40 protein-coding genes (1 of these 40 only partly in view) are annotated in these 43,006 nt (G+C 56.0%); 15 read left to right on the top strand and 25 right to left on the bottom strand.

The window, feature by feature from the left end; genetic code table 11:
- Positions 1 to 355: 355 nt before the first annotated feature.
- The 7 genes from pssA to radC form a co-directional block, all read right to left on the bottom strand.
- The gene (gene pssA / locus L881_RS0109905) at positions 356 to 1,249 is read right to left on the bottom strand and encodes a CDP-diacylglycerol--serine O-phosphatidyltransferase (protein WP_025733541.1); all 894 of its coding nucleotides are present in this window, start codon (positions 1,247 to 1,249) and stop codon (positions 356 to 358) included.
- Between the two features lie 42 nt (positions 1,250 to 1,291).
- Positions 1,292 to 2,305: a tryptophan--tRNA ligase gene (trpS, locus tag L881_RS0109900; protein ID WP_025733540.1), complete on the bottom strand. Its 1,014-nt coding sequence runs from the start codon at positions 2,303 to 2,305 to the stop codon at positions 1,292 to 1,294.
- 122 nt (positions 2,306 to 2,427) lie between these two features.
- Positions 2,428 to 3,618 carry a class I SAM-dependent rRNA methyltransferase gene (locus tag L881_RS0109895; RefSeq protein ID WP_025733539.1) on the bottom strand — a complete coding sequence of 397 codons (1,191 nt, stop codon included), beginning with the start codon at positions 3,616 to 3,618 and terminating at the stop codon, positions 2,428 to 2,430.
- A gap of 34 nt (positions 3,619 to 3,652) precedes the next feature.
- On the bottom strand, positions 3,653 to 4,468 hold the full coding sequence (gene mutM, locus L881_RS0109890) for a bifunctional DNA-formamidopyrimidine glycosylase/DNA-(apurinic or apyrimidinic site) lyase (RefSeq protein ID WP_025733538.1): 816 nt from the start codon (positions 4,466 to 4,468) through the stop codon (positions 3,653 to 3,655).
- A 159-nt stretch (positions 4,469 to 4,627) separates the two neighbouring features.
- Positions 4,628 to 4,783, bottom strand: a complete 156-nt coding sequence (gene rpmG / locus L881_RS0109885) for a 50S ribosomal protein L33 (RefSeq protein ID WP_025733537.1) — start codon at positions 4,781 to 4,783, stop codon at positions 4,628 to 4,630.
- A 204-nt stretch (positions 4,784 to 4,987) separates the two neighbouring features.
- Positions 4,988 to 5,224 (bottom strand): 50S ribosomal protein L28, encoded by a 237-nt coding sequence (gene rpmB, locus L881_RS0109880; RefSeq protein ID WP_025733536.1) that lies wholly within the window; start codon positions 5,222 to 5,224, stop codon positions 4,988 to 4,990.
- Between the two features lie 314 nt (positions 5,225 to 5,538).
- Positions 5,539 to 6,213 carry a RadC family protein gene (radC, locus tag L881_RS0109875; RefSeq protein WP_025733535.1) on the bottom strand — a complete coding sequence of 225 codons (675 nt, stop codon included), beginning with the start codon at positions 6,211 to 6,213 and terminating at the stop codon, positions 5,539 to 5,541.
- Positions 6,214 to 6,425: 212 nt separating this feature from the next.
- On the opposite strand from radC, the gene gpmA reads away from it, so the two are divergent.
- The 5 genes from gpmA (at position 6,426) to slmA (ending at position 10,559) form a co-directional block, all read left to right on the top strand.
- Positions 6,426 to 7,121, top strand: a complete 696-nt coding sequence (gene gpmA, locus L881_RS0109870) for a 2,3-diphosphoglycerate-dependent phosphoglycerate mutase (RefSeq protein ID WP_025733534.1) — start codon at positions 6,426 to 6,428, stop codon at positions 7,119 to 7,121.
- A 48-nt stretch (positions 7,122 to 7,169) separates the two neighbouring features.
- Entirely contained in the window at positions 7,170 to 8,447 is a 1,278-nt protein-coding gene (gene coaBC, locus L881_RS0109865; RefSeq protein ID WP_051464861.1) for a bifunctional phosphopantothenoylcysteine decarboxylase/phosphopantothenate--cysteine ligase CoaBC, read from the top strand.
- Between the two features lie 25 nt (positions 8,448 to 8,472).
- A complete protein-coding gene (dut, locus tag L881_RS0109860; protein ID WP_025733532.1) occupies positions 8,473 to 8,925 on the top strand; it encodes a dUTP diphosphatase in 453 nt (150 codons plus the stop codon).
- Positions 8,926 to 8,969: 44 nt separating this feature from the next.
- On the top strand, positions 8,970 to 9,878 hold the full coding sequence (gene argB, locus L881_RS0109855) for an acetylglutamate kinase (protein WP_025733531.1): 909 nt from the start codon (positions 8,970 to 8,972) through the stop codon (positions 9,876 to 9,878).
- Positions 9,879 to 9,956: 78 nt separating this feature from the next.
- Complete coding sequence (gene slmA / locus L881_RS0109850) at positions 9,957 to 10,559, top strand: nucleoid occlusion factor SlmA (RefSeq protein WP_025733530.1); 603 nt, start codon at positions 9,957 to 9,959, stop codon at positions 10,557 to 10,559.
- Between the two features lie 87 nt (positions 10,560 to 10,646).
- Here the strand turns inward: slmA and rpoH are convergent, their stop codons facing one another.
- From rpoH to ftsY, 4 genes are all read right to left on the bottom strand, one after another.
- On the bottom strand, positions 10,647 to 11,522 hold the full coding sequence (gene rpoH / locus L881_RS0109845; protein WP_025733529.1) for an RNA polymerase sigma factor RpoH: 876 nt from the start codon (positions 11,520 to 11,522) through the stop codon (positions 10,647 to 10,649).
- Positions 11,523 to 11,824: 302 nt separating this feature from the next.
- Positions 11,825 to 12,862 (bottom strand): permease-like cell division protein FtsX, encoded by a 1,038-nt coding sequence (ftsX, locus tag L881_RS0109840; RefSeq protein ID WP_025733528.1) that lies wholly within the window; start codon positions 12,860 to 12,862, stop codon positions 11,825 to 11,827.
- Positions 12,859 to 13,527 (bottom strand): cell division ATP-binding protein FtsE, encoded by a 669-nt coding sequence (ftsE, locus tag L881_RS0109835; protein WP_025733527.1) that lies wholly within the window; start codon positions 13,525 to 13,527, stop codon positions 12,859 to 12,861. Before ftsE ends, ftsX begins: the two co-directional genes overlap by 4 nt.
- Positions 13,528 to 13,536: 9 nt before the next feature.
- Positions 13,537 to 15,063 carry a signal recognition particle-docking protein FtsY gene (ftsY, locus tag L881_RS0109830; RefSeq protein WP_025733526.1) on the bottom strand — a complete coding sequence of 509 codons (1,527 nt, stop codon included), beginning with the start codon at positions 15,061 to 15,063 and terminating at the stop codon, positions 13,537 to 13,539.
- A gap of 143 nt (positions 15,064 to 15,206) precedes the next feature.
- Between ftsY and rsmD the strand changes: the two genes are divergently transcribed.
- Together rsmD and L881_RS13170 are read left to right on the top strand one after the other, a co-directional pair.
- Positions 15,207 to 15,821, top strand: a complete 615-nt coding sequence (gene rsmD, locus L881_RS0109825) for a 16S rRNA (guanine(966)-N(2))-methyltransferase RsmD (protein WP_025733525.1) — start codon at positions 15,207 to 15,209, stop codon at positions 15,819 to 15,821.
- A gap of 133 nt (positions 15,822 to 15,954) precedes the next feature.
- Positions 15,955 to 16,209: a cell division protein ZapB gene (locus tag L881_RS13170; protein ID WP_025733524.1), complete on the top strand. Its 255-nt coding sequence runs from the start codon at positions 15,955 to 15,957 to the stop codon at positions 16,207 to 16,209.
- Between the two features lie 233 nt (positions 16,210 to 16,442).
- On the opposite strand, the gene L881_RS0109815 is transcribed toward L881_RS13170, so the two are convergent.
- The 7 genes from L881_RS0109815 to prfB all read right to left on the bottom strand — a co-directional run bounded on the left by L881_RS0109815 (position 16,443) and on the right by prfB (position 22,854).
- Positions 16,443 to 16,910 (bottom strand): GNAT family N-acetyltransferase, encoded by a 468-nt coding sequence (locus L881_RS0109815; protein ID WP_025733523.1) that lies wholly within the window; start codon positions 16,908 to 16,910, stop codon positions 16,443 to 16,445.
- A complete protein-coding gene (locus L881_RS0109810) occupies positions 16,907 to 17,821 on the bottom strand; it encodes a hypothetical protein (protein WP_025733522.1) in 915 nt (304 codons plus the stop codon). The genes L881_RS0109815 and L881_RS0109810 overlap by 4 nt, the downstream gene beginning before the upstream one ends.
- Before the next feature lie 25 nt (positions 17,822 to 17,846).
- The gene (locus tag L881_RS0109805; protein ID WP_025733521.1) at positions 17,847 to 18,158 is read right to left on the bottom strand and encodes a BolA family protein; all 312 of its coding nucleotides are present in this window, start codon (positions 18,156 to 18,158) and stop codon (positions 17,847 to 17,849) included.
- A gap of 63 nt (positions 18,159 to 18,221) precedes the next feature.
- Positions 18,222 to 19,658: an MFS transporter gene (locus L881_RS0109800; protein ID WP_025733520.1), complete on the bottom strand. Its 1,437-nt coding sequence runs from the start codon at positions 19,656 to 19,658 to the stop codon at positions 18,222 to 18,224.
- Between the two features lie 5 nt (positions 19,659 to 19,663).
- Positions 19,664 to 20,035, bottom strand: a complete 372-nt coding sequence (locus L881_RS0109795; RefSeq protein ID WP_025733519.1) for a hypothetical protein — start codon at positions 20,033 to 20,035, stop codon at positions 19,664 to 19,666.
- 64 nt (positions 20,036 to 20,099) lie between these two features.
- Positions 20,100 to 21,641 (bottom strand): lysine--tRNA ligase, encoded by a 1,542-nt coding sequence (gene lysS, locus L881_RS0109790; RefSeq protein ID WP_025733518.1) that lies wholly within the window; start codon positions 21,639 to 21,641, stop codon positions 20,100 to 20,102.
- 114 nt (positions 21,642 to 21,755) lie between these two features.
- Positions 21,756 to 22,854 (bottom strand): peptide chain release factor 2 gene (prfB, locus tag L881_RS0109780; protein WP_156926543.1). Its coding sequence is split into 2 segments (ribosomal slippage): positions 21,756 to 22,778 and positions 22,780 to 22,854, totalling 1,098 coding nucleotides; the frame shifts between segments, so codons are not numbered across the junction.
- A 477-nt stretch (positions 22,855 to 23,331) separates the two neighbouring features.
- Here prfB and L881_RS0109770 point away from each other — a divergent pair.
- The 8 genes from L881_RS0109770 to L881_RS0109725 all read left to right on the top strand — a co-directional run bounded on the left by L881_RS0109770 (position 23,332) and on the right by L881_RS0109725 (position 35,569).
- Positions 23,332 to 24,903 (top strand): peptide ABC transporter substrate-binding protein, encoded by a 1,572-nt coding sequence (locus L881_RS0109770; protein ID WP_025733515.1) that lies wholly within the window; start codon positions 23,332 to 23,334, stop codon positions 24,901 to 24,903.
- Between the two features lie 224 nt (positions 24,904 to 25,127).
- Positions 25,128 to 26,732 carry a peptide ABC transporter substrate-binding protein gene (locus L881_RS0109760; protein ID WP_025733514.1) on the top strand — a complete coding sequence of 535 codons (1,605 nt, stop codon included), beginning with the start codon at positions 25,128 to 25,130 and terminating at the stop codon, positions 26,730 to 26,732.
- A gap of 99 nt (positions 26,733 to 26,831) precedes the next feature.
- Positions 26,832 to 28,424 (top strand): peptide ABC transporter substrate-binding protein, encoded by a 1,593-nt coding sequence (locus L881_RS0109755; protein ID WP_084055471.1) that lies wholly within the window; start codon positions 26,832 to 26,834, stop codon positions 28,422 to 28,424.
- 296 nt (positions 28,425 to 28,720) lie between these two features.
- Complete coding sequence (locus tag L881_RS0109750; protein ID WP_025733512.1) at positions 28,721 to 30,328, top strand: peptide ABC transporter substrate-binding protein; 1,608 nt, start codon at positions 28,721 to 28,723, stop codon at positions 30,326 to 30,328.
- A 50-nt stretch (positions 30,329 to 30,378) separates the two neighbouring features.
- Positions 30,379 to 31,302 carry an oligopeptide ABC transporter permease OppB gene (gene oppB, locus L881_RS0109745; protein WP_025733511.1) on the top strand — a complete coding sequence of 308 codons (924 nt, stop codon included), beginning with the start codon at positions 30,379 to 30,381 and terminating at the stop codon, positions 31,300 to 31,302.
- Between the two features lie 96 nt (positions 31,303 to 31,398).
- Positions 31,399 to 32,310 carry an ABC transporter permease gene (locus L881_RS0109740; protein WP_025733510.1) on the top strand — a complete coding sequence of 304 codons (912 nt, stop codon included), beginning with the start codon at positions 31,399 to 31,401 and terminating at the stop codon, positions 32,308 to 32,310.
- Positions 32,311 to 32,322: 12 nt separating this feature from the next.
- Complete coding sequence (locus tag L881_RS0109735; RefSeq protein WP_025733509.1) at positions 32,323 to 33,969, top strand: ABC transporter ATP-binding protein; 1,647 nt, start codon at positions 32,323 to 32,325, stop codon at positions 33,967 to 33,969.
- Between the two features lie 409 nt (positions 33,970 to 34,378).
- Entirely contained in the window at positions 34,379 to 35,569 is a 1,191-nt protein-coding gene (locus L881_RS0109725) for a porin (RefSeq protein ID WP_025733508.1), read from the top strand.
- A gap of 126 nt (positions 35,570 to 35,695) precedes the next feature.
- Here L881_RS0109725 and recJ read toward each other — a convergent pair whose 3' ends face one another.
- The 7 genes from recJ to trmD form a co-directional block, all read right to left on the bottom strand.
- Positions 35,696 to 37,474, bottom strand: a complete 1,779-nt coding sequence (gene recJ, locus L881_RS0109720; protein WP_034579149.1) for a single-stranded-DNA-specific exonuclease RecJ — start codon at positions 37,472 to 37,474, stop codon at positions 35,696 to 35,698.
- 26 nt (positions 37,475 to 37,500) lie between these two features.
- Entirely contained in the window at positions 37,501 to 38,892 is a 1,392-nt protein-coding gene (gene thrC, locus L881_RS0109715; RefSeq protein ID WP_025733506.1) for a threonine synthase, read from the bottom strand.
- 29 nt (positions 38,893 to 38,921) lie between these two features.
- Complete coding sequence (locus L881_RS0109710; RefSeq protein WP_025733505.1) at positions 38,922 to 40,262, bottom strand: homoserine dehydrogenase; 1,341 nt, start codon at positions 40,260 to 40,262, stop codon at positions 38,922 to 38,924.
- Between the two features lie 136 nt (positions 40,263 to 40,398).
- Positions 40,399 to 41,151 (bottom strand): DsbC family protein, encoded by a 753-nt coding sequence (locus L881_RS0109705; RefSeq protein ID WP_025733504.1) that lies wholly within the window; start codon positions 41,149 to 41,151, stop codon positions 40,399 to 40,401.
- Between the two features lie 29 nt (positions 41,152 to 41,180).
- Positions 41,181 to 42,068: a site-specific tyrosine recombinase XerD gene (gene xerD, locus L881_RS0109700; RefSeq protein ID WP_025733503.1), complete on the bottom strand. Its 888-nt coding sequence runs from the start codon at positions 42,066 to 42,068 to the stop codon at positions 41,181 to 41,183.
- Positions 42,069 to 42,295: 227 nt separating this feature from the next.
- Positions 42,296 to 42,652 carry a 50S ribosomal protein L19 gene (rplS, locus tag L881_RS0109695; protein ID WP_025733502.1) on the bottom strand — a complete coding sequence of 119 codons (357 nt, stop codon included), beginning with the start codon at positions 42,650 to 42,652 and terminating at the stop codon, positions 42,296 to 42,298.
- Positions 42,653 to 42,753: 101 nt separating this feature from the next.
- Positions 42,754 to 43,006: the 3' portion of a tRNA (guanosine(37)-N1)-methyltransferase TrmD gene (gene trmD / locus L881_RS0109690; RefSeq protein ID WP_025733501.1), read on the bottom strand. It continues 563 nt past the right edge of the window; the window shows 253 of its 816 coding nt (coding positions 564-816); its start codon lies off the right edge, out of view; the stop codon is at positions 42,754 to 42,756.

The raw sequence follows: 43,006 nt of genomic DNA, 5'->3' as shown, positions 1-43,006 counted from the left end.
AATCTCACCCGCCTGATACAGAATAAAAGGCGTTGCTCGTAAGAGCAGTGGTGAGTGACGTTGCCGTCCGAATCGAAACGAGCGCCCACACAAATTGTCTGATCGATTTTTTAAAGAGCGTTGAAAGAAGCGGTGAACTGCTCCGTTCAAGTGGATGCGTATTCTACGCAATCCTGAGTGGAAGTCAACTGCTTTTTTGTTTTCGTTAACGTTTCCGTTAATTCAACAACTCAGCGATTTTCTTCCGGAAATCAACAACTTGAAAACCTTGCTGACTTCCTCGTTGAGGCCCTGCCCCAGCGATGGAGGCGTACTTTACGCACCATACCGCTTCTTGGCAAGGGCTTTTTACAAATTAATTTCTTTCCCTGCGTTTACGCTGCTTTGCACGCAGGCGTGTGCCGCGAATCAGAGCCACTATCATGCCTGATAGCGCATAGCCGCCAAAGAGAATCAGCAGCACCACAGAGGGCTGAATAGAGATCACGACGAAGGCCAGCACGACGACCAAAAGCGCGACGAATGGCACTCGCCCTCTGAAACCGACCTCTTTAAAGCTGTAGTAGCGAATATTACTGACCATCAGAATACCGCCTAGCGCCACCAGAATGCCGATCAGAAAATCGAGCATTTGCGAGTGCACTTCAAAATTGTGGAACGACCAGACACAGCTCGCCACGATAGCCGCTGCCGATGGACTGGGAAGCCCGACGAACCATTTTTTATCAGTTTGCGCCAGTTGCACATTGAAGCGAGCAAGTCTAAGCGCGCCCCCCGCCACGAAAACGAACGCGCAAATCCAGCCAAACTTGCCCAGCGAGTGCAGTGACCAGCTAAAAGCCAGTACCGCAGGCGCTACCGCAAACGACAGCATATCGGCCAGGCTGTCATATTCTGCGCCAAATGCACTTTGCGTATTGGTCATTCGCGCTACACGCCCATCACAGCCATCAAGCACCATGGAGACAAATATCGCGATGGCAGCCGTCGAAAAATCACCCTTGACCGCGGAAACCACCGCAAAAAAGCCCGCAAAGAGCGCCCCGGTGGTAAACAGATTCGGCAGCAAATAGATTCCCCTGCGCCTCTCGGTTTCACCGTTATGGGTCACCTCCTCGACGACTTCACTATCCTCGAAGAAATCCTTGAAGGGGTCGGTGGGCCAATTGCGCTTATTCCCTTTCTGGGAGGAAGGCTGCTCACCGGGTGGCGACTCATTGTGCATTGAGGATTGGGTGTCCTTAGTCATGGGCACTCCCTTTGAGATAAGTGATGTGCGCTAGAACGGCCATCATACAAATCGTCCCAGCCCCACTACCGAGCGCAACCGCTCAACGAAAGGCGCGGCCTCGGCGCGAGCACGCTCAGCACCTTTATCAAGTATGGACTCAATATGTGCCGGATCTTCCAGCAGTGCCTGATAGCGCTCCCGCGGTTCTTTTAAATGCGCATTAAGACGCTCGAAAACAATATCCTTGACCTCACCCCAGCCGATGCCTTCCTCATAGCGCTTGCGCATATCGTCAGCGCCGGCCTGATCGACAAAGGCGCTGTATATCTGAAACAGCGTGCAACTGTCGGCATCTTTTGGCTCGCCAGGTTCAAGAGAGTTGGTCTTGATCTTGCGCACCAGCTTGAGCAGCTTCTTCTCGGTACAAAACATCGGGATGGTGTTGTCATAGCTCTTGGACATTTTTCGACCATCCAGCCCATTGAGCACCTGAACCCGTTCATCCACCTGAGCTTCAGGAAGAGTGAAGTAATTGCCCTTGTAGATATGGTTGAAGCGCCCAGCGATATCACGCGCCATCTCGATGTGCTGGATCTGATCGCGGCCAACGGGCACGCGGTTCGCATTGAAGAGCAGAATATCGGCCGCCATCAGCACCGGGTAACTGAACAGTCCCATCGAAATGCCGCGATCAGGGTCAGGAACGCCCCCTTCCTCGTTAGCAGCAACCGCTGCCTTATAGGCGTGCGCGCGATTCATCAATCCTTTGGCACAGACACAATTCAGCATCCAGCACAGCTCGTTCACCTCAGGAACATCTGACTGACGATAGAAAAGCGCATTGTCAGTATCCAGTCCCAATGCCAGCCAGGTAGCTGCAATTTCAAGGCGCGACTGCTGTACGCGCTTGGGGTCCTGCGCCTTGATCAGCGCATGCAGATCCGCAAGGAAAAAATAGGGCTGTACGGTATCGTCTCGGCTCGCTTCAATTGCCGGACGGATGGCTCCCACATAGTTGCCCAGATGAGGAGTGCCAGAAGTAGTAATACCGGTAAGAACGCGCGTTTTAGTCATGGAACTCTGTTAGCTCTTGCAGAAGGTTTTCAATGCGGACACCGCTTGGCGCCAATAGTGATAAAGCTATCACTCGCGGCCGAAGGCATGACCTGCGGTGTACCAGCACTCATCAAGACACGTTAGTCGCGGAAGATACGCACGCCAAGCGCCTTCAAGTAAGCAGTCTCAGGTATGGCGGGGTGCACCGGATGATCGGCCCCCTGACGCCCTTCATAAATGATCTGGGCGTTACGATCCTGGTGACGTGCAGCGCCTCTGACAATATCGGTGAGGTGCGTGGGGTCCAAATGCATTGAGCATGACCCGGACATCAGCAAACCATCTTTCTTGATGAGCCTGATGGCCTCACGATTAAGACGCGCGTAGGCCCGTTCGCCGCTGGCGATATCCTTGCGCTTGCGGATAAAGGCCGGAGGATCAACGATCACGATATCAAACTGTTCGCCCTCGGAGCGCAGGGCAGACAAGGCTTCAAACGCATCGCCCTCCATCATGGTGACGCGATCTTCAACACCATTGAGTGACGCATTCTCGGCGACGCGATCCAGCGCCACAGCAGAGCTATCGACGCAGGTCACGCTCTCGGCGCCCTTGGCAGCCGCTTGAATTCCCCAGCCACCAATATAGCTGAAGACATCCAGTACGCGCTTGCCTTCCACCAACTGGTTGAGCCAAGCACGGTTGGGACGATGATCGTAAAACCAGCCGGTTTTCTGGCCCTCAAGTGCAGAAGCACGGAACTTCACACCGTTCTCTTCCACATCAATAACACCATCGAACTCGCCTTTAACCACATCAATATGCTGTTCGAGGTTCTCGATACGACGACCGCTGGTATCGTTGCGCAGCACGATAACGCGAGGATTAAGCACCTTTTCCAGCGCATCAATGACTTCATCGCGCAGAAGATCCATTCCCAGGGTATTGAGCTGCACCACCACGACATCATCAAAACGGTCGATAATCAGACCGGGAAGCAGATCGCCTTCGCTATGTACCAGCCGGTAAAAAGGCGTTGAAAAAAGCTGCTGACGCAGACTTAAAGCCTGGTTAAGGCGATGTACCAGCAGCGATCTATCGAGCCGCATCGACGTGTTGCGTGACACGATGCGTGCGCAGATAAGGGAGTGCGGATTGGCATACGCGACCGCTATGGCCCGGCCATTGGACTCCTCGATAATCACCTGTTGCCCCGGCTCGACCTGCTTCAACGGCGTGGCAGCGTTATCAATTTCGTTGGAGAATATCCATAGATGGCCAGCCTTGAGACGACGTTCCGCGTTTTTCTTCAAGCGCAAATGTTGAGTCACTACATACATCCTGAAATAGACAGAGAAGCCAGCATTAGTGCTGGCACTTGGGACAGTATACCGTGGCGCGCTGACCTATCACGACGTGACAAAGCTCCGTGTGGCAACAGAGACATTCAGCGCCCGCTCGCCCATAGACATTCAAGCGTTGGGCAAAATAGCCTGGCTCGCCCTGCCCGCTCACAAAACCCCGCAGCGTGGTACCGCCCTGCTCAATGGCCGCCGCCAGCACGCTTTTGATGGCTTCCGCCAGGCGCTCATAGCGCTCGCGTGACACCTGCCCGGCAGCACGTCGTGGGTCAATACCGGCAGCAAAAAGAGCCTCGGTCGCATAAATATTGCCGATCCCGACCACATGTGCATTGTCCATGATAAAGGCTTTTACAGCGATCTTCCTGTTTCTCGCTGCAAGGTACAGGTGCTCACCGTTAAACGCCTCAGACAAGGGTTCAGGCCCCAGTCGCGCTAACCGTTTATCCTGTTCTGGAATACCAGAAATGAAATCGACGAAACCGAATCGCCGTGGATCATGGTAACGAAGACACCACCCCGAACTCATACTGAGTTCGATGTGATCATGTTTTTTCAAGGGAGTACCAGGCTTTACCAGCCGCAGCGACCCTGACATGCCAAGATGCCAGAGCAGATGCCCCTCCCCTACCGGCATCAGCAGGTATTTGGCGCGGCGCGACATTGTGCCCACCACCTTTCCAACCACGCTATCTTCAAGCGACAGGGGCACAGTAGAGCGAAACCGGCGCTCACGAATATTCATGCCGTCAATGCGGGCATGCTCGACGAAGGGAGCTATACCACGCAGCGTGGTTTCAACCTCGGGTAGCTCAGGCATTCACATCCCCTTCCATTGACCAACCATTGACCAACTCATACACCATGCACAATTAACTGCACTAAAACGCACTGAACCCGGCACTAGGCCGGGTTCAGTCGCTCGGGAAACCCCGGCAGCAACCACTCGCACACCGTGAAAGGCGTGCGATAAATACGATTACTTGATTTTCGCTTCGCGATAAACCACGTGCTTGCGCACAACGGGATCGTATTTTTTGAATTCCAACTTGTCAGGCGTATTACGCTTGTTTTTGTTGGTGGTGTAGAAGTGACCGGTACCTGCAGAAGAAACCAGTTTGATCTTGTCACGCATGATAAAACTCTCCGGCTCGTTAGAGCGAATTAGTCGGGCAATCAGCCCGGCCCAGGATATCTGATACCCACGCACATGGTGCAATGGGGAGCGCTAAGGCATGTATCACGTATTGAGCACCGAACTGGCGTTCGCTCTGGAAGTTCACTTTAATGATGCTCCAGAAATACCGATGAATCGCTGCCCAATTGAGATAAAAAATGCTTAGACGCGCTCACCACGAGCACGCAGCTCGCCCAGAACCTGTTCAATACCTTTTTTGTCAATGATACGCATACCTTTGGTGGATACGCGCAGCTTGACGAAACGTTTTTCGCTCTCAACCCAGAAGCGATGCGTGTGCAGGTTCGGAACGAACCGACGACGCGTTTTACGCTGGGAGTGAGATACATTGTTACCCGTCACCGGACGCTTGCCGGTGACCTGACATACCTGGGACATGCGTGCCTCCAATCGTTAGTCTGGCCGATCGAACTCGTGGGTGACGGGTCCAACCAGAAAATCGTCTACCAAATTTCTTCGCCAGGCAGCCCAGTGTTCAATGTCTTGACGACAAATCACATGCAAGCAAGCGATATCAACGACTGCTGCACATAGCGAAAAAATTCAAAAACCTGTGTTCCCGATATCCATACAAGCCCGGACAATTCAAGCACGCATTGACTGACGTGCAGTAAACACGGCGAATCGAAGCTCAGATATCAAAGGCGGCATTTTATACCAGAAAGTAAAAAGGTTCACAACCCTGAGCCTTCTTACAAAAGCCCTCTCTCGGCGAACGAGACCACTTCGCCATCCCCTACGACAAAATGATCGAGCACCTTGATATCGACCAGACCAAGGCCATCGACCAGCCGACGAGTCAGGCGGATATCTGCCTCGCTCGGCGTGGCTGACCCTGACGGATGGTTGTGGGCAAAGATAACGGCAGCGGCACCGCGAGCCAACGCCTTCTTGATTATTTCGCGCGGATAGACTGCTGCCGCATTCAAGGTGCCGTGGAACAGGTGCTCGAACTCCAGCATGCGGTGCTGGGAATCCAGAAAGAGCGCAGAAAAGACTTCATGATCGAAATCACGCAATTGCGCTACCAGAAAACGCCGCACGGTTTTTGGCGACTCAAATGCCTCGCCAGCGGCAAGCTCTGAATGGTAGTGGCGCCTTCCCAGCTCAAGAGCCGCTTGCAGGGTAACGTAGGCCGCTACGCCCAGCCCCTTGGCGCGACAGAACTCGACCTGATTGGCACACAAAAGCCTTCTCAGGCCATCGAATTCAAGGAGCTGCTGACGCGCCAGATCGACCGCTGACATGCCACTAATGCCTACCCGCAGGAAAATGGCCAGCAACTCAGCGTCGGAGAGCGCATGCACGCCATGTTTAACCGCTTTTTCTCGTGGCCGTTCATTAGTGGGCCAGTGCTTGATACTCATCGTGCAGCCTCTTGCAAATGACCGACTCTTTATCGACTGCATCTTCACTTTTTTTAGCAACAAGTAGAAAGTGTGGCGACAGCTGAAGGTATAGAGCCCCAGCCATTGGCAGGGCTGATATACTCAGGGCGTTGCAAGTTCAACAGCCCGTGCTGTTATCACACACGTATTGCGTTACCCAATACACTGTTCATCCAAGAAAGGAGCACATAATGGCCAAGCTGGTACTGGTTCGTCACGGCGAGAGTGAATGGAACAAGGAAAATCTGTTTACTGGCTGGGTCGACGTTGACCTCTCTGAGCAGGGCGTAAAGGAAGCAAAACTGGCAGGCCAACGCCTCAAAAAAGCCGGTGTCGAATTCGATATCGCCTATACCTCTGTGCTGAAACGCGCTATCAAGACGCTTCACTATGCGCTGGAAGAGATGGATCAACTGTGGCTTGAAGAGCACAAGTCATGGCGTCTGAACGAACGCCACTACGGTGCACTGTCCGGTCTGAACAAGAAGGAAACCGCCGAGAAATACGGCGACGAGCAGGTTCACATCTGGCGCCGCAGCTACGATGTACTTCCTCCGCTGCTCGATACAAGCGACAAATACCACCCCGCCAACGATCCTCGCTACAAGTATCTCGACCCGCGTGTGTTGCCTGCTGGCGAAAACCTGAAGGTCACCCTTGAGCGCGTCATTCCCTTCTGGAACGACCGTATAGCGCCACAGCTGCGTGATGATAAAACCGTTCTGGTCGCCGCTCATGGCAACAGCCTGCGCGCGCTGGTCAAATACCTTGAGTCGATCAGCGACGATGACATCATGGAGCTGAATATTCCGACAGGCGTGCCGCTGGTATATGAACTCAACGACGAGCTGGGCGTTGAGAACAAGTACTACCTCGACAAAGACTGATCATAAGTAGCCGCCAGCCTCTGGCGGCACTTGTATCTGGAGATATCCATGAGTGCTCAGGCAGCCCTGGCTACGTTGCAGGGCAAACACATTGTGCTCGGAGTAAGCGGCGGAATTGCCGCTTACAAGAGCGCGCTATTGGCACGACTACTGAAGAAAGCAGGCGCTGATATAAAGGTAGTGATGACGCAAGGCGCCCACGCTTTTATCACTCCGCTCACCTTTCAGGCACTTACCGGTAATACCGTTCACGATACGTTGCTGGATGCCGATGCTGAAGCTGGCATGGGACATATCGAGCTGGCGCGCTGGGCTGATCTGATATTGATCGCTCCTGCCACGGCAAATGTCATCGCGCGGCTGGCTCATGGTCACGCCGATGATCTGCTCACCACCATTTGCCTCGCTAGTCCTGCACCCAAACGGCTGGCTCCCGCCATGAACCAGCAAATGTGGGCCAACCCTATCGTCAGCGCCAATATAGAGCGCCTGACGACGTTTGGCTGGGAGCTGCTTGGCCCCGATGACGGAGAACAGGCATGCGGTGATATAGGCAGTGGCAGGATGCTCGAACCGGAGGCTATCGTTGCGCGCTTGCTGGACGACACCTCCCCTTCCCGGCAGATATCACACCATAATCACAGCGGTACAAAGGTGGTCATCACGGCAGGGCCAACCCGCGAAGCCCTTGATCCTGTGCGTTATATCAGCAACTACAGCTCAGGAAAAATGGGCTACGCGCTCGCCGCCGCCGCTCATGCAGCGGGTGCTCATGTCACGCTTGTCAGCGGGCCTGTACAGCTAATGCCACCTGCCGGTGTCAAGGTAATCAACGTGACCAGCGCCGAACAGATGCTCAGCGCCGCTCGCAGCGAAAGCCGCAACGCTGATATATTCATCTCCTCCGCTGCCGTCGCTGACTTCCGACCGCAGCACGTTGCCGAACACAAGATCAAGAAAGGTAGCGACAATACAACCATTCTTGAACTGATCAAAAACCCCGATATTGTGGCAACTATCGCGGGAGAATATTCATCGCTCTTCTGTGTCGGCTTTGCCGCTGAAACGCAATCTCTGCTGGAGAACGCCGGCAGCAAGCTAGTGCGCAAGAAGCTCGATATGATTGTTGCCAATCAGGTAGGCGAAGGATTGGCATTCGATCAGGATAGCAATGCCGTCACGCTTATTTGGCACGACGCACAACAAAAGCTTCAACAGCGTGCATTCCCGATGCAGCCCAAGCCCCAACTGGCGCATCAGCTCATCGACGCTATTTTTGCCCATTATCAGGCGCACCAAGATACGCCGAGCGTAAGCGTCAACTGAAACACCTTGCAAGGAGAACACCTCAATGCCTCGCATTGAAGTCAAGATTCTGGACCCTCGGGTCAAGCAGCACCCCCTTCCCCACTATGCTACCGAAGGCAGCGCGGGCATGGATTTGCGTGCACTGCTGGATGAGCCGCTCACGCTCACACCAGGCGCTACCGAACTGGTACGTACCGGGCTGGCACTGCATATCAAGGACCCCGCCTACGCAGGCGTTGTACTGCCCCGCTCCGGCCTGGGCCATAAGCACGGCATCGTATTGGGCAATCTGGTCGGGCTGATCGACTCGGATTACCAGGGCGAGCTGATGGTCTCCATGTGGAATCGCGGCCAGAACACCGTCACTATCGAACCCTTCGAGCGCATCGCTCAGTATGTTCTGGTTCCTGTTATCCAGGCAGAACTCGAAGTGGTTGAAGAGTTTGAGGAGAGCAGCCGCGGTGCCGGTGGTTTCGGCAGCTCAGGCCGCCAATAGCTCACGCCCGCACCCACCGCCTTCCCCCTTCAGTCGAGGACAGCATGAAGCACCCTATTCCGGCAGCACACTCTCATGATCCGGCTACCATCGTTGAAATTCTGGTGGAGGCGCTCCCCTATATCCAGCGCTACGCAGGTAAAACCATTGTGGTGAAGTATGGCGGCAACGCCATGACCGACGACATTCTGGTCGATTCCTTCGCCCGCGATATCGTGCTGATGAAAACCGTTGGTCTGAATCCTGTGGTGGTTCACGGCGGCGGCCCGCAAATTGGCATCGTGCTGGAACAGCTAGGCATGAAATCGACATTTATCGAAGGCATGCGCGTGACTGACAGTGACACCATGGAAGTTGTCGAAATGGTGCTGGGCGGGCAGGTCAACAAAAGCATCGTCAACCAGATCAACCTGGCGGGCGGCAAGGCGATCGGTCTGACCGGCAAGGACAACGCCCAGATTCACGCCAAGCCAATGAAGATAACGGATCAGCAGGGCGCTCCTGTTGATTTAGGACACGTAGGCGACATCACCCATATTTCGACCGACCTTATCGAGATGCTGACCGGTGCAGACTACATTCCCGTGATTGCGCCTATCGGAATTGATGAACAGGGCCACTCCTTCAATATCAACGCGGATGTTGTCGCCGGCAAGGTTGCGGAAGCGCTCAAGGCAGAACGGTTGATGCTCTTGACCAACGTCGCTGGCCTGCTCGATGCCGAAGGCAAGGTGATGACGGGCTTGAGCGTGGCTGATGTCAACCGCCTGATCGACGATGGCACCATTTACGGCGGCATGCTGCCCAAGATTCGCTGTGCGCTGGAAGCCGTTGAAGGCGGTGTCGATAGCGCCGTTATTGTGGATGGTCGGGTGCCACATGCGACGCTGCTCGAAATATTCACCAATGCGGGGGCAGGTACGCTGATCGGCGCAGCGCCTGCCAACACCTGATACGCTGCCCGGCAGTTCTCTAAGCAGCCAGTACTTAAAGCGAACACACTTTTTGTCTTTACTAAAAATGATCGGATCATGACGCAGGAAACCACTACGCAGAGCCGTCGCGAGCATATTCTGCAAACACTGGCGGAGATGCTTGAAAAAGATAGCAGCGGGCGCATTACAACAGCCGCACTCTCCAGGCAGGTCGGAGTATCGGAGGCGGCACTCTATCGCCACTTTCCCAGCAAGGCGAAGATGTTTGAGGCACTGATTGGCTTCATTGAAGAATCGGTATTCTCACAGATTCACCGGCTGATTGAAGTGACCCGGGAAGACGAGGTGTCGATAGATGAGCGTCTGCGCCTGATTCTGACCTTCATTCTGGCGTTTGCGGAGCGTAATCCCGGCTTGTGCCGCTTGCTCAATGGCGAAATGCTCAGCGGTGATGTGGCACGTCTTCGCCCCAGAATCGCGCAATTTTATGAGCGCATCGAAACACAGCTAAAACAGTTGTTGCGCGAAGCCGAGCTTGCCAGAAGCCTGCATCTCCCCTGCACCATTACCGCCTACGCCAACCTGATGGGGGGCATGGTCGAAGGACGTATTGGGCAATATGTGAGAAGCAATTTCAGGCGCAAGCCCACTGACATGTGGCAAGACCAGTGGCGTGTATTGGCCGCCCCTCTGGTGTAATTTCACTGCGAATAAAATCATCCCAATAAAAATCCGCCGCCCCAGCAGGGACGGCGGATTTTGTTTTCATAGGAAGCAGCGAGGAGCTTAAGAGGCGAAAGCGAGTGACTCTTCACCCATCATATCGCGCACTTTTTTCATCGCGCTTTTCTCAAGCTGGCGAATACGTTCAGCCGAAACACCGTAGGTATCTGCCAGCTCGTGCAGGGTCGCCTTGCTATCGCTCAACCAGCGCTGTTGCAGGATATCGCGAGCACGATCATCGAGCTTCGCCATCGCATCGCTCAAGCGACGGGTTGTATCCTGCTCGTAATCTTCGTCTTCGAGCTGCTGCGCAGGGTTGGCACGCATATCTTCCAGATAGTTGGCAGGCGCCAGATATGCCTGATCATCGTCATCGTTGGCAGAGCCATCGAATCCGGCATCAGTGGAAGAAAGACGGCCTTCCATCTCACGAACGACGTGCGGCTTAACGTCGAGATCCTTGGCGATGGCATCAACTTCATTGCTATTAAGCCAGGCGAGACGTTTTTTGGCGCTACGCAGATTGAAAAACAGTTTGCGCTGAGCCTTGGTGGTCGCCACTTTCACGATACGCCAGTTACGCAGTACGTATTCGTGAATTTCTGCCTTGATCCAGTGCACCGCAAAGGAAACCAGGCGAACGCCCTGAGTAGGATCGAAACGTTTGACGGCTTTCATCAGCCCTACGTTGCCTTCCTGCACCAGATCAGCCTGGGGCAGGCCATAGCCGGAGTAGCTACGGGCGATATGTACCACAAAACGAAGGTGAGACATGACCAGCCGACGTGCGGCGGAAATATCGCCGTTTTCACGCAGACGTGTGCCCAGCTCGCGCTCTTCTTCTACCGAAAGAACGGGAATGGAGTTAACGGTCTGAATATAGCCGTTAAGATCGTGCCCTGGCGAAAGCATGCCAGTAGCCTGAAGATTGTTACCCATTGATGTTTGAAGACTCTTGCTCATCTGTAGCTGTCTCCTGAAAGTGCCTGCATGCTGCGCTTGTGCGCAGTCCCGATAACCAGGGAAATAACGGCAGGCGAGTATAGACAATAACTGAATACGGGTACCTGAAAGACATTCACTATGCTTTTACATTGTCTTTCCGAACGTTTCCTGTCTGAGATGTGGAGCAAAACGGGTAAACCGATTAGGTGCAGGCAGATACGCCTGCACTCTGCTGCTAATAAGACATTGGACGGCGCGGAGAGTTCCTTTTAAGCATAAAAACCTAAGCAGAAAAATTACCGCGCCCGGATATCGGCCAAATGCCTGCCTACCGCTATCCATGCCCCTAATAGACCCAGAAGTATACTACATATCAGCAATAACAGCGACCCGCTGAAGCCCAGCGCAGGCATCACATAGTCGCTACCGTAGCTCTGTGCCAGCGCGCTGATGGGCGACGACAGCCAGCCTCTTCCCAGCGTTAGCAGGGCCACGGCCAGAACGCCGCCTCCCAGGCCATACCAGGCACCGCTATATAAAAACGGACGTCGCACGAAGGCGTGGGTGGCGCCGATCAGGGTAACGACCTCAATTTCCTTGCGCCGGTTTTCGACCGCCAGTCGGATGGTATTACCGACCACCAGCAGCACGCCCAGTCCGAACAGCACCGCCAGACCCAGCGTTAGCCTCTGGCCCAGCACGCCGATGTCATGCAAGCGTTCGAGCCACTCAAGATCGACACGCGCTTCATCGACGCCGTTCAGCTCTCCCAACTGCCGACTCAAAGCATCTACTGCGCCCGGCTCACGCTCTTTCGGCGTTACCAACAGGGTGGCAGGCAGCGGGTTGGCATCAAGCAGCGAGGTAGCATCGTTGACGCCCAGCGCCTGCTGGAACTCATGCAGCCCCTCGTCAGCAGTAATGACCTTTACTGAACCGACGCTCTGCTCATTTCGTATTTCATCAGCCAGCTCGGAGACTTGTTTGGCAGAAGCACCACTTTCCATGTACACCGTGACTCGGGCGCTGCTGTCCAGGTCGTAATCAAGCGCTCGAACGCTGCCCAGCCCCAGCCACAACATCGCCGGCAATACCAGCGCAATCGCAATGGCCAGCATGGTGAGAATCGACGCCACCGGATGGCGTATAAGCCGCTCGGCGCTGTCTACCGCGACCTGACGATGGTGGCGTAGCCAGGATTCATAGCGCGCATCCAGGGAAAGTTTGCTGGTATTGGCGCCACGCTTGCGCTTTTGTCCGGCCACCGTAGGCTGGGAAGCAGATTTTTGCTGCGCTGCTGACTTGCCAGCGCTGTTTTTATCGGACTGTGTCATGCCCCCTCCTCGTCAGCTATCAGACGTCCTTGACGCAGGCGCAAAATACGATGGCGTAAACGGGCAATAAGTGCCAGATCGTGGCTCGCCAGCAGTACCGTAGTACCAATGCGGTTGAAATCTTCGAAGAGCCGCATGATATCGGCAGAAAGCTGTGGATCGAGGTTACCGGTAGGCTCATCGGCCAGCAGCAAGGCGGGCTTGTTCACTACCGCGCGGGCAATGCCAACGCGCTGCTGTTCACCACCGGAGAGCTCAATAGGCAGTGCCTTCTCGCGATAGAGCAGCCCTACCTTGTCGAGCGCTGCGCGCACGCGGCGCGCCGCATCCTGAGGAGGAATACCCTGAATCAAGAGCGGCAGTGCCACGTTATCGAATACAGTGCGATCAAACAGCAGCTGATGATCCTGAAACACCACGCCGATCTGACGCCGGTAAAACGGAATCTGCGAATTTCTGAGCGTATTAAGGTCACGACCGCCCACCACCACCTTGCCGCGGCTTGGACGCTCAAGGCAGGTCAATAGCTTGAGCACGGAGCTTTTACCGGCACCGGAGTGTCCGGTAAGAAACACCATCTCGCCTCTTTCAATAGAAAAATTGAGATCGGCGACCGCCTCAAAACGGCCTCCATAGCGCTTACCTACGTGCTCAAAGCTAATGATCGCCATTGATTATGCTCGCTCGTCGAACAGTGCATCGGTAAAGGGTTTGGCCTCGAACGGGCGAAGATCTTCAAGCGACTCGCCCACACCAATATAGCGAATGGGAATTCCCGTCTGCTTGGCCATCGCGAAAATAACGCCGCCCTTGGCAGTACCGTCCAGCTTGGTCATCACCACTCCGGTAATGGGCACAGCGTCGCTGAAGGTTTCTGCCTGGCTGATGGCATTCTGGCCGGTACCGGCATCGACAACCAGCATCACTTCGTGTGGCGCACTTTCGTCCAGTTTGCCCATGACACGGCGCACCTTCTTCAACTCTTCCATCAAATGCGCCTTGTTGTGCAGACGACCCGCCGTATCGGCAATCAATACATCGACATTACGAGCGCGTGCTGCCGACAGTGCATCATAGATAACAGAAGCACTATCAGCGCCCGTGTGCTGAGCCACTACCGGCACGTCGTTACGTTCGCCCCACACCTTAAGCTGTTCGACAGCCGCAGCCCTAAAGGTATCGCCGGCTGCCAGCATGACCGAACGTCCTTCACTACGAAAGCGTTTGGCGAGCTTGCCAATCGTCGTGGTTTTACCCACGCCATTCACACCGATCACCAAAATAACGAACGGCCCCTGGCCTTTGGGCGGAAGCTGTAGAGGCTGCTCGACCGGGGCAAGAATGGTGGTCAGCTCTTCCTGCAACGCCTTATAGAGCGATGAAGCACTCGATAGCTCCTTGCGTGAAACACGTTCCGTCAGGCGATCAATGATCTCGGTGGTCGCCTCTACGCCGATATCCGCCACCAGAAGCTGCGTCTCAAGATCTTCGATCAATTCATCGTCGATCTCTTTCTCACCCAGGAACAGCGTTGCCAGACCGCCCGTCAGATTGCTACGGGTTTTGCTCAGCCCTTTACGAATACGCGAGAAGAAGCCACCACGAGAGCCTTTCTCGTCGCTCTGCTGAACGGGCTCCGGCACGGCGGGCGCAGGCTCGGGAGCAGGGACGCTGCTCGGGGCACGGTGCTCGCTGGCACTTGCGACAGCAGCATCTGGCGGCGTCTCTGGTGTCACTTCAGGCTGCGATTCACGCGCCGTCTCGGGCAGCGGAGCTTCTTCCTGCAGCTGGCTCGGCTCAGAAGATGTCTCCATGGGCGACGGAGAGCTGATTTCTTCACGCTGGCGAGCAGGCTCATGCTGTTCAGCAGCAGGCTCTTCAACAGTGAGCTCCTCGTCAGCAACGTGAAGGTCATCTGAGCGGGATACGGCCTGCTCTTCCTCAACTGGCTCAGGCTCAACGGGGGCCGTTTGAGGAGAGTGCAGCTCCTCCTCAACCTGCTCCTCGATAGTCTCGGGGGCCGCGGGCGCTTCACTGGCCTCGTCAGGCTTCTGGCCCGAAGTATCAGGTGTGACCTCGCCCGACGCGGGCTCTTCTGCTACCTCCGGCGCGTCCTCAACGGGTGCGTTCTGTTCAATCGCTGACGACTGATCGTTAGCGTCGTTATGCTGCTGTTTCTTGCGCTTGAAAAAACGGAACATGGAAAGCTTTCATGCCTGTAAAGATAATGACGGTGCGGTAGCACTGATTTTACAGCACCAGGCTGACAACCGCCGTTTTATGATGGATTCAATCTTTCAGCATCCTACCATTTGCGACCGCTACACGGGTACAATCATGCACCATGAGCAAACACTCTTCTCCCCCTCGACGCCAGCGCGGTGCTACCGGGCGCGTGCGCTTGATTGGCGGTCGCCTGAAACGCAGTCAACTGGAAGTGGTCGATAGCCCTGGGCTGCGCCCTACTCCCGATAGAGTACGCGAAACGCTGTTTAACTGGCTATCGTTCGACGTGCCCGGCAAACGTGTGCTTGATCCGTTCGCGGGTACGGGCGCGCTCGCTTTTGAAGCGATTTCACGCGGCGCAAGCGAAGCCTGGCTTATCGAGCAGCAGCCCAGGGTGGCCGCACTGCTCAAACACAATGCTGACAGGTTGAACGTCGCCGATCAGCTGCGCGTCACCAAGGGCGATGCGCTCACGCTATTGGCGGCACCGGCATCCAACCGTTTTGGACTGGTATTTCTCGACCCGCCCTTCCACCATGGTCTGGCCAGCACAGCAGCACATTTGCTGGAGCGCAATGGATGGCTGGAAGACAATGCGCTGATCTATCTTGAGTGTGAATCCAGTCACCCTGCGCAGGTGCCCGATAACTGGTCACAACTGCGCTACACACAAGCCGGAGAAAGCATGGCTTTCCTGTATCAGCGAACGCCTCCTTCTGAAGCATTGGCTTGAGCACTGCCAACTGTATGAATAAGATGCCCTCTCAGCTATCGCTACAGTTTTTTCTGCTGCGCTGGTTGGAGGGCAGCAGCCTTACAATACCGCGTTTATTTTGATCGCGATTAGTCCCAGGAGATTAGTAGATATGAGCACCGAACTCTTCGACCAGCTCGAACAGAAAGTCAGCCATGCGCTCGAAACCATTGAACTGTTGCGCATGGAAGTGGAAGAACTGCGCGACGAGAACCAGAAGCTGAAAGGCGATCGGGATAACGGTGAATCACGCCTTAACGATATTCTGTCGCGTTTCTCTCAGCTGGAGCAGTCATCTTCAAGCGACGCTCAGAATGGTTCTTCGTCCAACAACGAGCAATCGCACAATCCTGCGCATCACTCCTAATAGCCTATTCAACGTCTTACGAGCTAGCGCTATGCAAGGAAAACCAGGCCGAGACGCAGAGTTTACTCGGTGTAAATGAGCAGTCCGAGCCTGTTTTTAACGCCGTAGCGCCGACACGCAGCAGACGTTGAACAGCTTCCAGGTCTGAAGCCAGCCAAAACAAACGCCCGACTGTCCTGAGACAGCCGGGCGTTTTGATAACGGGCATAGGCTCGATGGTTCACGTATTAACGTTAGGGCTTGTCCTCGTCGCTTTCTGCACTCCATGACATCAGGAGCGCATCTTCACGCCCGCCATCCACAAGCGGATAGTAATCACGGCGCCGCCCGTCGAGCACAAAGCCGCACTGACGATAAAGCGCCAGGGCCGGAGCATTTGACGCCCTGACCTCAAGCAGCAGACGCTCCCCTTCTCCGCCCCGCAGTCGTGCTTGCAGCGCCGCCACCAGCTTCTTCGCAATACCGCAGCGGCGCCATTGCCGAGCAACCGCAATCATTTCGATCTCCATATCGAAAGGGCCGATGGATACGGCACAAAAACCAGCGGCACCTTCTGCGGCAGAAGGCTGCCATACCGCGATATTGACATGCTCGCTCTGCACCGATTGAAGCAGCGTACCTTCATTCCAGGAGGGATCATCGGCGATCATCGCGAGCTGCTGCGCGCAATGAGGCTCAAGTGACGCCAGCCACTGAATCATGGGTGCTCCGCAGGTACGCTGAGCAACTGCTGTTGCAGTGGCAATAGCTGCCGCCAAAGCTGACGTTTGGCATCGGCACTGGTCATGACCTCATCAAGTGACGCCGCGCGCACCAGCGGCAGCTTCAATAGCTGGCTCTGCCCTTCCTGGATTTCCAGCACCTCCGAGAGCACCTGTGCATGTTCATCCTGCTCATGGGCAAAGAGCCACACACACTCGGGCGTTCCTCCTTGATGCTTGCGTCCTTCAACGAAAGCACGCATGCCCTCACGCGCCTCTTCAAGCGGCGCTTCGGTGGAGAAGCCATCAATCATCGGCCAATGAAAATCGACAGGACGTGTTGCCGCTCGATCAGGCTCGCCTAACGCAGAGAGCACCGCATCCAGAAACTTAAGCATCTGGGGTGTGAAGCTGCCAGCAGTGGTGAGAATCAGCCAGCGCTGCCCCAGCATCAATGCGTTGAAGGCGAATCGCAGCGGCTCCAATGGTTCGGTTGGAGAAGCAGCAGGCTGCGCCTCTTCAGCGGCGGCGGGCTGGGGTGTTTCAGGTGATAACGGCGCTTCGATGGGAGGGGTAGAAGCACTATCGTCCGCCTGCGCATCAGGTGTTAGCAGCGCCCGAATCTGGGCAGAGTGCTGCTCTCCCCCACGCCGCTGAACAGGAGCGGTGGCCTCCGGCTGACTGCTGGAAGTCGGCGGGGTAGATGCCTGTGCAGCCTCGGCATCCTTTACCAGCCGGTGAAGCCCCTGTGTCGCCGTGGTTTCAGGCGCTTTTTCTGGTTCGGGCCATTCGCACTCGCTACTAACAAGCGCATTGGGCAGGCGATAGCGCGGCACCCACAGCGTAATGCCCATGGCGTCGAGATATTGCGCCTGCTGATGCGTGGGCAAACCGTGTGAATGCTGTGACATGACAACTCTCTTGAAATAGCGTGGCTCAGGAGCGAGTGCCGCCTCGACAATCAGGCGATGCCGGAATATCTCCGCCGCGGCGCTCCCATTCAGCAGGCGTGTAAAGGTGCAATGCAAGGGCGTGCACCGGCCCGGCCAGCTCTTCATCCAGCACGCTGTAGACCCGCTGGTGACGCTTGACCGGTAGCAAACCTTCGAACGCACTGGAGACTACCGTTACCTTGAAATGGGTCTCCGAATTGGGCGGGACATGGTGACGATGGCTTTCATTTTCGACATCAATCAAGCGAGGTGCCAGCACCTTCAGCTTGTTTTCGATGTGCTGCTGCACATTCATGACGCTCTCCACACAGATGTTGATTTGACCTGCCAACGCAGGCGCTCTCCCTCGATGCTGCCGTTATAGCCGCATCTGACGCAACGCCATCAGCCGAATACAGCCACACAGCACGGCAATCAGCGCGAAGACCCATGCAATCCAGAATGCGTTATTGATCAATGCACCACTATGTTGCACGACATCAGCCCCCGACAGCGTGAGCGCTACCAGCGCCGCACCGATGGCCTGCGCGAAGGTACGCACCGTCGCTTGTACCCCCGAGGCTCTACTGCTGAGATGACGGGGCACCGAGCCCATCAGTTCGCGGTTATTGGGCGATTGAAATACTGCAAATCCCAGGCCACACAGCGCGGTACACAGCAGGATGACCGCTACGTTAGCGCAATTGAACAGCGCCATCAGTGCCAGTGACAGCACCGCCAGGGCGAAGACGCTCGACCCGATCACCGCCAGCCTGGGCGCTGATACTCGGTCAGCCAGACGCCCCGTGAGGGGGGCTACCACCATAATCAGCAACGGCCAGGGGGTAAACAGCAGACCAGAGGCCAAGGGCGAGTAGCCATAGCCATTTTGCAACAGGAAAGGGAGCGCAAACAGCGCCATGGTTTGGGCAATAAAGCTGAACAGCGATGCCAGCGCCGCCATACTGAAGCGTTTTTCGGCAAACATTGAAAGCGGCAAGAGAGGTCGCGATGAACAGCGCTGTCGAATGATAAACGCAACGGCGGCAATCACCGCTACCGCCAGCCACCCCCATGCAACCGTCGCAGATGCGGCGTGTCCTACCAGACCCAGCCCCACTACACTGGTGCTCAGCATCACGATGGAGAGCAGCGCCCCAATACCATCGAACCCTCGCGAGTCAGGTGCCTCACGGGGCAGGAAACGCCACGCCATGACCAGCGCAGCACCACCTACCGGAATATTCACCAGAAACAGCCAGCGCCAGTCAGCAATAGCCAGCACAATGCCGGTAAAGGCCGGGCCTATGGCGAGCGCCGCCGCTACAACCATCGCGACGATGCCAATGCCGCTACCCAGCAAGCGCGAAGGGAAAATGCGCCGGTTAAGGGAAGGCCCAAGGCTCATGACCGCCGCGGCGCCAACTCCCTGAATACAGCGCCACACCAGCAGCGAACTAAAGCCCTGCGCCAGAGCACAGCCCAGTGAGGCCACGACAAATAGCGCCAAACCTGCAATATAGAGTCGGCTGGGGCCGATGCGGTCAGCCAGCGCGGCACAGCTTAAAATCAGCGATGCTGCAATGAGCTGATAGCCGTTGCTGATCCACACGGAAGACGAAGCCGCGACTCCGAGCGCTTGCCCCAAATGCGGTAGCGCAGTGCTCATCATTGAACCGTCGAGCACCACCAGCAGAGTGCTTAACAGAATCGACCAAAGTGCAGGAAGGCGACGTTCGGGGGGTAGCCCGTCGTCGCCTTCCTGATGAGAGCGTAGCCCCTGGCCGGGGCTAGCGGTCTGGCGTGCTGAACGCATTCGGGTCAAATGTCATCATCGTCGGCGAACTCAGCGGCTTCGAGCGTCTCTTCATCATCAAGATCCACCGCCAGATAGCTGTGTTCAATTTGCAGAAAACGATCGAAGAGAGCCCGATCCACTTCATCGGGCCATAGCCGCTCATCGCCTTCCCACGCCTGTAGTTCATTCTCGAGAATATCGAGATAGCGATCATCAATATAAGAGCGCAGCGCTGCTTCGCTGTCCATTTCGGGAATCAGATAGATGGTGCTCTCATGTTCCACGTCGGCAAGGATGAGATCATCCTCGCCAGCGGTAGCTTCAAGCAGATTTATCCAATCGACGAACGCTTGGGTGGGAGTGACGCTGAGTGCCGAACGGTTAACCAGTTTCATGAAGACGCCCTCCAGTTAGCAATTGAGCGATGATACCCCAATACGACAGCGATGCGCAGAGCGTTTAATCCGCCTGCGGGCGCATTGCCGGGAACAACAGCACGTCACGGATAGATGCGCTGTTGGTCAGCAGCATCACCAGACGATCAATACCGATACCTTCACCGGCTGTGGGCGGCATGCCGTATTCCAGCGCCCGCACATAGTCGGCATCGTAATACATCGCTTCCAGATCACCGGCGTCCTTTTCAGCCGCCTGAGCACGGAAGCGCTCTGCCTGATCTTCAGCGTCGTTAAGCTCCGAGAAGCCATTGGCGATCTCGCGGCCACCGACAAAGAATTCGAAACGATCGGTCAGTTCGGGATTGTCATCATTACGGCGCGCCAGCGGGCTGACTTCGGCGGGATACGCGGTAATGAACGTAGGCTTCAGCAGACGATGCTCTGCCACTTCCTCGAAAATCTCCGACAGCAGTTTACCCTGCCCCCAGCTCTCCTTCACATCAATACCCAGACGTGACGCCAGCGCTGCCGAACTGTCACGGTCAGCCAGATGCTCGCTGGTAATGCCATCACCGTACTTGATTACCGCTTCGTGCATCGTCAGGCGCTCGAAGGGCTGGGCCAGATCAATGTCAAAGGCGGCATCGTCATGACCCACCGTGATATTCGTATCGCCCAGCACCTGCATGGCCACATCGCGGATCATCTCTTCGGTCAGATTGATCAGATCATGGTAATCCGCATAGCCCCAGTAGAATTCAAGCATGGTGAATTCAGGGTTGTGGCGCGTGGAAAGCCCTTCGTTACGGAAGTTACGGTTGATCTCGAATACACGCTCGAACCCGCCCACGACCAGACGCTTCAGATAAAGCTCTGGCGCGATACGCAGATACATATCCTGATCGAGCGCATTATGGTGCGTGGTAAAGGGGCGCGCCGTGGCACCACCGGGGATCGGGTGCAGCATGGGGGTCTCGACCTCCATGAAGGCACGCTGGCTCAGAAACTGACGAATCGCCGAGATAACGCCAGCACGAATGCGGAAGGTGTCGCGCACTTCAGGATTAACGATCAGATCGACATAACGCTGACGATAGCGCTGCTCCTGATCGGTCAGGCCGTGGAACTTGTCAGGCAGCGGGCGCAGCCCCTTGGTCAGGGTGCGGGCATCTTCCATATTGACGTAGAGATCGCCACGACCGGATTTATGCACCGGCCCCTTGGCCGCTACGATATCGCCGATATCCCAGCCTTTAACGGTCTCAACGATCTCTTCAGGCAGCACTTTTTTGTTGAAGTAGAGCTGAATACGGCCACTCACATCCTGCAACACGATAAAGGGGCCACGCTTGGTCATGACACGACCGGCAACGGCGGCCTGACGGTCAAGCGCTTCCAGTTCTTCCTTCTCTTTATCGTTCAGCTCTTCAATCAGTTCGCCTGCCAGACTGTCGCGGCGAAAATCATTTGGAAACGCACTCTTGCCATGCTCACGCGCTTTTTCACGCAGCGCGGCGAGCTTGTCGCGGCGCTCCTGAATCAGACGGTTGTCCGATTCCTGACTGTGTTCGGCGGGTTGCCCATTGGGAGTGTGCTGTGACATGGCAAATTTCCTGTTGAGCGTCGCCATGCCGAATGAGGCAAGCGACGCCAGATATATCAAGATAGAGAGAAGCAGACGCCAGGCCACCGTGGGGCCGGGCATCGTGCAATAAGACTATAGCCCTTGCTTGAGGCTGGCTTCGATAAAGTCGTCGAGATCACCATCGAGCACCTTGTCGCAGTTACTCGACTGTACGCCGGTACGCAGATCCTTGATGCGCTGATCGTCCAGCACGTAAGAGCGAATCTGGCTACCCCAGCCAATATCAGACTTGCTGTCTTCGAGCTTCTGCTTTTCAGCGTTGCGCTCCAGAACTTCCCGCTCATAGAGGCGCGCTTTCAGCATTTTCATCGCCTGATCGCGGTTGGAGTGCTGAGAACGCTCAGACTGGCACGCCACCACTACGCCGGTCGGCTCGTGGGTGATACGCACTGCCGAGTCGGTGGTATTAACGTGCTGCCCGCCGGCACCGCTGGAGCGGTACGTATCGACGCGCAAATCCGCCGGATTGATGTCGATTTCGATGTTGTCGTCAATTTCGGGGGAGACAAATACCGAAGCAAAGGAAGTATGACGACGGCCACCCGAATCAAAGGGACTTTTACGTACCAACCGATGCACGCCGGTTTCCGTGCGCAGCCACCCGTAGGCGTAATCACCCTTGATATGCAGGGTGGCCGATTTGATCCCCGCGACCTCACCGGCACTTACTTCAACCACGTCGGTATTGAAGCCGTGATGCTCGCTCCAGCGCAGATACATGCGCAGCAGCATATTGCCCCAGTCCTGAGCTTCAGTACCGCCTGAACCGGCCTGAATATCGAGGTAGGCGTTATTGGCATCCATCTCGCCGGAGAACATGCGCTGGAATTCAAGCTTGTCGAGATGCGCTTCAAGGCGTTGCAGGTCGCTGATGATCTCGTCAACGGTACCTTCATCTTCTTCTGCGACCGCAAGCTCCAACAGCTCGGTATTATCGGCCACGCCGCTTTCCAGCGCCTCGATAGTCGTCACAATCTGCTCAAGCTTGGCGCGTTCGCGACCCAGTTTTTGAGCGTTATCCGGGTTATCCCAGACGCTGGGCACTTCCAGCTCGCGGGTTACCTCTTCCAGCCGATCCTTCTTTTCGGCATAGTCAAAGATACCCCCTCAGGACGTTGGCGCGCTCGGCCAGGTCCTTGAGCTGATTATGAATGGGATTGATCTCTTGCATGGTGATCCCCAACAAAACAAGAAAGCGACAGCGGCACAGCACCGCCTGTCGCGGAAAAAGAGAATGCGCCAAGGGCACATGAAAGAGCGCTATTGTAGGGTATTAGGGGGCTTAGCGTCATCCCGTTGATGAGCAGGTGCGCGCCGTCGTGGCAACAACACTCCGACAACGCGGCGCGTGCAATACCTTTATTCACGCTTTGCTGGGCTAGCCTTCGTCGAACAGCACAAATTGCAATATCAATACCCCCTCACTAAGCCCAACACTTATAAGAAAAGATTCAACGCTTATTGGCTCTTGGTGAGCTAACCTGTTTAAAGTGAAGCTGAATATCTGTATCCAGCGGCTGACCGCTACAATACCGACAAGGCACACCAGTGCCACGAAACCGCCGCTTGCTACACCCCGAATTCCTGGCGTCGTCATCGCATTATCGGACGATCATGCGCCGCACCATAACCAAAAGAGATAGACACGATGAAGCGCCCTTTGATTAACGCCTCGCTGCTGTTTACCGCTCTGGCCCTGCCGGGACTCGCATCAGCAGCCACCCTGAACGTTGGCATTATTGACGACCCAGCATCATTAAGCCCGCCCAAGATTACCGGCGGTGTATGGGAAGAAGATGTACTGCGCGACATCTTCGCCGGGCTGGTAGATGTCTCCGAGGATGGCAAGGTCATTCCCGGCGTTGCAACGCGCTGGGATATTTCCGACGACGGCAAGACCTACACCTTCCATCTGCGCGATTCAAAATGGTCGGATGGCGAGCCGGTCACCGCCCACGATTTCGTGTTTGCGCTGCGCTACATGATTAATCCCAAGAATGCGGCCACCGGCGTAGAGCGTCTCTATCCGCTGGAAAATGCCGAGAACATCGCCAAGGGTAATGCTGCTCCTGATACTCTCGGTGTTACTGCCCCTGACGATCACACCCTGGTATTCAAGCTCAACGAGCCTGCCGCCTACTTCCTGAAGATGCTGGTACTGCCGCCCTTCTACCCACTGCCGGAACATGCGGTGAAGCAGTACGGCGATCAGTGGAGCAAGGCCGACAACATTGTGGTCAATGGCGCCTTCAAGCCGGTCAAATGGGTACAGGGCACCGAGCTGGATACGCGCAAGAACGATAACTACTACGACGCCAAGGATGTCTCACTGGATGGTGTCACCTATTACCCAATGCCTGACCGTGAAGCGGGCATTACCCGCTTCCGCTCCGGCGAGCTGGATATCCTGCGCGACTTCCCTGCGGCACGGTACAAGTTCCTGCAAAAAAGTCTTGGCGACTCGGTCAAGATCACGCCAAATCTCGGCACCGAATACTATGTATTCAATTTGCGTGAAGGGCACCCTACCGCTGACCCAAAAGTGCGCGAGGCGCTGAGCATTGCCATCAATCGCACGGTGATCGCCAATCAGCTTCTGGAAGGTGCGGTTAAACCTGCCTATTCGCTGGTACCGCCGGGTGCCAGCGACTACAGCATTCAGGTTCAGCCAGGCTTGAAGCATGACATCGACGAGCGCCAGCAGCGCGCCAGAGAGCTGCTCAAGGAAGCGGGCTATGGCCCTGACAAACCGCTCAAGCTGTCAATTCGCTACAACTCCGGCGACCAGCAGCAGCGTGTTGCGGTCGCTATCGCTGCGATGTGGAAGCCGCTTGGGGTGCAGGTCACCATGAATAACAGCGATTCCAACGTGCATTACAGCACCCTGCGCCGTGGCGATTTCGAGATCGGGCGTGCCGCGTGGATCTCAAGCTACGACGATCCGCAGAACTTCCTGCAACTGGTGTACAACGTCGGCAACAACTACGGCGACTATCAGGACAGCGAATTCCGGAAGCTGTTTAGCGCGTCCAACACCGAAATGGACAAGGCGAAACGCCGCTCACTGCTACAGCAAGCCGAGGCGCGCCTGTCGTCCCAGTACATTGAGGCACCGATTTTCCATTACACCGCCCGCAATCTGGTCAAGACAGATATCAGCGGCTGGCAAAATAACGCCCTTGATATTCACCCGGCACGCTGGGTAGATAAAAAGGACTAAGCGACTCGGTGCTCCTTGTTCGAAGCCCCGTTTTCCCTGTAAAGCGGGGCTTTTATACATTAGTCATGTCTTGCGCGCTCGCCTTGCCGGTTACATCACAACCCCGTAGATTGGCAGCCATGCGATGAGTCATCTGCGCTCTTTTACCATCACGCAAGGCATGTATCGCTCTTTCGAGGCTTGCACTTTTAGCCCCTATAATTCCAACAATCAGGATACTTTTCATGAAGGCCACCACCTCACTTCTTGGCACGCTATTGTTCTCTGCATCGGTCGCTTCATTGGCATTCACTTCTCAGCAGGCAGAAGCACGCACGCTGCAAATGGGCCTCGGCGGAGAGCTGGCTTCATTTGATACGTCGCAGGTTGCGGGAGGCGTTTGGGAAGCCCAGGTTCTGATGGATGTCTTCGAAGGTCTGGTCAAGAAAGACCCGAAAGGCAATCTGCTGCCGGGCATGGCAACTGACTGGGTGGTATCAAAGGATGGCAAGACCTGGACCTTCCGCATTCGCAGCAATGCCAAGTGGTCGGACGGCACGCCGGTTACCGCCGATGATTTCGTGTTTGGCTGGCAGCACATGCTGGACCCCAAAAATGCTTCTAAATATGCCTTCATGCTCTATCCGGTCAAAAATGCCAAGGCCATCAATGAAGGCAAGCCGGCACCCGACACTTTGGGAGTAAAATCGCTGGATGACGGCAACACCTTCCAGGTCACGCTCAATGAGCCGGTGCCCTACTTCGAAGAGCTGATGACGCACTTCACGGCTTACCCCCTGCCGAAACATACGGTTGAGAAATACGGCACGGATTGGGTGAAAATGTCGAATATCGTCACCAATGGTGCTTTCACACCTACCGACTGGGTATCGCAGTCGAGCATCAAAACCGTCAAGAATCCTGACTACTACGATGCCCGCCAGGTGGCACTGGATGGCATTGTTTACAACAACATCGAAAACCTTAATGCCATGGTATCCCGCTACCGAGGAGGCCAGCTTGATATTGCCCACTCGCACGGCTTCCCGGTCACCCAGTTGAAGTCCCTCAAGCGCACTCTCCCTGAAGATACCCATACCGCGCCCTGGCTGGGTAACGAATACTATGTGCTCAATCAGCGCGAAGGCGAACCCACCGCTGACCTGCGGGTACGCAAGGCGCTTAGTCTAGCGATACGCCGCGACATTCTTGCCGAGAAGATTTCCCAGGGCGCATTCGATGCCACCACCGCCTTCGTACCTTCCGGCATTCACGGCTATCAGCCGCAGTCCAATGATGAACTCAGCAAGCCGTATGCCGAGCGTCTGAAAGAAGCCAAGGAACTCATGAAGGAAGCCGGGTACTCCCCCGAGCACCCGCTTAACCTCCATCTGCGCTTTAATAGCGATGACTGGAACAGAAGCAACGCCGTTGCCATTTCGTCAATGTGGCAGCCGCTCGGCGTAAAAACGGAGCTGGATAACACCGAGGCCACCGTTCACTACCAGTCCATCGCTCGCGGCGATTTCGATGTAGCGCGCGCAGGCTGGGTCGCTGACTACAACGATCCGCAAAACTTCCTGACGCTAATGGAAACCGGTGTCGGCAATAACTACGGCGCCTACTCCAACAACGAGTACGACAAACTGATGCAGCAGGCCGCGGCCACCATGGATCAAGGCAAGCGCTATCAGCTTCTTGAACAGGCGGAAAAACTGGCGATGGATGATTACGCCGTTATTCCCTTGCTCACCCAGGTGTCGCGCAACCTGGTGAATCCACACATCAACGGCTGGGAAGACAATATCAGCGATGATCATCCGTCGCGCTGGATTTCATTCGACAAATAATCCAACCTTGCACCAGTGCTATCACCCGAGGCCGTCATGGTCTCGGGTTCGCCATGTCTGATGGCTATGTCTGATGTTTTTTTGCTTGCGAGTTAACGAATGACAGCTCACCTCCCCGCCCGATTAACCCTCTTATCTGTCGCTTTTGTGGCAAGTGCTGCATGGCTGCCCTTGGCTGATGCCGCTACGCTCAGGCTTGCGATTCAGGCCGAGCCATCATCGCTGGCCCCCAGTGAGGTCAACGGCACCGTGGCGGACGGTGATGTTATCAGTGACCTCTATGAAGGTCTGACCAGTGTTGATGCGCAAGGCGCCATTATTCCCGGTGCGGCGAGCGAGTGGCGTGTCAGCAACAACGGCAAGCGCTACACCTTCACGCTGCGCGACAATGCACGCTGGGCTGACGGTAAGCCGGTGATTGCCGATGATTTTGTCTCGGCATTTCGCGCTGCACTGAATCCTGAGAAGCCTTCGGTCTATGCGGCGCTGCTCTATCCGCTCAAGAACGCCCAGGCGGCGGCATCGAACAAGGCCCCCCTCGACAAAATTGGCATTCATGCCGAAGACGATCATACCGTGGTGATCGAGCTGGAGCGCCCTACTCCCTACTTGCCCGCTCTGCTGGCCAATTCCGTGGCGTCGCCCATTCCCACCCACTTGATTCGCAGCAAGGGCGACAAGTGGAAAGAGCCTGGCACGCTGGTCACCAACGGTGCCTTTACGCCGACTTCATGGGTGCCCCACGATCATCTTGCCGCTACCAGGAACCGCTATTTCCACGACGCCGATGACGTCAAACTGGATGGCGTTGAATACATTCCCACGGAAGGCGAGGCATCGGCCGTACAGCGCTTTCGTGCCAGGGAGTTTGATATTCTGCGCAGCTTTCCGGTCAATCAGATTTCGCTGTTAAAAAGGCAGTTGGGGGATCAGGTTCAGCTAACCCCCGAACTGAACACCTACTACTACGCGCTCAATCAGCGTAAAGGTCAGCCTACCGCCGACAAACGGGTTCGCGAGGCGCTTAATATCGCCGTTGATCGCGACATTATTGCCCAAAAAGTCATGCAGAATACGGTGAAACCCGCCCTCGGGCTGGTGCCTCCGGGGGTGTCGAACTACCATCCGGCACAAATGAAGGGGCTTGATACGCCATTCAGCGAGCGCCAGCAGCGCGCCCGTGAGCTGCTGAAGGAAGCGGGTTATGACAGCGATCATCCGCTTTCCATCACCCTCAATTACAACAAGACCAGCGTTAATCAGCCGGTGGCGATAGTCGTTGCGGCGATGTGGAAGGCGGTGGGCGTTCACACGTCCATGGCCAATACCGAAGCCAATGTGCACTTCTCCAACCTGGCCAGTGGTCACTTTGGGGTTGGCCGCGCTACCTGGCTGGGTGACTACGACGATGCCAACACCTTCCTTGATCTGTTGACCAGTACCAACGCCAAAAACTACGGCGCTTATCACAGCTCCGCCTACGACGCGCTGCTCAAGAAAGCCAACTCAACCACCGATCTTGAGCAACGCGCTTACCAATTGCGCAGTGCGGAGCAGCAAGCCCTTGATGACTATGCGCTGATGCCGATCTATTTTGATACGTCACGCAATCTGGTCGCTGATCGCGTACACGGCTGGCAGGCCAATACCATCAATCGCCACCTTTCGCGCTGGCTCTCCATCAGTGAGTAATGCCACCCCGTGCGGCGCTCTGCTGCGCGGGCCAGGCCCATGCGCGTTCAGCATGCCCAACACAGGATCACCCTGCTCCACTCTCCTGCGTCACGGCATAGTGTGAAGGCTCGCTTCCTATTGTCGTGGAACCCTCTTGTTACGGCTGGCTTTTTGTCCCAAAACTGACACAATCACCGCTACGTCTTACAAAAACGCTTTACAAAAAGTGCGCCTGAAACGCTCTACGGCTATCCCATCATGGGGCGCCATAACAACGTCAACAGCCCGCAAGGGGCAAGCGTCAGGAGAGAGGGATGTTCACCATGGTTGCATCGCGCGTGCGTATCGCGATTTTTAAAGTTCGCACCGCTATTCTGGCGCTTTCACTCGCGGCCGCTATCTTGCCTGCTCATGGGGCAACCCTGAAGATCGCCAACGGCGATGAGCCAGGTACGCTCGACCCTCAAAAGGCTTCGGGAACCTGGGAAACGCGCATCATTCGTGAGCTGTTTGCCACGCTGGTTTCCTACGATAGCAAGGCAGAGCTAGTACCTGGGCTTGCCAGCAGCTGGGAAATCTCGGACGACGGCCTGACCTACACCTTTCATTTGCGTGATGCCAAATGGTCGGATGGTCAGCCCATTACCGCCGATGATGCCGTCTTCGCCCTCAGACGTGAGTTAGCCCCATCCACCGCGGCTTACAACGCGAACCTCTACTACACCATCAAGAACGCCGCAGCGATCAATGCCGGCAAGGCCACCCCCGATACCCTAGGGGTGGAAGCCGTTGATCAACACACGCTGAAGATTTATCTGACCCAGCCGACTCCCTTCTTTCTGCAGGCCCTGGCTATGGCCGAGAGCGCGCCGCTGCCGCGTCACTATATTGAGTCTCAGCAAGGCAATTGGGTCAAAGCGGGCAAGCTGGTGGTGAGCGGCCCCTTCCAGCTAACGCGCTGGATACCGCAAAGCGATATTCAACTGAGCAAGAATCCTCAATTCTACGCAGCCGATAGCGTAAAGCTCGACACTGCCCACTTTTATCCCATCAACGATGCGCAGGCAGCGCTTAACCGCTTCCGCACCGGTGAGCTTACGCTCTCCTATACGGGGGTTCCCGCTACCCAGTATCCGACGGTGAAGAAAAACTTCCCCAACGAACTCAAGGTTGCGCCGCTGCTGGGTGAGTATTACTACGTCTTCAATATGCGTGAAGGCTCCCCTTTGGCTGACAAACGTATACGGGAAGCGCTGAACCTGGCCGTGCGGCGCGACATCATTGCCCATAGGATTCTGGGGCAAGGGCAATCACCCTCTTACTGGTATCTTCCCAAAGCGATGGAAGGTGGTGCTGAAGGTGAAATGTCCTTCGCCCATCAGCCCATGGAGGAGCGCCTGAAGCGGGCCAGACAATTACTGGCGGAAGCGGGCTACGGCCCGAAACATCCGCTGCATCTCGGCATTGCCTATAACACCCTGGACGATCACCGCCGTATCGCGGTAGCGATCAGTGCCATGTGGAAGCAAATTGGCGTGACCACTACGCTGACCAATAGCGAAGCAGCGGTGCATTTCAATGCGCTGAGACAAGGCAACTTTGAAGTGGGTCGCTATGGCGGCGTGGCCACGGTCAACGATCCGCAGGATTTTCTGAAGAGCTTTGTCACGGGTGGGGAAGGCAATTATGGTCACTATCACAACGCTCGTTACGATCAGTTGGTCGATGCCATTAGCCGCGAACTCGATCCGCAAAAGCGCGCCCCACTGCTGACGGAAGCGCAGCAGCTATTACTGAATGACTACGCTCTACTGCCACTCTATGACTATGTCTCGATCAACCTGGTATCCGACAAGGTGAAAGGCTGGCACACTAACCCCTTGGATGTTCACCCGTTGCGCTACATTAGCCTGACACAGTGACGCTTCCTTGTTGACTTTCGACCCTTGATGCAGCGGATTCCAATAACGATATGCTGAGCTACATAATCAAACGCATCGGTCAGGCGATTCCCACGCTATTGATCGTTATTACTGTTTCATTCTTTCTGATGAGACTTGCCCCGGGCGGCCCCTTCGACGGTGAGCGCCAGCTACCGCCGGAAATCGAAGCCAACCTGATGGCGGCCTACCATATGGATGAGCCGCTGTGGCAGCAGTATGTACGCTACCTGGATGGTATTGCCCATGGCGACTTCGGCCCCTCATTCAAATACAAGGATTTCAGCGTTACCGACCTGATCTGGCAAGGCTTTCCGGTGAGCCTGACGCTAGGAGCCTGGGCGATGCTGGTGGCGCTGATTATCGGCTTGCCGCTCGGCATTATTGCCGCCATTAAACGCAATTCGGCAGTCGATTATCTGGTGATGGGAATAGCGCTGGGCGGCATCGCAGTGCCCAGCTTTGTGATCGCGCCCATTCTAGCGCTGGTGTTCGGGGTTATTCTGGCGTGGCTACCCGCCGGTGGCTGGCACGACGGTGCCCTGCCCAATCTGGTGATGCCGGTGGCGGCGCTGGCACTCGCGCAGATCGCTGCCATTGCGCGCCTGATGCGTGCATCCATGATCGAAGTGTTAGGCAGCCAATATATTCGTACCGCGCGCGCCAAAGGGCTAACGCCTACCGAGGTCATTTTGCGTCATGCCCTGCGCCCCGCGCTGCTGCCGGTACTCTCCTATCTTGGCCCGGCCATTGCGGCCATCGTGACCGGCTCAGTCGTTATCGAGCAGATTTTTGGCCTGCCAGGTATTGGCCGCTACTTTGTGCAAGGCGCGCTCAATCGTGACTACACGCTGGTCATGGGCGTCGTGGTGTTCTATGCCATTTTGATTATCGTGATGAACCTGATTGTCGATCTGCTCTATAGCGTGCTCGATCCGCAAATTCGTTACGACTGACCTTTGCTGACGGACGCCGCCACTGAGCGGCGTTGGGTACACAACGCCAACAATACAACAGCGTATTTGTTGCCCTGGCCTAACCGGTAATTATTGATGAGTACACATACAACACCTTCCGCCGGCACGGATGTAAGCGCTGCCAGCGATGAATTTCAGGCCGGTGATAGTCTCGCCGTCGAAGCCTGGCGCCGTTTGCGCCAGAACAAGGCCGCCATGACCAGCCTGGTGCTGCTGATTGTGCTGACCATTGCCTGCGTATGCGGCCCTTGGCTCTTGCCGTGGGGGCTGGATGAAGTTGACTGGAATAGCTTCATGACAGCGCCTTCCAGTGAAGGTGCCCACTATTTCGGCACCGATGCCAACGGTCGTGACCTGCTTGCCAGAACGCTGTATGGCGGACGTATCTCGCTATCGGTAGCGCTGGTCGCCACTATCGTCAGTCTGGTGATCGGGGTGTTATACGGAGCAGTGGCCGGCTACTTCGGTGGACGTATTGATAACCTGATGATGCGTTTCGTTGACATCATGTTTTCACTGCCCTTCATGTTCATGGTAATTCTGCTGATGGTGGTGTTTGGCCGCAATATTCTGCTGATCTATGCGGCCATTGGCGCCGTCGAGTGGCTGGATATGGCGCGCATCGTGCGCGGTCAGGTGCTGTCGCTGAAGCGCAAGGAGTACGTTGAGGCTGCCAAGGCGCTGGGCGTGAAGGATTCCAAAATCGTGACCCGTCATTTGATCCCCAACGCCATTGGGCCGGTGATTGTCTATGTCACCCTGACGGTGCCGAAGGTTATTCTGCTGGAAAGCTTCCTCTCGTTTTTGGGGCTGGGCGTGCAGGAGCCGCTCACCAGCTGGGGCGTACTGATTTCAGAAGGTCAGCAGATGATGGAAAGCGCTCCCTGGATGCTGATTTTCCCGTCAGTGTTTCTGGCGGTAACCCTGTTCTGCCTGAACTTCCTTGGTGATGGCCTGCGCGATGCGCTCGATCCTAAAACACGCTGAGGAGATACGCCGATGACTACCCCTTCCCACGTTTCCAGCACCTCCTCTCACGCCGCCCCGCTCCTGGAAGTCAATGGCGTGAACGTTGACTTTTCGCTGCCCAAAGGCGATGTCCGCGCGGTTGATGATATTCACTTCACCATCGCCAAGGGCGAAATCATGGCGCTGGTGGGCGAATCAGGTTCAGGCAAGTCGGTCAGCTCCAACGCCCTGCTACAGCTACTGCCGGAGCTTGCCAAGGTATCAGGTGAAGCGCTCTTTGAAGGCCGTAATCTGCTGTCAATGTCGGCAAGTGAGATGCGCCGGATTCGCGGCAATGATATTTCGATGATCTTTCAGGAGCCGATGACTTCGCTGAATCCGATGCAGCGCATTGGCAAGCAGGTCGCCGAAGTTATTCTCAAGCACCGCAAAATTTCGAAAAGAGAGGCTAAAAAGCGCGTTGTCACGCTGCTTGAGCAGGTCGGTATTCCTGAACCGGAAAGGCGCATCAAGAGCTACCCTTATGAGCTGTCAGGAGGCCAGCGCCAGCGTGTCATGATCGCGATGGCATTGGCCTGTGAACCTAAGCTGCTGATTGCCGATGAGCCGACGACCGCGCTGGACGTAACGGTGCAGGCACAAATTCTGGCTCTTTTGAAAGAGCTTCAGCAGAAGATGGGCATGTCGATCCTCTTCATTACCCACGACCTCAATCTGGTCAAGCGCTTTGCTGACAGCGTGTGCGTAATGCGTAACGGCAAGGGCATTGAAGCCGGTTCGGTGGCCGACGTATTTACCGCACCGAAGGAGGAGTACACCCGTATGCTGCTCGCTTCGACACCCAAAGGCAGGAAAGCTCAGGTGGCCGACGATAGCCCGGTGCTGCTTGAGGCTGACAATATCAAGGTATCCTTCACCACCAAAAAGCACTGGTTTCGTGCCGATGAAAAATTCGACGCTGTACGCGGTATCAGCCTTGACGTAAAGCGCGGACAAACCATTGGTATTGTGGGCGAATCAGGTTCAGGGAAGTCAACGCTGGGCCGCGCCTTGCTGCAACTGCTGGAAAGCGAGGGACGCACCGTGTTTGATGGCACCGATCTTGCGCGTTTGAGCACCAGCGAAATGCGTCCGGTGCGTTCCCGCATGCAGGTGATCTTTCAGGACCCTTACGGCTCGCTATCACCACGACTTAATGTCGGCGAAATCGTGAGCGAAGGACTCAAGGTGCACCACCCTGAACTCAACCGCAAGGAGCGCCAGCGTCGCGTGGTCGAGGTGCTTGAAGAGGTGGCGCTCGATCCGCGCATGGCGAGCCGCTATCCCCATGAATTCTCCGGCGGGCAGCGCCAGCGTATCGCCATCGCCCGCGCCCTGGTGCTAAAGCCTGAGTTTCTATTGCTGGATGAACCCACCTCGGCACTGGATCGCTCGGTGCAGGTGCGCGTAGTTGAACTGTTGAGAAGTGTTCAGCGCAAGTATGATCTGACGTATGTCTTTATCAGCCATGACCTGACAGTGGTAAGAGCGCTGGCCGATCATGTGCTGGTCATGAAACAGGGCGCCGTGATCGAACAAGGCACTACCGAGCAGATTTTCTCCGCGCCCAAAGAGCCTTATACCCGCGCATTGATTGATGCAGCCTTTTTAAATCTGGAAGAAGTCGACGTCGCCTGAATCATGCGGGATGCCTCCTTTTTGCGTTCAGCGTAAAAAAGCAGGAGGCATCATATAATTGCGTCATATAGCGATATGCGCGCAAGGATTTATCAATACTCCCGCCTCTAGTGGAATTAGAAATTATCTATTGTAGATAAAATCTTAATCTTTTATTTAAATCGAACTCGCCTCATTAAGGGGTGAGATCGCTCTCTTTTTTCGGTATAAATTAACTACCGTTGGCGCAACATCCCAGTGCACAAAAAAGATACTGCTCACTGATCGGTTTTCTGCTGCTGGCGGCGCTTCATCTCCTTCTCGCGTGCGAGCTCGGAGGGAACACCTTTAGCACTCAAGTTGCTGCCTTGCGTAGTTCGCATATGCAGCATCTCACTATAATACGCTTGAATACTGGAACATTGCCTTTATGCCGCGCACAGCAGCCAACTACTTATTGACTCGCTCGACCCTTGCCGTTGCCATCGGAATCGCGTCGCTTGGCATCGCTTATCAGGCTTCCGCCTTCACCGCCTTTGAGAACGAAACCAATAAATTTACGATCAGCGGTCGTTTTGCATACAGCTACGACTGGAACTATCAGGGCACAAGTAAAGATACCGGCCTGAACAACGGCGGTACCCGTATCAACCTGGCCTATGAACACTACTTCGACAACGGCTGGACCGGTTTTGCTCGCTGGGAAGAGGGATTCGATGCCCTGTTCACCACTGGCGAGAATGACGACCACTTCAACCGCTATACCTATGTGGGTGTAAGCAACCCGACCTACGGTACCCTGACCATAGGCCGCCAGGATTCGTTGATGTATGACTACGTCGACGTCTTCACCGATATTCCCTGGAACTTTACCGACTACACCGCTCAATCATGGATGGCGTCAGATCTGAAAGGCGGCACTCGTCCTTCGCGCAGCATCAAGTACTCGGTTGATCTGGGCAAGTTCACGGTCGGCGCGATGTATGGCACCTCCTATGGGCATATCAAAAGCGGCGATCCTGTCTACAACGTCAATAATACCGACGCCAACGGCAACCTGATCGCTACTCCCGGCCAGGACTACGGCTACAAGCGCAAGTACTTCTACGAAGTGGGTGGTCAGTACCGTCCTGGTTATGACGTAACCCTGGGCGCTGTCTTCCACCATGCCAAGTTCAAGGCTGGTGACGGCGAAACGGCAATCAACGGTAACAAGTCGCCCTCAAGCAACGGATGGGAGATGGGTGCCAACTGGACGCCCGGCAACTGGATGGTCGCAGCACTGGCCGGCGAATCACGTAACCATGCTGACTTCACAGGTCACACCTGGCGCAACTACGATACCTTCCTGTCCTATACCTGGCCCAAGCTGCTTGGTCCGGCAGGTGACCTGCAGGGCTATGCCGAATACAGTTACGCCGAGGATCGCAAAGAGAAAGAGAACACCATCGAGCGTTCCATTCTTGGTCTTGCCAGCATTTCCTTCGATGGCCACGTTATTGTTGCCCTCGAACACATGTGGATGGACGACACTGGGCACCGCTCCGCCGAAAACGGTGGCGGCAAGTATGATCTCTACGATCACGACGCCACTACCCTGTTTGTCCGCTATAACTACTGATCCGGTAGCGTAAGGCTCAGAGGCATAGCGTCTCAGCCTGTCAGAGAAAAGCCCTTCCGGTTACGACCGGAAGGGCTTTTTTTAGCTTTCAATCTGCATGACTCGTTGAGTTCACACCACGGCGTATCAATGAAGCGCCTGGGCAAACTCCACCATCATTTGCAGCGACTCCCTTCCGCGAAACCGATTACGCGCTGGTCGGAAGGCGCAGCGCATTACCATGCCCGCCGCCAAGGGTGCTGGCTGCCCCGCTGATACTGCTCTAAACCAGATGGCGCGCACTGTTCGCCCATTGGCATCAAGCTCCATCATCAGATGAGTGCCATCGCTGCCAACCAGACGTGCCTGCCTGACCACAAATTGCCCTTCAAACAGTGGCGCTTCAAATTCACGCCCATAAGGCCCCAAACGCTCGATCTCATCCAGCAGGGCCAGATCCAGCTGTGTCGCCTCCAGCTCGCCATCCGTATGAATGACCGGAAAGAGCGCACGACCGTTAAGCTGCTCTCCTATGGCCTGCCTGAGCGCCCCTTCGAAATCAGTCAAGGATGAAGCAACGAGAGTAAAGCCTGCTGCTCCCGCATGCCCACCAAATCGCACCAGCGCACCGGGCAACAACGCATTGGCGCGCTCCAGAGCATCACGCAGATGCACACCTTCAATCGAACGTCCTGATGCAGCAAGCTGCCCCGCTGCCGAGCCAGGCGTGAGCACCACGCAAGGCCGGCCAAAGGCTTGCACCAGCCGCGAGGCCACGATGCCCTGAACGCCGGCATGACCTTCTTCCAGAAAGAGCGTCAGCACTGGTGCTTCCTGCTGAAGCTGCGGCATGGCGAGGCGCTTGGCCGCTTCAACCATCTCGGCTTCGATGGCCTTGCGCGACTGGTTATCCTGCTCCAACAGGTCAAGATAGCGGCGTGAAGTTGCCGTATCGCTCGCCAGCATAAAGTGGAGCGCTGCATAAGGGTCATCAAGGCGGGAACGCGCATTGATGCGCGGCCCCATCTGGAACCCCAGGGTTTCGGCGGTAAAGGGCAGGCTATCGTCCCCCAACTGCTCAGCCATCACCTGCCAGCAAGGCTCCTGCATGCGGTTGATGATCTGCAAGCCATAGCTGACAACGGCGCGATTAATCGCACTGTCACCGAGACTCACACAATCTGCCACCGTCCCCAATGCCACATACGAGAGCCATGCCGATAGTTTGGGCGTCTGGGCGGGCAGCACGCCGGTGTCGATCAACAGGGTGCGGGTCAGTGCCATAATCAGCCAGGAGACCATGCACCCCGCAATGGTGCGATCAGGGTAATCACAATCAAGACGCGATGGATTAACAACCGCATAGGCAGAAGGAGGCGGCCCCTCCACGGGCACCGCATGGTGATCGGTGACCACAACGTCAACGCCCCCTTCCTTCAGACGCGCGATGCGGGCTTCATCGGAAGAGCCACAGTCGGCGCTAATCACCAGCGTGGGACGCGGCGAGCAGGCGAGCGTGCGCTCGACCAGCGGCTGCGAAATGCCATATCCGTCATTGATACGGTGACCAATCAGGCTGGTAATACGACTGCGCGGCACACCGAACAGTTCTACCAGCGTGCGCAAAATGACGACATGCGAAGTAATACCGTCAACATCGTAGTCGGTCAGAATGCCAATCTGTTCGCCTTCAGAAACCGCCTGGGCGATACGCTCGGCGGCCCGCTGCCCATCCTTCAGGCAGGAAGGCTCGACCAGATGACGAAGACTGGGCTCAATCAACGCCTCCAAAGCGTTTTTCGGCGTGCTGATACGCCCCGCCAGGACTCTCGCCTGCAACGGCGACAGTCCCGCCGCGAGCGCCTGCTGCTCAACGACAGCATCGCGCTGACGCTGGACAAGTCGCGGCCGGGTGCTGTCTGACATTGTGGAAGTGGTCGTTGCCTCGGCCATTATTGGCGGCGCGCGCTGGCGACGTAACGTTGCACCGCGTCAATCGATGCCGGTATCACCTCGTAGCGCTCTTCACGGGAGAGCAGGTCACTCATGTTGTCGGGCAGCGGCACCTCCTCGAATCCAGCTTGCTCCACCGCCTCGGCAAACTTGGCGGGATGCGCGGTAGCAAGAGTGATCATCGGCACTTCCGGATGCTGATTGCAGCGCTGTGCCGCGCAATAGCCAATCGCGGTGTGAGGATCAAGCAGCTCGCCGGTGCGCTGGTGTGCTTCACGAATAGTGGCAAGAATTTCCTCGTCATCGACGGCGGCGCTGGAGAACAACTTGCGTAGTGACGCAAGCGGCGCTTCGGCCAGAACGGCGGGCGATTGCTGGAACTGCTCAAGCAGCTCGGAGACTGCCTCGGCATCACGGTCATAAGCGAAGAACAGCAGGCGCTCGAAGTTCGACGATACTACGATATCCATTGAGGGCGCCAAGGTAGCAAGCAGCTCCCTGCGCGAGAAGTCATTGGCTGAAATCACGCGGTGAAGGATATCGTTGGCGTTGGTGGCGATCACGAACTGGCGCACCGGTACGCCCATTTCACGCGCCAGGAAACCAGCGAAAATATTGCCGAAGTTGGCAGAGGGAACAGTAAAGCTCACCTCACGATGCGGTGCGCCCAACGCTACGGCAGCTGCTACATAGTAGGCGGTTTGCGCCATGATGCGCGCCCAGTTGATAGAGTTGACCGCCACCAGCCGCGTGCCCTTCAGGAAGTTCTGATCGGCAAAGCTGGACTTCACTATCGCCTGACAGTCATCGAAGTTACCTTCAACCGCCAGATTGAACACATTATTCTCAAGCACGGTGGTCATCTGACGACGCTGGACTTCAGAGACGCGCTGATACGGATGCAGAATGAAAATGTCGAGGTGATCGCTGTGCTTGCAGCCTTCGATGGCCGCAGAGCCGGTATCGCCAGAGGTAGCACCCATCACCACCGCGCGCTCACCGCGCTTGCTCAGGAAGTGATCGAGCAATCTGCCCAGTAGCTGCAAGGCCACATCCTTGAACGCCAGCGTAGGGCCATGGAACAGCTCCAGCAGGAAGTGGTTGGCATCAAGCTGCTTCAGAGGCACAACAGCATCATGATGGAAGGTAGCGTAGGTATCGTTGACGATGGCTTTAAAGGTCTCGTCGTCGATAGCGCCATCCACAAAGGGCTTCATGACCCGGAAGGCAATCTCGGCATAGGAGAGCCCTGCAAACCCGGCCAGCTCCTCGTGGCTGATGTGGGGCAGCGTTTCCGGTACATAGAGGCCGCCATCGGACGCCAGCCCGGTCAGAACAACATCTTCAAACCCTAGTGCGGGAGCCTTCCCGCGCGTGCTTATATAACGCATATCGTTTCTCTGTATGGTAGCGCGGTCAGTTAGTCGTCGGAGCCTTCAACGCGAATACGCATGATGCTGCCCTCTACATCGTCAAGCGCTTCAAGCTGCGTTATTGCCCTGTCCATGTTCTCTTCAACGGCGCGGTGGGTCAGGATAATCAGCGAGGCGCTGCCTTCGTGACCAGCTTCACGCTGCACCAGCTTCTCGATGCTGATATCAAGATCCGCCAGAATGCGTGAAATACGTGCCAGCACGCCAGGGCGATCGACGGCATTCAAACGCAGATAATAGGCGGAAACCACTTTCGATATCGGCAGAATAGGCAACTCACGGCGGCCCTGGTCGATTCCGCGGAAGGCCAGATAGGGTGTGCGGTAGCGCGGATCTGTAGCGGTATCGCGCGCCACATCAAGAATATCGGCGATAACCGCCGAGGCAGTGGCTTCATCGCCGGCACCCGGGCCGTAGTAGAGGCTGCGCCCTACCGCGTCGCCCATCACCTCGACGGCATTAGCAACGCCGTGCACGTTCGCCAGCAAGCGCGATTTCTCGATCAATGTCGGATGCACCCGCAGCTCCACCCCTTCATCCGTGCGGCGTGCAATGCCCAGATGCTTGATGATGTAGCCCAGCCGATCGGCCTGTTCGACATCTTCAGCGGTAATCCTGCGCAGCCCCTCGGTATAGGCAAGATCAAACTGCAACGGCACGCCGAAGGCGATGGAGGCCAGGATGGTTAGCTTGTGCGCTGCATCAATGCCTTCAACATCGAACGTCGGGTCGGCTTCGGCATAGCCAAGCGCCTGGGCTTCGGCAAGCACATCGTCAAAGCTGCGCCCTTCGTCACGCATATGGGTCAGAATGAAGTTACCGGTGCCATTGATAATGCCCGCTACCCATTGAATGCGGTTGGCTCCCAACCCTTCGCGCAGCGTCTTGATAATCGGAATGCCGCCGGCCACGGCTGCTTCAAACGCCACAATCACGCCCTTTTTGGCAGCCGCATCAAAGATTTCGTTACCGTGAACCGCGATCAGTGCTTTATTGGCCGTTACCACATGCTTGCCATGCTCAATCGCTTCAAGCACCAACTGCCGGGCAGTGTCGTACCCGCCAATCAGCTCAACCACGACATCGACATCAGGATTGCGCGCCACCTCGAAGATATCGCGCGTCACGTTGGCAGCAGAGGTATCGCAGTCAGGGTTATCACGGCGCGCGCCCACCTGTTCCACCACAATGGGACGCCCTGCTCGCCGGGCAATATCCTCAGCATTTCGCATCAACACATTGAAGGTACCGCTGCCGACGGTGCCTAGACCACAAATACCGACTCTGACGGGCTTTAGGGATGGCGCTGCGCTGCTCTCGGAATCCACGATTTCCTGACTCTCTTATGTGTCAATAACGGATGGCTAGGCTACTGCGGGCCGCGAGGAAACGGCGAAAGCCATCCAATGAATGTATGTAATTTCCATACCGATATCTGCCTGTTGGGACATCGGCAAGGGCGATCTACTGCGAATGTTGCTTGAAGTGCGATATTAGCTGGGCGACGGGCAAATAGCCTGGTACCAGACTGCCATCGGGGTAAATAATGGCAGGCGTTCCCTGCACACCCAACTGACGCCCCAGCTCATAATCACGCGATACGATGCTGGCGCACTGTTTACCGCTGTTATCAGGCATTTTACCGTCAAACGCCGCTGTCATGGCCTGCTGCGGATTCCGGCTGCACCATATTTGCGCCAGTTCGGCAGCAGCCGGTGAACGGTCGCCCGCACGCGGGAAGGCCAGATAGCGTACCGCAATCCCCTGCTGGTTCAGCTTCGGTACTTCCTTGTGCAGCTCATGGCAGTAGGGACAGGTAATATCACTGAACACCGTTAGCGTACCTTTGATCTCCCCCGCCGGGCGGAATACCACGCTATCCTGCTTATCAAGCTTCGCGAGGGCGTCACGGCGCTGTTCGTTGGCGGCTTGTTCACTCAGGTTAACCAGCCCATGCTCACCGTTTTCATACAGATCACCGGTCAGCATGTAATGGCCTTCGGGGTCCGAGAAAACCACATCGCCGCTTTCCAATGTTAACCGATAAAGACCTTCGATAGGGGTAGCTCGCGCATCAGTGACAGTCACCTTGCGCCCTCCAATCGTCAACGAGGAAATATCGGGAGCGCTGGCGGCCAGCGCCGGGAGCGCGACACTCATCGCACCGGCACACGCCACAGCGGCGACTGCAAGGCGGTGAAATCCAAACGCAAACATACAAAAGACTCCGTAAAAAGAAACTGCTCTCAGCCACGCGGATGGTGCTGCTGATGCAGCTGTTCAAGACGCCGTTGAGCAACATGAGTGTAAATCTGGGTGGTCGAGAGGTCACGGTGGCCCAGCAATTCCTGTACGACGCGCAGATGCGCCCCGTGATCCAGCAGATGCGTTGCAAACGCATGGCGCAGCGTATGTGGCGACAGCGGCTTGTGAATCCCTGCCTGCACAGCGTGCTTTTTGATGCGATACCAAAACGTTTGTCGGGTCATGAAGCCATCATGACGACCGGGAAACAAGGGGGGGCGGGTAATATCTGCCATCAGCAGGTTACGCCCCTGACGCATATAGCGCTCAAGCCAATCCGATGCCTCCTCACCGAGGGGCACCAGACGCTCCTTATTGCCCTTCCCTAGCACCCGTACTACCCCTTGGCGCAGGTTGAGGCTATCAACGCGCAGCTCTATCAGTTCGGTAACACGCAATCCGCAGGCATAGAGCACTTCGAGCATGGCACGATCGCGCAAGCCGAGAGGCTCCTCGGTATCGGGCGCGGCAAGCAGGCTCTCTACATCGGCTTCATCCAGTGTTTTCGGTAGCCCGGCACGTACTGGCGCTGTCTCTACATGACTGATGGGATCGTTCTCAATCAGGCTTTCGAGCATGGCCCAGCGATAGAAGCGGCGCAGACTCGATAGCAGACGCGCATCACTGCGCGGGCTGTAACCCGCCGCCCGACGTTCGGCAAGCAGCTGCTCCAATGCCTCCGGCGGCGGTGCCAGCAGCAGCGCAGCGTCATCCAGATGTGTCAGCCAACACTTTAGATCGCGGCGATAGGCTGCCAGCGTATGCGGGCTGGCGCCTCGTTCAAGCCAGAGGGAATCGAGAAAACTGTCGATCAGTGCGGTGTAGAACATAAAGGACGCATTTCAAGGATAGACTCCACAAAATACCATCGTTTCTGAAGAATTACCGCCCTGAATAGCCATGTTTGCGCACAAGAGATGAATCTTCATCACTTCAGCGAACTACAGAGAATGACGGCTGCCAACAGCAAAAAACCCGCACCCCTTGAAGGGCACGGGTTTTTGATTGGCCGTTGCCAAACACTGGAACCGATGAATGATTCCAGTGCAGGCAAGTATCAGGAAAGTTTTTCCTTGATACGGGCAGCCTTGCCGCTGAGTTCGCGGAGGTAGTACAGCTTGGCCTGACGAACATCGCCGCGACGTTTGACAGAAACGCTGTCAACGAGGGGGCTGTAAGTCTGGAAAGTACGCTCAACGCCAACACCGTGAGAGATTTTGCGAACGGTGAAAGCGGAGTTCAGGCCACGGTTACGCTTACCGATCACCACACCTTCGAACGCCTGCAGACGCTCGCGGTTGCCTTCTACTACCTTTACCTGAACAACAACAGTATCACCGGGAGCGAATGCCGGCAGTTCCTTGTTGATCTGCTCGTTTTCGATCGCCTGGATCACTTTATTACGATTGCTCATTTTCAAACTCCTGTATGTTGCCGGAAGCTTCCGACAGCGTGACCCCGGCAAGAGAGCGGGGATCGTTAAGTGGATGACGCCGTGGCCGCCTTGAGGCTGCCTTAGGCACCGCCGTCGCTGGAGGAATCTGTTTCCCCAGCGCCGTATTCGCTGACGAACGCATCAAGAAGCTGCTGCTCTTCCTTGCTTAGCGTTCGCGCATCCAAAAGCTCAGGGCGATGCAGCATCGTTCGCCCGAGCGACTGTTTCAACCGCCAGCGTCGAATCTCGCCGTGATTGCCCCCGAGAAGGACGGCAGGCACACGCTTGCCATCAACCTCTTCGGGGCGGGTATAGTGCGGACAGTCGAGCAAC

The organism is Carnimonas nigrificans ATCC BAA-78, from assembly GCF_000526695.1.
GTDB classification, from domain to species: domain Bacteria; phylum Pseudomonadota; class Gammaproteobacteria; order Pseudomonadales; family Halomonadaceae; genus Carnimonas; species Carnimonas nigrificans.
Note: the sequence above shows the minus strand (reverse complement) of the source record. Positions and strands in the feature narration are given on the sequence as shown.

Bases quoted from the DNA above. Each gene is read 5' to 3' on its own strand.
- L881_RS0109805 (WP_025733521.1), bottom strand. From the start codon at position 18,158: ATGAATGTGCAGCAGCACATCGAAAACAAGCTGAAGGTGCTGGCACCT.
- mutM (WP_025733538.1), bottom strand. From the start codon at position 4,468: ATGCCTGAGCTACCCGAGGTTGAAACCACGCTGCGTGGTATAGCTCCC.
- ftsX (WP_025733528.1), bottom strand. From the start codon at position 12,862: ATGACACAGTCCGATAAAAACAGCGCTGGCAAGTCAGCAGCGCAGCAA.
- gpmA (WP_025733534.1), top strand. From the start codon at position 6,426: ATGGCCAAGCTGGTACTGGTTCGTCACGGCGAGAGTGAATGGAACAAG.
- slmA (WP_025733530.1), top strand. From the start codon at position 9,957: ATGACGCAGGAAACCACTACGCAGAGCCGTCGCGAGCATATTCTGCAA.
- radC (WP_025733535.1), bottom strand. From the start codon at position 6,213: ATGAGTATCAAGCACTGGCCCACTAATGAACGGCCACGAGAAAAAGCG.
- L881_RS0109800 (WP_025733520.1), bottom strand. From the start codon at position 19,658: ATGCGTTCAGCACGCCAGACCGCTAGCCCCGGCCAGGGGCTACGCTCT.
- lysS (WP_025733518.1), bottom strand. From the start codon at position 21,641: ATGTCACAGCACACTCCCAATGGGCAACCCGCCGAACACAGTCAGGAA.
- ftsY (WP_025733526.1), bottom strand. From the start codon at position 15,063: ATGTTCCGTTTTTTCAAGCGCAAGAAACAGCAGCATAACGACGCTAAC.
- L881_RS0109760 (WP_025733514.1), top strand. From the start codon at position 25,128: ATGAAGGCCACCACCTCACTTCTTGGCACGCTATTGTTCTCTGCATCG.
- pssA (WP_025733541.1), bottom strand. From the start codon at position 1,249: ATGACTAAGGACACCCAATCCTCAATGCACAATGAGTCGCCACCCGGT.
- L881_RS0109755 (WP_084055471.1), top strand. From the start codon at position 26,832: ATGACAGCTCACCTCCCCGCCCGATTAACCCTCTTATCTGTCGCTTTT.
- thrC (WP_025733506.1), bottom strand. From the start codon at position 38,892: ATGCGTTATATAAGCACGCGCGGGAAGGCTCCCGCACTAGGGTTTGAA.
- rpmB (WP_025733536.1), bottom strand. From the start codon at position 5,224: ATGTCCCAGGTATGTCAGGTCACCGGCAAGCGTCCGGTGACGGGTAAC.
- L881_RS0109740 (WP_025733510.1), top strand. From the start codon at position 31,399: ATGAGTACACATACAACACCTTCCGCCGGCACGGATGTAAGCGCTGCC.
- rsmD (WP_025733525.1), top strand. From the start codon at position 15,207: ATGAGCAAACACTCTTCTCCCCCTCGACGCCAGCGCGGTGCTACCGGG.
- L881_RS0109815 (WP_025733523.1), bottom strand. From the start codon at position 16,910: ATGATTCAGTGGCTGGCGTCACTTGAGCCTCATTGCGCGCAGCAGCTC.
- dut (WP_025733532.1), top strand. From the start codon at position 8,473: ATGCCTCGCATTGAAGTCAAGATTCTGGACCCTCGGGTCAAGCAGCAC.
- recJ (WP_034579149.1), bottom strand. From the start codon at position 37,474: ATGTCAGACAGCACCCGGCCGCGACTTGTCCAGCGTCAGCGCGATGCT.
- L881_RS0109735 (WP_025733509.1), top strand. From the start codon at position 32,323: ATGACTACCCCTTCCCACGTTTCCAGCACCTCCTCTCACGCCGCCCCG.
- L881_RS0109725 (WP_025733508.1), top strand. From the start codon at position 34,379: ATGCCGCGCACAGCAGCCAACTACTTATTGACTCGCTCGACCCTTGCC.
- L881_RS0109770 (WP_025733515.1), top strand. From the start codon at position 23,332: ATGAAGCGCCCTTTGATTAACGCCTCGCTGCTGTTTACCGCTCTGGCC.
- xerD (WP_025733503.1), bottom strand. From the start codon at position 42,068: ATGTTCTACACCGCACTGATCGACAGTTTTCTCGATTCCCTCTGGCTT.
- rpoH (WP_025733529.1), bottom strand. From the start codon at position 11,522: ATGGGTAACAATCTTCAGGCTACTGGCATGCTTTCGCCAGGGCACGAT.
- trpS (WP_025733540.1), bottom strand. From the start codon at position 2,305: ATGACTAAAACGCGCGTTCTTACCGGTATTACTACTTCTGGCACTCCT.
- L881_RS0109705 (WP_025733504.1), bottom strand. From the start codon at position 41,151: ATGTTTGCGTTTGGATTTCACCGCCTTGCAGTCGCCGCTGTGGCGTGT.
- L881_RS0109795 (WP_025733519.1), bottom strand. From the start codon at position 20,035: ATGAAACTGGTTAACCGTTCGGCACTCAGCGTCACTCCCACCCAAGCG.
- oppB (WP_025733511.1), top strand. From the start codon at position 30,379: ATGCTGAGCTACATAATCAAACGCATCGGTCAGGCGATTCCCACGCTA.
- L881_RS0109810 (WP_025733522.1), bottom strand. From the start codon at position 17,821: ATGTCACAGCATTCACACGGTTTGCCCACGCATCAGCAGGCGCAATAT.
- coaBC (WP_051464861.1), top strand. From the start codon at position 7,170: ATGAGTGCTCAGGCAGCCCTGGCTACGTTGCAGGGCAAACACATTGTG.
- rplS (WP_025733502.1), bottom strand. From the start codon at position 42,652: ATGAGCAATCGTAATAAAGTGATCCAGGCGATCGAAAACGAGCAGATC.
- L881_RS0109750 (WP_025733512.1), top strand. From the start codon at position 28,721: ATGTTCACCATGGTTGCATCGCGCGTGCGTATCGCGATTTTTAAAGTT.
- rpmG (WP_025733537.1), bottom strand. From the start codon at position 4,783: ATGCGTGACAAGATCAAACTGGTTTCTTCTGCAGGTACCGGTCACTTC.
- L881_RS13170 (WP_025733524.1), top strand. From the start codon at position 15,955: ATGAGCACCGAACTCTTCGACCAGCTCGAACAGAAAGTCAGCCATGCG.
- argB (WP_025733531.1), top strand. From the start codon at position 8,970: ATGAAGCACCCTATTCCGGCAGCACACTCTCATGATCCGGCTACCATC.